Origin of the sequence: Novosphingobium olei (genome assembly GCF_012927405.1) — a bacterium.
Lineage (GTDB): Bacteria > Pseudomonadota > Alphaproteobacteria > Sphingomonadales > Sphingomonadaceae > Novosphingobium > Novosphingobium olei.
Genome location: NZ_JABBGM010000001.1, coordinates 636,065 through 690,647, shown reverse-complemented (window position 1 = coordinate 690,647; position 54,583 = coordinate 636,065). Strand labels below are relative to the sequence as shown.

The 54,583-nt window shown below is 67.1% G+C and carries 58 protein-coding genes (1 of these 58 only partly in view); 24 read left to right on the top strand and 34 right to left on the bottom strand.

The features are described 5' to 3' along the window. Positions 1-94 precede the first annotated feature (94 nt). Positions 95-622 (bottom strand): VOC family protein, encoded by a 528-nt coding sequence (locus HHL27_RS03335; RefSeq protein ID WP_169491921.1) that lies wholly within the window; start codon positions 620-622, stop codon positions 95-97. A 13-nt stretch (positions 623-635) separates the two neighbouring features. Then, positions 636-1,397, bottom strand: coding sequence for an SDR family NAD(P)-dependent oxidoreductase (locus HHL27_RS03330; protein ID WP_169491920.1), 762 nt, complete (start codon positions 1,395-1,397; stop codon positions 636-638). A gap of 155 nt (positions 1,398-1,552) precedes the next feature. On the opposite strand from HHL27_RS03330, the gene HHL27_RS03325 reads away from it, so the two are divergent. After that, positions 1,553-2,449, top strand: a complete 897-nt coding sequence (locus HHL27_RS03325) for a homocysteine S-methyltransferase family protein (protein WP_169491919.1) — start codon at positions 1,553-1,555, stop codon at positions 2,447-2,449. Positions 2,450-2,453: 4 nt separating this feature from the next. On the opposite strand, the gene HHL27_RS03320 is transcribed toward HHL27_RS03325, so the two are convergent. After that, positions 2,454-4,082 carry an AMP-binding protein gene (locus HHL27_RS03320; RefSeq protein WP_169491918.1) on the bottom strand — a complete coding sequence of 543 codons (1,629 nt, stop codon included), beginning with the start codon at positions 4,080-4,082 and terminating at the stop codon, positions 2,454-2,456. A 154-nt stretch (positions 4,083-4,236) separates the two neighbouring features. On the opposite strand from HHL27_RS03320, the gene HHL27_RS03315 reads away from it, so the two are divergent. The 3 genes from HHL27_RS03315 to HHL27_RS03305 all read left to right on the top strand — a co-directional run bounded on the left by HHL27_RS03315 (position 4,237) and on the right by HHL27_RS03305 (position 6,634). Then, positions 4,237-5,415, top strand: coding sequence for an aromatic ring-hydroxylating oxygenase subunit alpha (locus tag HHL27_RS03315; RefSeq protein WP_169491917.1), 1,179 nt, complete (start codon positions 4,237-4,239; stop codon positions 5,413-5,415). Between the two features lie 83 nt (positions 5,416-5,498). Next, positions 5,499-6,290 (top strand): sugar phosphate isomerase/epimerase family protein, encoded by a 792-nt coding sequence (locus HHL27_RS03310; RefSeq protein WP_169491916.1) that lies wholly within the window; start codon positions 5,499-5,501, stop codon positions 6,288-6,290. Continuing rightward, complete coding sequence (locus HHL27_RS03305) at positions 6,287-6,634, top strand: EthD domain-containing protein (RefSeq protein WP_169491915.1); 348 nt, start codon at positions 6,287-6,289, stop codon at positions 6,632-6,634. The genes HHL27_RS03310 and HHL27_RS03305 overlap by 4 nt, the downstream gene beginning before the upstream one ends. Positions 6,635-6,638: 4 nt before the next feature. Here HHL27_RS03305 and HHL27_RS03300 read toward each other — a convergent pair whose 3' ends face one another. Beyond that, positions 6,639-7,421: a tyrosine-protein phosphatase gene (locus tag HHL27_RS03300; RefSeq protein ID WP_169491914.1), complete on the bottom strand. Its 783-nt coding sequence runs from the start codon at positions 7,419-7,421 to the stop codon at positions 6,639-6,641. A 121-nt stretch (positions 7,422-7,542) separates the two neighbouring features. On the opposite strand from HHL27_RS03300, the gene HHL27_RS03295 reads away from it, so the two are divergent. Beyond that, on the top strand, positions 7,543-8,514 hold the full coding sequence (locus HHL27_RS03295) for an alpha/beta hydrolase (protein WP_169491913.1): 972 nt from the start codon (positions 7,543-7,545) through the stop codon (positions 8,512-8,514). Here HHL27_RS03295 and HHL27_RS03290 read toward each other — a convergent pair. The 4 genes from HHL27_RS03290 to HHL27_RS03275 form a co-directional block, all read right to left on the bottom strand. Beyond that, positions 8,511-8,891 carry a response regulator gene (locus tag HHL27_RS03290; RefSeq protein ID WP_169491912.1) on the bottom strand — a complete coding sequence of 127 codons (381 nt, stop codon included), beginning with the start codon at positions 8,889-8,891 and terminating at the stop codon, positions 8,511-8,513. The genes HHL27_RS03295 and HHL27_RS03290 overlap by 4 nt on opposite strands. Then, on the bottom strand, positions 8,888-9,967 hold the full coding sequence (locus HHL27_RS03285) for a PAS domain-containing protein (RefSeq protein WP_169491911.1): 1,080 nt from the start codon (positions 9,965-9,967) through the stop codon (positions 8,888-8,890). Before HHL27_RS03285 ends, HHL27_RS03290 begins: the two co-directional genes overlap by 4 nt. A 138-nt stretch (positions 9,968-10,105) precedes the next feature. Further along, a complete protein-coding gene (locus HHL27_RS03280; protein ID WP_169491910.1) occupies positions 10,106-10,540 on the bottom strand; it encodes a hotdog fold thioesterase in 435 nt (144 codons plus the stop codon). Then, on the bottom strand, positions 10,537-11,736 hold the full coding sequence (locus HHL27_RS03275) for a M20 metallopeptidase family protein (RefSeq protein ID WP_169491909.1): 1,200 nt from the start codon (positions 11,734-11,736) through the stop codon (positions 10,537-10,539). Before HHL27_RS03275 ends, HHL27_RS03280 begins: the two co-directional genes overlap by 4 nt. Positions 11,737-11,920: 184 nt before the next feature. Here HHL27_RS03275 and HHL27_RS03270 point away from each other — a divergent pair, with 184 nt between their 5' ends. Next, positions 11,921-13,171 (top strand): acetyl-CoA C-acetyltransferase, encoded by a 1,251-nt coding sequence (locus HHL27_RS03270; RefSeq protein WP_169491908.1) that lies wholly within the window; start codon positions 11,921-11,923, stop codon positions 13,169-13,171. Between the two features lie 123 nt (positions 13,172-13,294). After that, positions 13,295-14,299, top strand: coding sequence for a sensor histidine kinase (locus HHL27_RS03265; protein ID WP_169491907.1), 1,005 nt, complete (start codon positions 13,295-13,297; stop codon positions 14,297-14,299). 35 nt (positions 14,300-14,334) lie between these two features. Here the strand turns inward: HHL27_RS03265 and HHL27_RS03260 are convergent, their stop codons facing one another. Continuing rightward, positions 14,335-15,711, bottom strand: a complete 1,377-nt coding sequence (locus HHL27_RS03260) for a M28 family peptidase (RefSeq protein WP_420874025.1) — start codon at positions 15,709-15,711, stop codon at positions 14,335-14,337. 115 nt (positions 15,712-15,826) lie between these two features. Between HHL27_RS03260 and HHL27_RS03255 the strand changes: the two genes are divergently transcribed. Next, a complete protein-coding gene (locus tag HHL27_RS03255; protein WP_169491906.1) occupies positions 15,827-16,618 on the top strand; it encodes a dienelactone hydrolase family protein in 792 nt (263 codons plus the stop codon). Between the two features lie 45 nt (positions 16,619-16,663). Here the strand turns inward: HHL27_RS03255 and HHL27_RS03250 are convergent, their stop codons facing one another. Together HHL27_RS03250 and HHL27_RS03245 are read right to left on the bottom strand one after the other, a co-directional pair. Next, positions 16,664-16,849, bottom strand: a complete 186-nt coding sequence (locus HHL27_RS03250; RefSeq protein WP_169491905.1) for a hypothetical protein — start codon at positions 16,847-16,849, stop codon at positions 16,664-16,666. Between the two features lie 103 nt (positions 16,850-16,952). Beyond that, a complete protein-coding gene (locus HHL27_RS03245; RefSeq protein WP_169491904.1) occupies positions 16,953-17,609 on the bottom strand; it encodes a TetR family transcriptional regulator in 657 nt (218 codons plus the stop codon). 94 nt (positions 17,610-17,703) lie between these two features. Between HHL27_RS03245 and HHL27_RS03240 the strand changes: the two genes are divergently transcribed. The 7 genes from HHL27_RS03240 to HHL27_RS03210 are packed head-to-tail and all read left to right on the top strand — an operon-like array spanning position 17,704 to position 25,842. Then, complete coding sequence (locus HHL27_RS03240) at positions 17,704-19,722, top strand: oxidoreductase (RefSeq protein WP_169491903.1); 2,019 nt, start codon at positions 17,704-17,706, stop codon at positions 19,720-19,722. After that, positions 19,719-20,588, top strand: coding sequence for an SDR family NAD(P)-dependent oxidoreductase (locus HHL27_RS03235; RefSeq protein ID WP_169491902.1), 870 nt, complete (start codon positions 19,719-19,721; stop codon positions 20,586-20,588). The genes HHL27_RS03240 and HHL27_RS03235 overlap by 4 nt, the downstream gene beginning before the upstream one ends. Next, the gene (locus HHL27_RS03230) at positions 20,585-21,004 is read left to right on the top strand and encodes a Zn-ribbon domain-containing OB-fold protein (protein WP_169491901.1); all 420 of its coding nucleotides are present in this window, start codon (positions 20,585-20,587) and stop codon (positions 21,002-21,004) included. Before HHL27_RS03235 ends, HHL27_RS03230 begins: the two co-directional genes overlap by 4 nt. Beyond that, entirely contained in the window at positions 21,001-22,149 is a 1,149-nt protein-coding gene (locus HHL27_RS03225) for a thiolase family protein (protein ID WP_169491900.1), read from the top strand. Before HHL27_RS03230 ends, HHL27_RS03225 begins: the two co-directional genes overlap by 4 nt. Then, positions 22,146-23,039, top strand: coding sequence for an SDR family NAD(P)-dependent oxidoreductase (locus HHL27_RS03220; RefSeq protein WP_206069330.1), 894 nt, complete (start codon positions 22,146-22,148; stop codon positions 23,037-23,039). The genes HHL27_RS03225 and HHL27_RS03220 overlap by 4 nt, the downstream gene beginning before the upstream one ends. Further along, on the top strand, positions 23,036-24,598 hold the full coding sequence (locus HHL27_RS03215; RefSeq protein WP_169491898.1) for an AMP-binding protein: 1,563 nt from the start codon (positions 23,036-23,038) through the stop codon (positions 24,596-24,598). The genes HHL27_RS03220 and HHL27_RS03215 overlap by 4 nt, the downstream gene beginning before the upstream one ends. Continuing rightward, positions 24,595-25,842 carry an FAD-dependent oxidoreductase gene (locus HHL27_RS03210; RefSeq protein WP_169491897.1) on the top strand — a complete coding sequence of 416 codons (1,248 nt, stop codon included), beginning with the start codon at positions 24,595-24,597 and terminating at the stop codon, positions 25,840-25,842. The genes HHL27_RS03215 and HHL27_RS03210 overlap by 4 nt, the downstream gene beginning before the upstream one ends. Before the next feature lie 155 nt (positions 25,843-25,997). On the opposite strand, the gene HHL27_RS03205 is transcribed toward HHL27_RS03210, so the two are convergent. The 6 genes from HHL27_RS03205 to HHL27_RS03180 form a co-directional block, all read right to left on the bottom strand. Next, the gene (locus HHL27_RS03205) at positions 25,998-27,074 is read right to left on the bottom strand and encodes a zinc-binding dehydrogenase (RefSeq protein ID WP_169491896.1); all 1,077 of its coding nucleotides are present in this window, start codon (positions 27,072-27,074) and stop codon (positions 25,998-26,000) included. Between the two features lie 14 nt (positions 27,075-27,088). Next, positions 27,089-27,643, bottom strand: a complete 555-nt coding sequence (locus tag HHL27_RS03200) for a cupin domain-containing protein (protein ID WP_240959277.1) — start codon at positions 27,641-27,643, stop codon at positions 27,089-27,091. A 17-nt stretch (positions 27,644-27,660) separates the two neighbouring features. Next, complete coding sequence (gene budC / locus HHL27_RS03195; protein ID WP_169491895.1) at positions 27,661-28,440, bottom strand: meso-2,3-butanediol dehydrogenase; 780 nt, start codon at positions 28,438-28,440, stop codon at positions 27,661-27,663. Between the two features lie 83 nt (positions 28,441-28,523). Continuing rightward, positions 28,524-29,186, bottom strand: a complete 663-nt coding sequence (locus tag HHL27_RS03190) for a TetR/AcrR family transcriptional regulator (RefSeq protein ID WP_169491894.1) — start codon at positions 29,184-29,186, stop codon at positions 28,524-28,526. 58 nt (positions 29,187-29,244) lie between these two features. Continuing rightward, positions 29,245-30,030 carry an SDR family NAD(P)-dependent oxidoreductase gene (locus HHL27_RS03185; protein WP_169491893.1) on the bottom strand — a complete coding sequence of 262 codons (786 nt, stop codon included), beginning with the start codon at positions 30,028-30,030 and terminating at the stop codon, positions 29,245-29,247. A gap of 53 nt (positions 30,031-30,083) precedes the next feature. Continuing rightward, positions 30,084-32,162 carry an alpha/beta hydrolase family protein gene (locus HHL27_RS03180; RefSeq protein WP_169491892.1) on the bottom strand — a complete coding sequence of 693 codons (2,079 nt, stop codon included), beginning with the start codon at positions 32,160-32,162 and terminating at the stop codon, positions 30,084-30,086. Positions 32,163-32,362: 200 nt separating this feature from the next. Here HHL27_RS03180 and HHL27_RS03175 point away from each other — a divergent pair, with 200 nt between their 5' ends. Continuing rightward, positions 32,363-33,535, top strand: coding sequence for an aminotransferase class I/II-fold pyridoxal phosphate-dependent enzyme (locus HHL27_RS03175; protein WP_169491891.1), 1,173 nt, complete (start codon positions 32,363-32,365; stop codon positions 33,533-33,535). A gap of 341 nt (positions 33,536-33,876) precedes the next feature. On the opposite strand, the gene HHL27_RS03170 is transcribed toward HHL27_RS03175, so the two are convergent. The 3 genes from HHL27_RS03170 to HHL27_RS03160 all read right to left on the bottom strand — a co-directional run bounded on the left by HHL27_RS03170 (position 33,877) and on the right by HHL27_RS03160 (position 35,869). Then, positions 33,877-34,350, bottom strand: a complete 474-nt coding sequence (locus HHL27_RS03170) for a hypothetical protein (protein ID WP_169491890.1) — start codon at positions 34,348-34,350, stop codon at positions 33,877-33,879. A 168-nt stretch (positions 34,351-34,518) separates the two neighbouring features. Further along, positions 34,519-34,809: a GIY-YIG nuclease family protein gene (locus tag HHL27_RS03165; protein WP_169491889.1), complete on the bottom strand. Its 291-nt coding sequence runs from the start codon at positions 34,807-34,809 to the stop codon at positions 34,519-34,521. A 100-nt stretch (positions 34,810-34,909) separates the two neighbouring features. Continuing rightward, complete coding sequence (locus HHL27_RS03160) at positions 34,910-35,869, bottom strand: LytTR family DNA-binding domain-containing protein (RefSeq protein ID WP_169491888.1); 960 nt, start codon at positions 35,867-35,869, stop codon at positions 34,910-34,912. Positions 35,870-35,930: 61 nt separating this feature from the next. Between HHL27_RS03160 and HHL27_RS03155 the strand changes: the two genes are divergently transcribed. Next, complete coding sequence (locus HHL27_RS03155) at positions 35,931-36,470, top strand: DUF2306 domain-containing protein (RefSeq protein WP_169491887.1); 540 nt, start codon at positions 35,931-35,933, stop codon at positions 36,468-36,470. Between the two features lie 197 nt (positions 36,471-36,667). Here HHL27_RS03155 and HHL27_RS03150 read toward each other — a convergent pair whose 3' ends face one another. The 3 genes from HHL27_RS03150 to HHL27_RS03140 all read right to left on the bottom strand — a co-directional run bounded on the left by HHL27_RS03150 (position 36,668) and on the right by HHL27_RS03140 (position 39,726). After that, positions 36,668-37,363: a glutamine amidotransferase gene (locus HHL27_RS03150; protein WP_169491886.1), complete on the bottom strand. Its 696-nt coding sequence runs from the start codon at positions 37,361-37,363 to the stop codon at positions 36,668-36,670. A 528-nt stretch (positions 37,364-37,891) separates the two neighbouring features. Beyond that, positions 37,892-38,050 carry a hypothetical protein gene (locus HHL27_RS03145; protein WP_169491885.1) on the bottom strand — a complete coding sequence of 53 codons (159 nt, stop codon included), beginning with the start codon at positions 38,048-38,050 and terminating at the stop codon, positions 37,892-37,894. Positions 38,051-38,130: 80 nt separating this feature from the next. After that, positions 38,131-39,726, bottom strand: coding sequence for an isocitrate lyase (locus HHL27_RS03140; RefSeq protein WP_169491884.1), 1,596 nt, complete (start codon positions 39,724-39,726; stop codon positions 38,131-38,133). Between the two features lie 162 nt (positions 39,727-39,888). Here HHL27_RS03140 and HHL27_RS03135 point away from each other — a divergent pair, with 162 nt between their 5' ends. Beyond that, a complete protein-coding gene (locus HHL27_RS03135) occupies positions 39,889-41,304 on the top strand; it encodes a helix-turn-helix domain-containing protein (RefSeq protein ID WP_240959276.1) in 1,416 nt (471 codons plus the stop codon). 180 nt (positions 41,305-41,484) lie between these two features. Continuing rightward, a complete protein-coding gene (locus HHL27_RS03130) occupies positions 41,485-41,772 on the top strand; it encodes a hypothetical protein (protein ID WP_169491883.1) in 288 nt (95 codons plus the stop codon). 46 nt (positions 41,773-41,818) lie between these two features. On the opposite strand, the gene HHL27_RS03125 is transcribed toward HHL27_RS03130, so the two are convergent. From HHL27_RS03125 to HHL27_RS03115, 3 genes are read right to left on the bottom strand one after another with little or no spacing between them, the layout of a single operon-like run. Continuing rightward, positions 41,819-41,968 (bottom strand): DUF2474 domain-containing protein, encoded by a 150-nt coding sequence (locus HHL27_RS03125; RefSeq protein ID WP_169491882.1) that lies wholly within the window; start codon positions 41,966-41,968, stop codon positions 41,819-41,821. Then, positions 41,955-42,962, bottom strand: coding sequence for a cytochrome d ubiquinol oxidase subunit II (gene cydB / locus HHL27_RS03120; protein WP_169491881.1), 1,008 nt, complete (start codon positions 42,960-42,962; stop codon positions 41,955-41,957). The genes HHL27_RS03125 and cydB overlap by 14 nt, the downstream gene beginning before the upstream one ends. Then, positions 42,959-44,371, bottom strand: a complete 1,413-nt coding sequence (locus HHL27_RS03115; RefSeq protein WP_169492106.1) for a cytochrome ubiquinol oxidase subunit I — start codon at positions 44,369-44,371, stop codon at positions 42,959-42,961. The genes cydB and HHL27_RS03115 overlap by 4 nt, the downstream gene beginning before the upstream one ends. 213 nt (positions 44,372-44,584) lie before the next feature. On the opposite strand from HHL27_RS03115, the gene HHL27_RS03110 reads away from it, so the two are divergent. The 4 genes from HHL27_RS03110 to HHL27_RS03095 are packed head-to-tail and all read left to right on the top strand — an operon-like array spanning position 44,585 to position 47,463. Then, positions 44,585-45,094 carry a GNAT family N-acetyltransferase gene (locus HHL27_RS03110; RefSeq protein ID WP_169491880.1) on the top strand — a complete coding sequence of 170 codons (510 nt, stop codon included), beginning with the start codon at positions 44,585-44,587 and terminating at the stop codon, positions 45,092-45,094. Positions 45,095-45,120: 26 nt separating this feature from the next. Beyond that, a complete protein-coding gene (locus tag HHL27_RS03105) occupies positions 45,121-45,693 on the top strand; it encodes a DUF1285 domain-containing protein (RefSeq protein WP_169491879.1) in 573 nt (190 codons plus the stop codon). After that, on the top strand, positions 45,690-46,295 hold the full coding sequence (locus HHL27_RS03100) for an NUDIX domain-containing protein (RefSeq protein ID WP_169491878.1): 606 nt from the start codon (positions 45,690-45,692) through the stop codon (positions 46,293-46,295). The genes HHL27_RS03105 and HHL27_RS03100 overlap by 4 nt, the downstream gene beginning before the upstream one ends. Further along, positions 46,288-47,463 carry a CCA tRNA nucleotidyltransferase gene (locus tag HHL27_RS03095; protein WP_169491877.1) on the top strand — a complete coding sequence of 392 codons (1,176 nt, stop codon included), beginning with the start codon at positions 46,288-46,290 and terminating at the stop codon, positions 47,461-47,463. Before HHL27_RS03100 ends, HHL27_RS03095 begins: the two co-directional genes overlap by 8 nt. Here HHL27_RS03095 and HHL27_RS03090 read toward each other — a convergent pair. Continuing rightward, positions 47,453-48,895 (bottom strand): S41 family peptidase, encoded by a 1,443-nt coding sequence (locus tag HHL27_RS03090; protein ID WP_169491876.1) that lies wholly within the window; start codon positions 48,893-48,895, stop codon positions 47,453-47,455. The genes HHL27_RS03095 and HHL27_RS03090 overlap by 11 nt on opposite strands. Before the next feature lie 10 nt (positions 48,896-48,905). After that, positions 48,906-49,475 carry a pseudouridine synthase gene (locus HHL27_RS03085; protein ID WP_169491875.1) on the bottom strand — a complete coding sequence of 190 codons (570 nt, stop codon included), beginning with the start codon at positions 49,473-49,475 and terminating at the stop codon, positions 48,906-48,908. Between the two features lie 11 nt (positions 49,476-49,486). Between HHL27_RS03085 and HHL27_RS03080 the strand changes: the two genes are divergently transcribed. Further along, on the top strand, positions 49,487-49,870 hold the full coding sequence (locus tag HHL27_RS03080) for a reverse transcriptase-like protein (protein WP_169491874.1): 384 nt from the start codon (positions 49,487-49,489) through the stop codon (positions 49,868-49,870). A gap of 193 nt (positions 49,871-50,063) precedes the next feature. Here HHL27_RS03080 and HHL27_RS03075 read toward each other — a convergent pair whose 3' ends face one another. From HHL27_RS03075 to tolQ, 6 genes are all read right to left on the bottom strand, one after another. Beyond that, the gene (locus HHL27_RS03075) at positions 50,064-50,597 is read right to left on the bottom strand and encodes a J domain-containing protein (RefSeq protein ID WP_169491873.1); all 534 of its coding nucleotides are present in this window, start codon (positions 50,595-50,597) and stop codon (positions 50,064-50,066) included. A 125-nt stretch (positions 50,598-50,722) separates the two neighbouring features. Next, the gene (gene pal, locus HHL27_RS03070) at positions 50,723-51,241 is read right to left on the bottom strand and encodes a peptidoglycan-associated lipoprotein Pal (RefSeq protein ID WP_169491872.1); all 519 of its coding nucleotides are present in this window, start codon (positions 51,239-51,241) and stop codon (positions 50,723-50,725) included. Between the two features lie 90 nt (positions 51,242-51,331). Then, a complete protein-coding gene (gene tolB / locus HHL27_RS03065) occupies positions 51,332-52,741 on the bottom strand; it encodes a Tol-Pal system beta propeller repeat protein TolB (RefSeq protein ID WP_169491871.1) in 1,410 nt (469 codons plus the stop codon). After that, on the bottom strand, positions 52,738-53,715 hold the full coding sequence (locus HHL27_RS03060; RefSeq protein WP_240959275.1) for a hypothetical protein: 978 nt from the start codon (positions 53,713-53,715) through the stop codon (positions 52,738-52,740). The genes tolB and HHL27_RS03060 overlap by 4 nt, the downstream gene beginning before the upstream one ends. Before the next feature lie 34 nt (positions 53,716-53,749). Continuing rightward, complete coding sequence (tolR, locus tag HHL27_RS03055) at positions 53,750-54,208, bottom strand: protein TolR (RefSeq protein ID WP_169491869.1); 459 nt, start codon at positions 54,206-54,208, stop codon at positions 53,750-53,752. 4 nt (positions 54,209-54,212) lie between these two features. Beyond that, positions 54,213-54,583: the 3' portion of a protein TolQ gene (gene tolQ, locus HHL27_RS03050; protein WP_169491868.1), read on the bottom strand. Its footprint extends 331 nt past the window's final position; only the last 371 of its 702 coding nucleotides appear in the window; its start codon lies off the right edge, out of view — the gene reads right to left on this strand; the stop codon is at positions 54,213-54,215.

Sequence of the window (54,583 nt, the reverse complement as noted above, 5' to 3'; positions counted from 1 at the left end):
CTAGGAAGCACCGTCTGCAGGTAGCAGAATCGGCGAAAGCCGCAGCGTCGAAGCAAGATAACAGGCCGACTGGCCGGTTATGCGAATCGCGCGTTCAGCTGGCCGCGATAACGCCCTCGCCCGCGCGCCAGACCGGGCGGATCTGTTCGTCGGAATAGATTTCCATGATCTCGAACACATTGCCGAAGAAGTCCCGGCAATAGGTCGCCGCATATCCCTGCTTGCGGCCCTGCGCATCGACCGTGATCCCATCCATCGACGGCGGCGTGTGGACGCGGATCCCGGCGTCCAGCAGGCGCTGGTAACAGCTCTGGATATCCTCCACCTGCACCGCGAAATGGGTGTAGCCGTAGCGGTTGACGCCCTGGTCCGGGTCTTGCGGAGCCGAACGCGGGGCAAGGTATTCGAACACCTCGATATAGGCATTGCCCAGGCGACACATGAACTGCCGCGCGGCGCTGTCCTTCAAGCCGACAACCGCATCGATGAACGGATTGGCGCTCCATTCCAGCGGCGGGCCGACCTCCTCGGCGCCAAGGAGGTCGAGATAGAATTCCCGCGCCTTGTCGAGATCGGGCACGGACACCCCGATGTGCTGGATGCCGCGTGCCCCGATGCTCATGGCGCCGCGCTCCTCAGAACTGGACGCGCTTGGTGAAGCCACCGTCGATCACCACGTTGGTGCCGGTGGTGTAGGACGAGGCCGGGCTGGCCAGGAACACGACCGTCTTGGCCACTTCCTCGGGCCCACCCCAGCGACCGAGCGCGAACTGCGCCTGCGTCGCGTTGTGCAGATCGGGCACGGCGGTTTCGATCACTTCCCAGTTGCCGCCCTTGAACTTGATCGGGCCGGGCGAGACAGTGTTGACGCGGATGCCCTTGGGGCCGAGCGCCTGGCTCAGCTGGCCGGCGAACACGATCAGCGCGCCCTTCAGCGCGTTGTAGCCCTGCGGCACGATGAAGGTTTCGAGGCCCGCAGTCGATGCCGTGATGACGATCGAGCCTTCACCGCTCTTGCTCAGCGCTTCGTCGAGCACTTCGGCGCCGATCACCGCGCCCATGATGTCGAAATCGAGCGTCTTGTGCCAATCGCCCGTGGCGCCAGCGCCCGAGGTGGAGATCATCGGCACGAAGATGTCGCAGCCGCCGATCGCAGCCTCGGCCTGCTTGAGCCATTCGCGATAGGCGTCGTGCCCGGCTTCCATGTCGAAGGCCGAACCGTGGACCTTCACGCCGAACTTTTCGAGCGCGGCCACGGTTTCGGCGACCTGCTCGGGATTGCGCGAGCAGAACGCAACGTCCGCGCCTTCGGCCGCGAACAGTTCGACGGTGGCGCGACCGATGCCGCGGCTGCCGCCGGTGAGAATGACTTTCTTGCCCTTGAGGCCCAGATCCATGAAGTGCTCCCTCGATCCCGTAAGGTTCGTGTTGATAGGCTTGGCCGGACGATGCCCCGCGCAAGCGCAAGGGGGCACTACCCTTTTTGTCAGGACGCGCCTTCTTTCGGAGCGCATGTTGCGGAGCATGCGCGGCCTGCGCATAACGCGTGGGCATGACCGGATTGCTCATTCTCGACGGCGGCACGGGCCGCGAACTCGCCCGCAGCGGCGCCCCCTTCCGCCAGCCCGAATGGTCGGCGCTCGCCGTGATCGAGGCGCCCGGATACGTGACCAGAGTGCACGAGGCCTACATTGCCGCGGGCGCCAACGTGATCACCACCAATTCATACGCCGTCGTTCCCTTCCACATCTCGGAAGAACGCTTCGCCAGCGACGGCGCGCGCCTGGCAGCGCTTTCGGGCAAGCTCGCGCGCGATGCGGCAGACGCTGCCGGCCGCCCGGTCCGCGTGGCGGGATCGCTGCCCCCGGTCTGCGGCTCGTACCGCCCGGACCTCGTCGATCTCGATCGCGCGCGCCCGGTGCTGAAAGTCCTGGTCGGCGCGCTCGCCCCTTATGTCGATCATTGGCAGGCAGAAACGCTTTCGGCGCTGGCCGAGGCCGAGCTGGTGGCCGATCTGGCTGCGGAAACCGGCAAGCCGCTTTGGCTGAGCTTCACGCTGCAGGATGAAGATCCGGCAGCGCCGCCGGCGTTGCGCTCTGGCGAAAGCGTGGCCGAGGCGGCCCTGCTTGCCAGCCGCGTGGGTGCACACGCGTTGCTGTTCAATTGTTCGCAGCCCGAGGTGATGCAGGCGGCGGTGGAGCAGGCGCGGTCGGTCGTGGGCGATGCCGCATCACCGCTGATCGGCGTCTACGCCAACGCCTTTCCGCCCATGAACGCGGACTCCGAGGCCAATTCCGGGCTCGATCCGATCCGCGCCGACCTGACGCCCGAAGGCTACGCTGCCTTCGCGATCGCCTGGGCGCAGGCAGGCGCGCGCATCATCGGCGGCTGTTGCGGCATCGGGCCCGAACACATCGCCGAACTGGCCCGCCTGCGCGCCACCAGCTGACCGGTCAGGCTGGTGTCGAAAGCTTGGCCTTGATCTGGGCGCGGAGCATGTCCTTGCGCACTTTCCCGCTGGCCGTGCGGGGGAAGTCTTCGACAAATTCGAAGCGTTCGGGGATCTTCTGCTTGGCAAGGCCGCTGGACCCGACGTGCGCAGCCAGAGCGGCTGCATCGGCATCGCCAGACAGGATGACATAGGCGCACACGCCCTCGCCCAGCCGTGCGTGCGGCATGGCGACGACGCTTGCCTCCTTCACCGCCGGGTGGGTGTGGAGCACGTCCTCGATCTCCTTGGCGGAAATGTTCTCGCCCCCGCGGATGATCAGGTCCTTCTTGCGCCCGGTGATCGTGATCGCGCCGTCGGCCGACAGCACGCCGAGATCGCCGGTGCGGAAATAGCCATCGCTGGTGATCGCCTCGGCCGTCTGCTGCGCATCGGCATAGCCGAGCATCATCGCCGGTCCGCGCGCCAGGATCTCACCCTCATGCCCTGCCGGAACATCGCGGTCTTCGCCATCGACGATGCGGACGACGTAGTCGACCACTTCGCCATCGGTCGTGGCGGCGCGGTGCTGGTCATGCGGCCAGCCAAAGCTCACCAGCGGCACTTCTGAAGCGCCGAACACGCGGAAGGCGTGCGCGTTGTCGAACGCGGCGTCGGCAGCCGGGATCAGGTCGTTGGGCACCGCCGCGCCGCCGCAGGCGAAGAAGCGGAAGCTTGGCAAGCCAATGCCGGCAGCGCGTGCTGCGGCGGCCAGCTCGACCAGGAAGGGCGTTGCCGCGACCGTGCCGACAAGATCGTGCTGCGCGATCAGCGCCAGTGCCTCGGCTGCGTCCCACGCCTCCATCAGCACCGAGCGGATGCCGCAGACGAGCGGCGCTTCGAGCCCGTTGGCATAGCCCGAAACGTGGGTGACGGGGGATGGCATCAGCGTCGCCTCTCCCGCCTGCAAGCCCCAGTGCTCGCCGCTCCTGGCGACGATGCGCTGCAATGTCACGTGGCTGTGCAACACGCCCTTCGGACGTCCGGTCGTGCCGGAGGTGTAGAGCACCATCTTGACGCCGAAGGGATCGACGGCTGGCGTCTCGAACGAAAGGGTGCGACCTTGCGCAACCAGAGTGGCGAAATCGTCCGCTCCTTGCCCGCGCACCGTGAACACATGCGCCAGATCGGGAAGTGACTCCTGGCAGCGCTTGGCCATTGCGGCGTAATCGACCTTACGGAAGACCTCGGGCACGAAGATCGCGCGGGCCCGGCAATCGGCCAGCATCATCGTCACTTCGGCATCGCGATAGATCGGCACGATCGGGTTGATGACCCAGCCCCCCAGCGCGGCGGCCAGGTTGATCGCCGCCGCCTCGCGCCAGTTGGGCACCTGGAAGGCGATGACTTCGCCCGGCCGCAGCCCGCGCGCCTGCAGCGCGGCGGCCAGCGCCTTCGCGTCGGCCAGCAGCGTCGCATAAGTATAGGCGCCCTGCCCGTCGATCACGCAGACGAAATCCGGATCGCGCGCCGCCCGTGCCGTCGCAAGATCGGCGATCGTCCTCGGTTCATAGGCTCCGGCGGCGACGAACGCCGCGTGATGGGCCGGAGGAATTGCAAGCCACTCCCAGGGCGGCGTCGTTGTCTCGCGCATGGGCATGCCATCGCGTGCACGACAGATGCACTCAATTGATCAAAGGGACAGGCCCCACCTGCCAAGTGTCACAGCTTGGCCGCTCTTTGCGGAATGGGCAGAGTCATGTTTGCGAGGCCGATCGACATGGGCCTCCCCGGGAGAAAGAACAGCCATGGACCGCATCGAACGCATTGGCGAAGTGGCCGCCATCATGCGCGACTACGTCGAGAACAAGCAGACCTTCCTGACCGAGAAGACGATGCGCGTTCCGACCGAGAGCTACACCGATCCCGACCAGTGGAAGGCGGAGATGGAGCTCGTGTTCAAGCGCGTCCCGCTGATGCTCGCCTTCACCGCCGAAATGCCGAACCCCGGCGATTACAAGGCGATGGAAGCCGTCGGTCTGCCGGTGCTGATCAATCGCGACAAGCAGGGCCAGGTTCGCGCGTTCCTCAACGTCTGCTCGCATCGCGGCGCGCCGGTGGCCAGCGAAGGCCACGGCAACTGCCCGCGCTTCACCTGCAAGTACCACGGCTGGACGTTCGGACAGGACGGCCGCCTGATCGGCGTTTCCGAAGCCAGCAAGTTCGGCGAAGTCGACAAGCCGGGCATGGGCCTGCGCGAACTGCCGTGCCAGGAAAAGGCGGGCATGATCTTCGTCGTGCTCACGCCCAATGCGCCGATCGACGTCGACAAGTTCTATCGCGGCTTCCTCGATGATTTCGAGGCGCTGGACTTCGGTTCGTGGACCTACATGGGCAGCCGCGTGATCGAGGGTGCCAACTGGAAGATCGCCTACGACGGCTATCTCGAAGGCTATCACTTCGCCTCGCTCCACCCCGAGACGATCTTCCCGCGCACGCCGTCGAACTGCATGCACTACGAAGGCTTCGGCCCGCACCAGCGCATCGGCTTCCCCCACCACAAGATCGCCGATGCGCTCAAGGACGTGCCGCGCGAAGAATGGGGGCACCAGGAAAACAACGGCTTCGACTTCGTGCGGATCATGTTCCCGAACGTGTCCGCCTTCATCGCGCCGGAAATCACGCAGGTCGCCCAGCTCTTCCCCGGACCGACGCCGGGCGAGAACCGCACCGTGCTCAACTACCTGCGCCGCGAGCCGCTCCGCGACGAGGAAGACCGCGCGAACGTCGAAGCCGCGATGAACTTCTTCCGCGACGTGACCTATACCGAGGACTACCTGATCGGGCTCGAGATCCAGAAGGGCCTGGAATCCGGCGCGCACGACGAGCTGACCTTCGGCCGCAACGAACGCGGCAACCAGTACTTCCACGAATGGCTGAACTGGTACCTTCAGGACGATCCCGACCTGCCCGAACCGGAAATGTAAGGCGCCGCGCGGGAGGATTGGCAAGGAGGTCGCTACCGACTTTGACAGTCCCCCGGCGCGCACCAACAAGGCAGGATCGCGTGATGAACCCGCTCAGCTTCGCCTCAGGCATCGTTCCCGAATTCGGGCCCGTCGACACGATCGAGGCCGCCGCCGCCGGTGGCTTCGACATGGTCGGCCTGTGGGTCGAACCGGCCGACTGGGCGGCGCAGACCACGCGCGAAGCGCGCGCAGCACTGGCAGCGAGCGGCCTTGCGCTGCTCGATGTCGAGGTGGTCTGGCTCAAGCCCGACAGCCTCGACGACGATCATCGCAAGGTCATCGACGTTGGCGCCGAACTCGGCGCGCGCAATGTCCTGTGCGTCTCGTCCGATCCTGACCACGGCCGCACCGCCGCGCGGCTTGCCATGCTGTGCGAGCACGCGGCGCCGGCCGGCATCCGCGTTGCGCTGGAGTTCGGCGTTTTCACGCAGGTGAAGTCGCTGGCGCGGGCGCTCTCGATCCTCGACGCCGTAGCTCACCCTGCCCGCGCCTTGTTGCTTGATCCGATTCACCTCGACCGCTCCGGCACCACGCTGGCGCAAGTCGCGGCGATCGATCCGGCGCTGTTGCCCTATGCGCAGTTCTGCGACGCTCCGGCCGAACGGCCCGACCCGGACGACTTTGCCGCCGTGATCGAAGACGCGATCGACTTGCGCGAACAATGCGGCGAAGGCGCCTTGCCGCTCGCTGCCTTGTATCATGCGCTGCCGCCCGGCATCCCGCTGTCGATCGAGCTGCGCAGCAAGGCCTTGCGCGAAGCTTTCCCTCATCCCGCGCTGCGCGCCGCGCAGGTCGCCGCCGCCACCCGCGCCTGGCTGGAGCAGCTTGCATGACCATCACCGTGCTCACCCTGCTCAAGCGCCGCGAAGGCATGAGCAAGGCCGACTTCATCGCCTACTACGAAACGAAGCACAGGCTGATCGGCGAAAAGGTTCTGGCCGGCTGGGCCAGCCGCTACGAGCGGCTCCACCTCCACCCGCTCGATGGCCAGACGCTCGACCACGATTTTGACGTCGTGCTCGAGATCGACTTTCCGGATCAGGCAACCTGCGATGCCTGCTTCGCCGCGATGGCCGATCCAGCAACGATGGACGAAATCGTCGAGGACGAACTGCAGCTGTTCGATCGCAGCCGGATGCGCACCTACGCGGTGGAGCGCCACCGCTCGGCGCTCTGACCGCTCAGGCGACCAGGTTCGCTTCCATCGCGCGTACCGCGTCCGGCCCCGCGCCGAGCAGCTGCTCGGCATAGGCTTCGACCGAACCGTACTGCTGGCGGATCGCGGCGAACGCCGTTTCGAGGAACTCGGGCCGCACGCCCATCAGCACGCGCACCGCGCCGTCTTCCATCCTTGCGCCGAAGCCCGACCGGACGGCCGTGGCACCCGCCGCGATCCGCGCCTCGGCATCGCCGGCCGTGTTGGTCAGGACATAGTCTGCGACGATGTCGTCGTGATGCACGCCCAGCAGCGTGTGCACGAGCGCCGCGGCCACCCCGGTGCGGTCCTTCCCGGCAAGGCAGTGCAACAGCGTGGGATGATCGTTCTCGGCCAGCGTGCGCAGATAGAGCCGATAGGTGCCGGCAAGCACAGGGCGAAACGGCAGGCGTTCGTAAAGCGCGGTCATCGCGTTGACCGCATCGCGTTCGCTGACCACTTCCCGCGCCATTTCCTCGTGCACCGCCGCGCCCTTCAGGCTGGCCGTCTCGCCCGGTTCGAACACCACGGCCGCGCCGAATTCGGGATGGCGCAGGCAGGGATAGGCCGCGCGTTCGCTGTCGCCGCGCAGATCGATCACCGTGCCGATACCAAGGCCCTGCACCGTCTCGAGATCGGCCTCGGTCGCTCCGACATGCTGGCCCGAACGCCACAGCACGCCCTTGCGCAGCGTGCCGCCGCGCGCCTGATAACCACCGTAATCGCGGAAGTTGTGGATTCCTTCGAGGGGAAGCACCCTATCCTGCATCGTCTCGAATCCCCGTGCCGGTTTCTGTTCGCAACTGATCGCATTGCCCTTGGCTCGACAAGCGACCCTCGTGCAAGCACAAAGCGACAGGACAAGAACAAGCCGAGGTTGGAGAGGAAATATGACAGAACAGCGCGATACCATCCATCTCGTCGATCCCGAGACGCTGCCGCTGCTCGAAGCGCTCGGCCGCGCCGTGCCGTTCACGCGTGAACTGCTGCCGGCCATGCGAGAGGCCGCAGCAGCGAGCTACGCCGCGCTCGGCACGCCGCAGGTCGAACCCGAGATCAAGCGCATTGCAGGTCCCGGTGGCGATCTGGACATCTACTGGTACGATCCCGATCCGGGCGCGCGCGATCGCCCTGCGCTGCTTCACATCCACGGCGGCGGAATGATCATGGGCTCTGCCAAGGCGATGATGGCTGGCCCGTCGGGCATGGCGAAGGCGCTTGGCATTCCGGTGGCCTCGGTCGAATACCGGCTGGCACCCGAAACGCCCTTTCCGGGGCCGCAGGAGGATTGCTTTGCCGCGCTCAAGTGGCTCGCGGCGGAAGCCGACGCGTTGGGTGTCGATGCCAGCCGTCTCGGCGTTGTCGGTGAAAGCGCCGGCGGCGGGCTCGCCGCGAGTGTCGCGCAGATGACGCGGGACCTCGGCGGGCCGGCGCTGGCCGCACAGATTCTTGTCTATCCGATGATCGACCACCGCACCGGCAGCGAGAATTGCCGCTGGAGCAACCGCACCACCGGCGAATTCATCTGGACCCGGCAGTCCAACCGCTTCGGGTGGGAAGCGCTGCGCGGCGACTACGCGGTCGATGACGATCGCAAAGGCTGGTTCTCGCCGAGCCTGGGCGAGGACCTGTCGAGCCTTGCGCCAACCTGGATCGGCACCGGCAGTCTCGACCTGTTCTTCGACGAAAACCTCGATTACGCGCGACGGCTCGTCGATGCGGGCGTGCCGGTCGAACTGCACAGCTACCCCGGCGCGATCCATGCCTTCAACGTCATCGCCGAAGCACGGATCGCCAAGGCCTTTTCGCGCGATATGCTGGGGGCAATCGCGGCGATGCTGAAGCTGCCTGCTCGTCCCTAACCGGCGCGGCGCTGTTGCGCGATCAGACCCTGCAGCGCGCGTGACACCACGACCGCTGCAGGCGTCGGCTTGGGCACGAGCACGCCGCCCAGTTCACGTACGGCCTCGTCCATCCGGTCGAGGTCGCCGGTGTGCAGGACATAGGGGATGCCCATCGCAGCCAGCGCCCGGGCAACAGGCTCGCAGGTGCGTCCCTGGCCAAGCGAGACGTCAAGGATAGCGGCCGAAATCTCCTCGGCCGCGACGATCTCCAGCGCCTCGTCCGCTTCGAGCGCTGTCAGCGGCACGCACCCTGCATCTTCAACCGCGAATTCGAGATCGAGAAGGATCAACGGCTCGTCGTCCAGCACCAGAACCTGACACGGCAAGTCGCTCATCCCACCTCCTCGCGCAGCGGCAATCGCAGCGTCGCGCGCAGCCCCTGCGGCCGCCACTCACGCTCGATGTTGCCGCGTGCCATGCCCAGCATGCGATCGACGATACTTCCGGCCTTCGGGCTCATCGTCACGCCCGCGATGTCCACGTTGGGCCCGCCTTCCTCGATCCAGTCAATCACGATCGTGGGGTGCTCCGCGCCGCCATTGCGAGTCCAGCGCACGGTAACGTTGCCGGCAGGAACACTCAGCGCGCCATGCTTCACCGCATTGGCGGCAAGCTCGTGAAGCGACAGCCCCAGCACCGAGACGGCAGAAAAATCGCTTCGCAGCCCGTTGCCTTCGAAGCGGATGCGCTGGCCTTCGGGATCATAGGGTCCCAGTACCGAACGGATCGCCTGGCCCACCTCGATCGACCCGGACGAAGCTTCGTCCAGCGTCGTCTCGTAGGCGCGGCCCAGCGCCTGGATGCGGTCGTTGATCTCGCGCGCTTCGGTCTCGATTCCGCGCGCGCGGCCAGTGAAATTGACGATGCCGCCGATGACCGCGAACATGTTCTTCATCCGGTGCGACAGTTCGCGCGCCAGTTCACGGGCATGGCGCTCGTCCGCACGGGCGGCGCGCACGTCCGATACGTCCCACTGGCTGCCGAAAAAGTAGAGCAGCCGCCCCTGGTGATCGTAGATCGGCCCAAGGTGCAGCGCGTTCCAGAACGCCTCGCCGTTCTTGCGGTAATTCAGGATCTCGACGACGACGACATCCTCCTGCGCCAGCGCGGCGCGGATGCGCGCTACGGCCGCGGGGTCGGTGCCGGGTCCTTGCAGGAAGCGGCAGTTACGCCCGACCGTTTCGCTTTCGTCGTAGCCAGTCAGATCGCGGAAGGCACGGTTGGCGAAAACGATCGGCTGATCCTCGGTGTAAGGATCGCAAAGGCAGATGGCCATGCGGGTTTGCGCCATGGCCTGTTCGAACAGCACACCAGACGCGCCGGAGAAAGAATCTCCGGGATGACTGGCGCGAAAGCGGTCGGGGCTGTCGTCATACGCCCGATGCGCCTGATCTTCCCGATGTGTTGGCAATGAAGGTTCCTGGTCTTTCGTCTAAGATGCACGCGGCAAGCCCCTTGCGCGTCAATGTCCATGGCGCGCGTCAGGTTCCCTCATCCTGATTAAAAACATCGAAATTCGCACCGGGTGCCCCGAAAGGCAGAGATTTCATCACTTTCGATCGATCGGGATCACCGCAACCGTCAACCGCGAGACGCAGACCAACCGCTCTGCTTCGTCGGTGATGCGGATGGACCAAACGTGCGTAGTTCGGCCGATCGCTTCCGCGCTGGCCCTTGCATAGACGAACCCGTCGCGCACCGGACGGATGTGGTTGGCGTTGATCTCCATGCCGACGCAGGCGAATTGCGACGGATCGACACAGAACGCCGCAGCAACCGAGCCGGCCGTCTCGGCCAGCACCACCGAAGCACCGCCATGCAGCCGTCCGAACGGCTGGTGGACCTTTTCGTTGACCGGCATGCGGATCGTCAGCGCGCCTTCGTCGACGGAGACGAACTCCACATCCAGAAAGCCGGGCATCCCCCGGCCGAAGCTGTCACGAAGAAACGCCTCATCGGGCAACTGCCCACCAAACCAGATCATGAAAACCCCTTTTCCAGAAAGCGGACCGCGCAACCTGCCAGCAGCGCGGTACCCAGCGGCATGACGCTCTCATCCACCATCATCCGGGTCGAATGAATGCCGCAGCATTGGCGCCAGTCGTCGCCTTCGTGGCTGACGCCCAGGAAGAACATCGCCCCCGGCGCCTTTTCCAGCACGTAGGAGAAGTCCTCGGCCCCCATGATCGGATGCGCGAGGCGGACGAACCGGCCCTCCCCGACAAGATCTTGCGTCACCGCTTCGCCCAGCGCCACCGCGCGCTCGTCGCAGACCGTCACGGGGAAGCCGCGTTCGATCCGCACGCTTGCCGTCATGTCGTGCGCCGCGGCGATGTGCGTGGCCAACCGCTCGAGTTCGGCTGGCAGGCGGTCGCGGTTGCCGGGTGACAGGGTGCGCATCGTGCCGGTCAGCACGGCGCGATTGGCGATGACGTTGTGCGCCGTGCCCGCCTCGATCTTGGCGACGGTCACTACCACCGGGTCGGAGACGGCGAACTTGCGCGTAACCATCGCCTGGATCGCGCCGACGATCTCGCAGGCGACCGGCACGGGATCGCGCGTCTGGTGCGGCATCGAGGCGTGGCCGCCGCGTCCTTCGACCGTGATGGCGAATTGATCGGCCGAGGCGAGCAGGGCTCCGGTCCGCCCGGCGACGAGCCCGTGCGGGCTGTCGGGCATGATGTGCAGGGCAAAGGCGGCATCTGGCAGCGGATCGATCAGCCCGTCGTCGAGCATGAAGCGCGCGCCATGATGGCCCTCCTCGCCCGGCTGGAACATGAACTGCACCCGCCCGGCGATCTTCTCGCGCATCGCGCAGAGCACCTCGGCGGCGCCCGCCAGCATGGCGGTGTGCGTGTCGTGCCCGCAGGCGTGCATCCGCCCGGCGATGGTGGATGCAAACGGCAGCCCCGTCTCCTCGGGCATCGGCAGCGCGTCCATGTCGCCGCGCAGCAACACCGTGCGGCCCGGCCCCGCCCCGCCTTCCAGCGTTGCCACAAGCCCGGTGGTGGAAGGCCCTTCCCGCCACGTCAGCGGCAGGTGCGCCAGCGCCGCCCGCACCTTGTCGCGCGTCAGCGGCGTGTGCAGCCCCAGTTCCGGCTCGGCATGGATCGCGCGGCGCAGCGCCACGATCTTGTCGGACAGGGCGTGGGCCTTATCGAGCAGGGCTGCATCGGACATCGCGCAATTCCTTCGTGTGGCGGCCGGTTTTCATAAGGGCAGCAAAGGCCTGCTGTCGAGTGCGCCGGGCGTGCAGCTTTACCCTTGCGTAAGGCGGGCCCACCCTTTAATCGCTCGTTTAAACAACCGGGACTCAGAGCCGGACCCCAGAGGGGGGTCTCGCCGGACTGTTGAGGAGAGAACCATGGCCGAAGCCTATATCATCGACGCCGTGCGCACCCCGCGCGGCATCGGCAAGCCCGGCAAGGGCGCGCTGTCGCACCTTCACCCGCAGCATCTCGCCGCGACCTGCCTCAAGGCGATCAAGGACCGCAACAACCTCGACACCTCGACCGTCGACGACATCATCTGGTCGACTTCGTCGCAGGTCGGCAAGCAGGGTGGCGACCTCGGCCGCATGTCCGCGCTGGCCGCCGGTTACGACATCACCGCCTCGGGCACCACGCTCGACCGCTTCTGCGGCGGCGGCATCACCTCGGTCAACCTGGCCGCGGCGGCCGTCATGTCGGGCATGGAAGACTGCGTCATCGCCGGCGGCACCGAAATGATGAGCTTCACTGCCGCCTACGGCGCGGAGCAGGCCAACGCCGGCATCCGTCCGCTCGGCATGGGCTCGGGCAACCCCGAGCTCGACGCGATCCACCCGCAGTCGCACCAGGGCGTCTGCGGCGACGCGATCGCCGCGCTCGAAGGCATCACCCGTGAAGAGCTCGACGCGCTCGCCCTCGTCAGCCAGGAACGCGCCGACCGCGCCATCCGCGAAGGCCGCTTCGACAAGTCGCTGGTCACCGTCTACAATCCCGACGGCACCGTGGCACTCGACAAGGAAGAGTTCCCCCGCCCCGAAACCACCGCCGAAGGCCTCGCCTCGCTCAAGGCCAGCTTCGACGGTATCGCCGATTTCGATCAGGGCAACGGCTTCACCTTCCGCAAGCAGATCCAGCGTCGCTATCCCGACCTCAACTGGAAGGGCGTGCACCACGCCGGCAACAGCTCGGGCGTCGTCGATGGCGCCGCCGCGCTGCTGATCACGTCGCCGGAATACGCCGAAAAGCACGGTCTCAAGGCGCGCGGCCGCATCGTTGCCTACGCCAACCAGGGCGATGATCCAACGCTGATGCTCAACGCGCCGGTCCCTGCTGCCAAGAAGGTGCTCGAAAAGGCCGGTCTCAAGGTCGAGGACATCGACCACTGGGAAATCAACGAGGCTTTCGCCGTCGTAGCCGAAAAGTTCATCCGCGACCTCAAGCTCGACCGCACCAAGGTCAACCCGAACGGCGGCGCAATGGCGCTCGGCCACCCGATCGGCGCGACCGGCTCGATGCTGATCGGCACGGCGCTCGACGAACTGGAGCGGACCGGCGGCCGTTACGGCCTGATCACGATGTGCGCGGCTGGCGGTATGGCCCCGGCGCTGATCATCGAACGGATCTGATCGTAGCGCACCACGCGATTGCGTAAAACGACAAGGCCCGGACGGCGGAAGCGCGCGCTACCGCCGGACCGGGCCTTGCCACAGTTGCAAAGGCAACAATTCACGGGCAGGTTGCCAAGCGACATGTCCATTCTGCCGCGCCAGTTGTTCCAGCCCATTCGCGGCACGGTTCCCCGATATGCTGCCGGGATCGCGCTTTTCATCGCCGGCTCTGCCGTGCGCTTTGCAGCCGACCATCTGCTTCCGCCGGGATTTCCGTTCCTGACGTTCTTCCCCGCGGTGATCCTTGCCACGTTCCTTGCCGGACGTGGTCCGGGCATCGTCTGCGGAGTGCTGAGCGGCCTCGCTGCTTGGTACTTCTTCGTCCCCCCGCTCTATAGCTTCGGGGTCAATTCGGGCGTGGCCACGGCCATGCTGTTCTACGCCTTTGTCGTTGCCGTCGACATCATGCTGATCGACGGCCTGGTCCACCGCCAGCGCCAGCTGGAAGACAACGAGATCCGCCTGACGCTGGCTGCCGAGCGCGAACGTCTGCTGTTCAAGGAACTGCAGCACCGCGTGGCCAACAACCTGGCCACCGTGGCGGCGATGCTGCGGCTGCAGCGTCGCCAGATCGCCGCCGATCCGCACACCGCGCTTGATGCGATCGACCGGGCCAATGCCCGGATCGAACTGATGGGCGAGATCCACCGCCAACTGTACGATCCGGTCTCGCTCAACCTGCCGCTGTCCCAACAGATCCGCCGCGCTGCCGAACATGCCCGCGTCGTCGGCTCGGCCGATCACGTACAGGTCGATATCGACGTTGCCGATGCCCGGCTGGAAGTGGGCCGGCTGATGACGCTGGTCCTGCTCATCACCGAACTGCTCGGGAACAGCTTCAAGCATGCGTTCGATGGCCATTCCGCCCCGGCAGTTCGCGTCACGATCGAGCGCGCTGGGGAGGGCCGCCTGCGCCTGATCGTTGCCGACAATGGCGTAGGCCTGCCCGAAGCGACGCAGCCGCCGCAGCCGCGCCGCGGGCTCGGCACCGCGATCATCCAGGGCTTCGTCACCCAGCTGGGCGGCAAGATGCAGGTGGAAAACCTCGGCGGGGTCACCACCGTGGTGGAATTCGCCGAGGCCTGATCGGTCCGTCCAGCCTGCCCTTGTAAAGGTCCCGGCTATTCGGGCGGGTTGACACTGGCGATCGCCGGCGCATTGGCCACGATCTCCAGCACCTGCGTCCATGCAGCGACGTTCTGCTCCAGCGCGGCAGGATCGATCTTGTCGAGCGTATCGTCGGGCGTGTGGTGCAGATCGAAGTAGTGGGTGCCATCCTGGCCCATGTCGACCACAGCCAGCTTCTGCGCCGCGATCACCGGTTCCACGTCGGTCCCTCCGCCCGCCGTGCCGCGCCCTGCGACGATCCCCATCGTGCCGAGCGCGGCGACTATGCTGTCGGCCAGCGGCTTGTCGGCCGGTGCGAAGCGCGTCTGCACGCGCCAGACCCGGTCGGCACCGAAGTCGCTCTCCATCGCCAGTGCGTGCGGCTCGGCATGCGCCTTGGCATAGGCTTCGCCGCCAAAGCCGCCCAGCTCCTCGCTGCCCGCCCACAGCACGCGGATCGTGCGCAAGGTCTGCCCCGCCGCTTGTGCGCGCAGGGCCGCGGCGGTGACGATGGCGCAGCCCGATGCATCGTCGATCGCTCCGGTGCCAAGATCCCAGCTGTCGAGATGGCAGCCCACCAGCACCGGCGGCAGCGAAGGATCGCGGCCCGGCAGGTCGCCCACCACATTGCCCGAAGGCAGCCCCTCGACCGTCTTGCCGGTCAGCGTCAACGCGATGGTCACCGGCTTGCCCAGCTTCGCCAGCCTGCCGATCAGGTCGGCATCGGGGTTGGACACCGCGCCCGCCGGGATCGGCTTCACGCCTGCGCCCCAGCTCGTCACGCCGGTATGGGGATTGCGATGGCTGTCGGTGCCGACCGAGCGGATGACCACTGCCAACGCTCCCTTCTGCGCAGCGACGGTCGGCCCTTCGCGACGAACCTGGCCGTAAGGCCCATAGCCCGATCCGTCCTGTGCCGCGCGCATGGCATGGTCGATGAACGCGATCTTGCCGGCGAGCGATCCCGCCGGAGCCGCCTTCAGCGCGGCAAGCGTCGGAAAATAGACCAGCTCGCCCTCGATCCCCTTGTCGGGTGTCGCGCCGCTGTACCCCAACGCCGTCACCGCCAGCATCTGCGGCACGGGGCTGGTGATCCGCGCCTTGTCCACCCCGCGCTGATAGCCGCGGATGGTGAACGGCTCGACCTTCACGTTGCGAAAGCCCAGTGCCTGCAGCTTCTGCGATCCCCACGCCCGTGCGCGGGCTTCGGCCTCGCTACCGGCCAGCCGCTGGCCGATCTCGGTGGTCAGCCCCGAAACGATGTCCCAGGCGACCGTATCGGCGGGTGCTGCGGGCGCCACGGGCATGGCCGGAGCGGCCATCGCGGAAGCGGACAGGACAGCGGGCGCTGCGGCGAAAACGGCGAGAGCCGGACGAACAATGTTACGCATGCGACCGGGTTTAGGCACAAGGTGCTGAATTGCAAACATCTTGTGTGGAGCAATCCCTCGATTGCCAGACAGGTGCGAACGCGTCACAGTCGCGGCCGGATGCGGGGGGAAGATCATGCAGAATCCCGAGGCTTTCGCAGGCTACGACGCCTTTGATTTCACCGATGGTCCATGGACCCGCCGCGTCTGGCGCAAGGGCACCGGCCCCGCCGTCATCGTCATGCACGAAATGCCCAACCTGCACCCGCAGGTGCTGCGTTTCGCCAATCGCGTGGCGGATCAGGGCATGACCGTCTATTGCCCAAGCCTGTTCGGCGAAGACGGTCGCACCCCCTCGCGACGCTACACGATGGGCCAGATGCTATGGTCGATTTGCGTGCGGCGCGAATTCAACGTCTGGGCCAACGGCAGGTCTAGCCCCATCGTTGACTGGCTGCGCGCGCTGGCCCGCAAGGCGCACGGCGAATGCGGCGGACGCGGCGTCGGCGCGGTCGGCATGTGCTTCACCGGGGGATTTGCACTTGTCATGATGACCGAGCCGTCGGTCGTCGCCCCCGTGCTGTCGCAGCCCTCGCTGCCGCTGGGCCGCAAGGGCGCCGCGCGGATCGACGCCAGCGCCGAAGAGATCGCCTGCGCCAAGCGGCGGCTCAAGGAAGAAGACCTCACCATGATGGCACTGCGCTTTCCGAGCGACGGCTATGTCCCCGATGCACGCTTTGCGATGCTCAAGGAAACCTTCGGCGATCGCTGCGTCACCGTTGAATTGCCCGACACCGACGCCAACCCGAATGCGCCCATTGCACCGCACTCGGTGCTGACCTGGCATCTGGTCGACGAACCGGGCAGCGCCACGCGCCAGGTGGAGCAGGACGTAATCGCCTTCTTCAAGCGACGCACCGCCGCCTGACACTTGGGCTGGCCTTTGGGTAACGGCGCACGCGCCCGCTGCCCGTCAGGTCGCGCTGTCGCTGCTCCTGCGCTGGACCTCGGCGCGCGCGCGCGCCCAGCGACGCTTGCGAATGCGCCGGACCGGAATTTCGCAATGACGGCAATGGCTGACGAAGTCCCGGCCGTCCCATTCGACGGCATTGCGCTGCGGCGCATGACGGTTGAGCAGGCATTGCAGCCTTGCAAACATGTTTCAGCCCCCCGAACCGGAGCCGATGGCTCCATAATCGGGCGGCTTACTCAACCAAAATGGAGAGAAATGGAACCGCCTTGTTGGCGCGAACACATTTCGGTCATCGAGCCTCAAGCAAGGCCGCAGCCGTCACGATCAGGTCGTCCAGCGCCTTGTCCGAACGCCAGCGCCGCCGTTCTGCGACGCCTTCGGCAAGAACCGCCTCGCGCTCTGCCAGCAGCGCAGAGATGTAGCTGCCGAAGAAGCCGAAGCGCCGGCTCTGCGTTTCGCGCGGCAGGTGCGCCAGCAGGCGACGCAAGTGCGTCAGGCAGCGCTGGTATCCGGCGTTGTACCGGCCCGCCAGCGTGCGGTCGATCAGCCCCGGATCGTAGAGCGCCAGCCGCATCAGGAAGCGGTTGAAGTACGATCCGTGCTCCTCGTCCTCGTCGGCGAAGGCTACCGATGGCACGATCACCGCCGCCACCGCCTCGCGCACCGTGCGCGGGCCACCGGCCGCTTCCAGCTCCGTCAGGAACGCATGGCGTCGCGCTTCGATTCGCTGCGCCCCGTCCACGAGGATACGTTCGACCAGCGCGTCCTTGGTGCCGAAGTGATAGGCGACCGCGCCCTGGTTGCGTTGCCCCGCCTCGCGCGCGATCTCGCGCACCGTCACCGCCCGGATTCCGCGCTCTGCGAACAACCTGCGCGCCGTCTTCAGCAGGACGCGCGAGGTCTCGCTCTCCCCTTCCTCGACCACCGGAACCGAATTGACTTGCACTGCGCCCGCCTGTAGTTAATCGTGCAATTAAGTCATATGACTTAGAGGATGGGGCGACCGCTAGACCAAAACGCGGCGCCGGGAAAGGATGACCATGAGCAAGCTGTTCGAACCCTTCGAGGCGAAGGGTCTGACGTTCAAGAACCGCCTGATCCACGTTCCGACCACGCTCAACATGTCCGACCCGCAAGGCTACGCCACGCGCCGTCTCGCCGCGGCCTATGGCTCGCTGGCCAAGGGCGGCTATGCAGCGACGCTCGTCGGAGCGACCTGCGTGCGACGCGATGGCCTCATCAACGAACGCATGCTCGGCCTCTATGACGAAGACTATGTCATCGAATTCCGCGACACGGTTTCCGAGATCAAGAACAACGGCTCGCTCGCCGGCATCCAGCTGTTCTACGGCGGCCTTATCCCCGGCCTTGGCACCACCGTGCCGCTCGAAGCGGGCAAGGGCTGGATCCCGGGCACCGTCGCCTGGGGCCCCAGCAACAAGTACGTGATCGGCAACCCCGAAAGCGGCGTCGTGCCGACCGAAGTCTATGACGATATCGTCGAAAGCTTCGCGCAGGCCGGCCGTCGCGCCAAGGAAGCCGGGTTCGACTTCCTGTCGTTCCACTTCTGCCACGGCTCGCTGCCGCACACCAACCTGTCGCTGCTCGCCAATCAGGGCCGCACCGACAAGTACGCCGACCGCTTCTACATGTGCGAGGCGATCATCGAGCGCACGCAGGAGCTGTGCGGCAAGGATTTCCCGCTGATCCCGCGCCTGTGCTGCGATGAAAACCTCGAAGGCGGGTACGACATCGAATACTTTGCCGAACACTATGCCCCGCGCCTCCACGCGCTCGGCATCTCGGTGCTCGACTGCACCTTCGGCTCGATGCTCGGCGCGCCCAGCCGCCGGGCCGACATCCATTCGACCGAGTTCATCGGCCCGTCGTTCTACACGCCCAAGGTCGTCAACAAGGACAACATCCAGAAGCTGCGCACCGAACTGCAAAAGCGCGGCATCGACATGCCGCTGATCGGCTCGGCCAACCTCATCACGCCGGATCACCTGCGCACGATGGTCGACGAGGCCGGGGCCGATTTCGCCGGCGTCTGCCGCCTCTCGCTCGACGATCCCGATTTCCCCAACAAGATGATGCAGGGCCGTGAGGACGAGATCCGGCTGTCCACCCACACCGGCGCGTCGCTGCTGCAGGGCAACATCTTCGGCAAGGGTTGGGCGGGTTCCGCGCAGAACCCCGTGTTCGGGCGCGAGGACGAATACCGCATCGTGCCCACCAACCGGCCGAAGAAGGTCGTGGTCGTCGGTGGCGGCTCGGGCGGCATGGAATATGCGCTCACCGCCGACGAGATCGGCCATGACGTCGTGCTGTTCGAAAAGGCAGCAACGCTCGGCGGCGCGATGGACTGGGCGGGCAACTACCCCGGTCTGCCCAACATGGAGATGCTGCGCTATCAGCCTTCCTACCACCGCAAGATGATCGCCAAGTCGAAGGTCGACGTGCGCTGCGGCGTCGATGCCGACGTCGCGATGATCCTTGCCGAAAACCCCGATGTGGTCGTGGTCGCCACGGGCGCCAGGCCGATCGCCATCGAAGTACCGGGCCTTGCCGAAGCGCGTTCCAGCGGCCTTGCCTTGCGCATCGACGAAGCCATGCGTCGCGACGATCCGCCCGCGATCGGCAAGCGCGTGGTCGTCGTCGGCGCGGCCGAAGGCGCCGAACTCGCCATCGATTACAAGCTGCGCGGCCACGATGTCCGCCTGGTCGAGGCCGGCCCCGCCTACGCGCCCGCCAACTACATCGGCTCGCGCGTCTGGGCGATCATGGGCATGATGGCCTATGCCGGGCTCGCCGCCGAACCGGGCCTTGCGCTCAAGGCGATCGAGGGCAACGAAGCCGTCTTCGCAGGCGCCGATGGCGAGGTCCGGATCGAAGCCGACACCATCGTGATCTGTTCGGGCCGCGAAGCCGACAACAGCCTGGAGCGCGCGTTCATGGGCAAGCCGGTCGCGGTCCATGTCGTGGGCGATGCCCGCACGCCGCGCTCGTATGCCAACGCGATCCACGAAGCCGCCTACCTTTCGAGGACCGTCGCATGACGGCCGCAGGTACCGGTCGCCTTTCCGGCAAGGTCGCGCTTGTCACCGGCGGCTGCTCGGGCATTGGCCTGGGCATCGTCGAACGCTTCGTGGCAGAGGGCGCGCAGGTGCTCGCCGCCGATCTGCAGGACGAAAAAGGCGCCAATCTTCAGGCCCGCTTCCCTGGCAAGGTCGCCTATCGCCACTGCGATGTCACGAATGAGGCGGATATCGCCGCCGCCTGCGCCGCCGCCGCGTCGGAATTCGGCGGACTCGATATTCTCGTCAATAACGCTGGCGCGGGTGGAACCCCGGCGGGCTCGATCGACATGACCATCGAAGGCTGGGACCAGACCCACTCCCTGCTGCTGCGCGCGCCCATGCTCGGCACCAAGCACGCTGCGCCGCTGATGATCGCGCGCGGTGGCGGCGCGGTGGTCAACATCGCTTCGATCGCCGGGCTCGAAGCCGGCTGGGGCCTCGCCTACGGCGTCGCCAAGGCCGGCGTCATTCACCTCTCCAAGCTCTCGGCGGCAGACCTTGCCGTGCACAACATCCGCGTCAACGCGATCTGCCCGGGCGTGATCGTGACGCCGATCTTCGGCATGACCTTGGGGCTCGACCGGGCTGCGGCGGATCAGATGACCGCTGCGCTGGTCGAAGGCGCGACGCAGATGCAGCCCCTGCGTCGCGCCGGTTCCCCCACCGACATCGCCGGCGCCGCGCTTTACCTCGCCAGCGATGATGCAGCCTTCGTCACCGGCACGCACCTCGTCGTCGATGGCGGCATCACCGTGGGCCAGCGCATCTCGTGGAACCCGGAAGCCGTCTTGCCGATCCACCTCGCCATGGCGGCGCACGCGCCCACGCCGGAGGATGCGGCATGACCACGACCGAAGCTGTCCGCCCCCTGCTGCCGGTGATCGAGCCGAACGACGGGCACCCTTATGTCGCCGGCAGCCGCTGCAAGGCTTGCGGCCACACCTACGTCGGCACCCGCGACGTCTGCGCCAAGTGCACCGCGCGCGATGCCATGGAGCACGTCCAACTCGCGGAAACGGGTAAGGTCTGGGCCTGGACCGTGGTCCATCGCAGCTTCCCCGGCGTCGCCACCCCGTTCGTCGACGTGATCGTCGATCTCGACGATGGCGCGCACATCAAGGGCACGCTGGTCGATGTCGAACCGGACGCGGTCACGCCCGACATGCCGGTGCGCATGGTCTTCCGCGAGGTGATCCCGGCGGGCGCGGACAAGCCCTACCTCACCTATCTGTTCGTCCCCGCGCAAGGAGCAGCGGCATGAGCGACGTCTACGTTGTCGGCATCGACATGATCCGGTTCGGCCGCTTCCCCGATCGCACGGTCCCCGGCCTTGCCGCCGAAGCCGCGCTGATGGCGCTGGATGACGCGGGTCTTTCTATCCGCGATATGCAAGCGCTCTATTGCGGCAACCTCGGTCAGGCCAACGGCATGGTCGGCCAGCGCATGCTGGCCGAGATCGGCCAGACCGGCATTCCCGTGGTCAACGTCGCGAACGCCTGCGCCACCGGCGCCACGGCGTTCCGCGATGCCTGGATCGCGATCAAGGCCGGGCTATACGACACCGTCCTTGCCGTCGGCGTCGAACAGATGGGCAAGGGCCTGCTTGGGGGCACCGGCGGCGGGCCTTCGCCCGAAGGCCTCGTCGGCTCCTATACCATGCCCGCGATGTTCGCGCAGATCGGCATCGAGCACGCCCGCAAGTACGGCACGACGTTCGAGCAATTCGCCAAGGTGTCGGTCAAGAACCACCACCACTCCACGCTCAACCCGAAGTCGATGTACCGCAAGGAAACGCCGCTCGAGGAAGTGATGGGCGCGGAGATGATCGCGTACCCCAACACCAAGCTGATGTGCTCGGTGAACGTCGATGGCTCGGCCGCGGCGGTGCTGATGGCCGAAGACAAGGTGCGCCGGCTCGGCCTGATGGACCGCGCCGTGCGGATCCGCGCTTCGGAAATGAGCTCGAACCCCTTTGCCGAACGGCAGATGGCCATGCCCGACTTCAGTGCTGCCACCCGCGCTGCCGCCAAGTCGGCCTACGAACGCGCCGGGATCGGCCCGGACGAGGTCAACCTCGTCGAACTGCACGATTGCTTCGCCACGGCCGAACTCGTCCACTACGAGAACCTCGGCCTCTGCGCCGATGGCGAAGCGGGCCGGCTGATCGACGAAGGCGTCACCGCGCTTGGCGGCAAGGTGCCGGTCAATGTCTCCGGCGGCCTGCTGTCCAAGGGCCACCCGCTCGGCGCCACCGGCATCGCCAACATCTACGAAGTCGCCACCCACCTGCGCGGCAAGGCCGGTGCACGGCAGGTCGAAGGGGCTCGGATCGGCCTCACCCACGTCGTCGGCGGAGGACCCGGCATGGGCACCGCCTGCGCCATCCACGTGCTGGAGAAGGCATGATGAAGGACTTTTCGGGCAAGGTCGTCGTCGTCACCGGCGGCGCATCGGGCATCGGCTATGCGCTGGCCGAAGGCGCGCTCGACCGCGGCGCGAAAGTGGTGATCTCGGACATCCGCGAAGACACTCTCGCCGAAGCCGTCGCGACGCTCTCTGCCAAAGGCGAAGTGCTCGGCGTGAAGGGCGACGTTGCGAAGTACGAAGACGTCGAAGCGCTGGCGCAAGCCGCCGTCGACCGCTTCGGCAAGGTCAACGTGCTGTTCAACAACGCCGGCGTGTTTGCGGCGGGCGTCACCTGGGAAGTCAGCCTCGAACAGTACGACTGGGTGATCGGCGTCAACCAGCGTTCGGTGATCCACGGCATCAAGGCCTTCGTGCCACGCATGATCGCGCAAGGCGATGAATGCCACGTCGTTACCGTCTCGTCGGGCGCGGGCATCACGGTCAATCCGGGCTTCTGCTCCTATTCGATGACCAAGCACGCCGTCCTCGCGCTCAACGAAGCGCTTTGGCTCGACCTGCAGACGCAAGGCGTGCCCAACGTCGGCGTCACCGTGGTGATGCCCGGCGTGGTGCAGTCGAAGATCATGTTCCCCGAAAAGACCTCGGGCGCGCTCGAAGGCGAAGTCGCCCAGCGCCTGTCGAACCCGGTTCTGGCGGCCGTCGAAGCATCGATGCGCGACGCCGTCGACAACGGCCTGCCCCGCGCCGAGCTGGTGCGCATGGTCTATGACGCGATCGGGAACGGCGATCTCTACGTCCTGCCCAACTTCACCGACGAAGGCTCTCAGGCCATCGCGCAGGGCATCGCATTGGGCCGCGCCACCGCGCAGAACTGGTACCCCAACCTCATCGCCCCGCTGCTCGAAAGCATGAAGGAGGCCGCACAGTGACCGAATTTCTCCACCCTTCGCTCTACCCGGTCAACGCCGTCCTCAATGCGCTGGAACGCGATCGCAACAAGCCGATCGTCGAACTGGCGGGCGAGCCGGCCTGGACCGGTGGCCAGATCCTCGACACCACGAGCCAGCTGACCCAGGCGCTGATCGCGGCCGGCATCGGCAACGGCACGCGCATCGCGCTGCTGGCCGGCAATTCGATCGAGGTGCTGCTGCTGCACAATGCCATCGGCTATGCCGGCGGCTGCCTCGTCGCGATGCACCCGATGGGCTCGGCCGACGACCACCTCTTCGCCATCGAGGACGCGAACGTCGAAGTCCTGCTCTATGATCCCCGGAAGTTCGAACGCCGCGCCGCAGAACTCGCCGCGCGGACCGACCGGCTCAAGGTCGTGCTCAGCCTCGGCCATGGCGAAAGCGGCCAGGATCTGCTCGCGCTCGCCCGCCAGTATACGCCGGGCCCGCTCGTGCCCCCCGTCATGGACCCGGGCACGATCACCCGCCTGTCCTATTCGGGCGGCACCACCGGCAAGCCCAAGGCGATCCCCGGCAACCCGCGCACTGGCGGCACTGCGCTGTCGATCATGATGAGCGAGTGGGAATGGCCCATCGAACCGCGCGTCCTCGCCGTCGTGCCGCTGAGTCACGCCGGCGGCTCGCTGTTCGGCCCCACGCTGCTCAAGCACGGCACGATGGTCGTGCTCCCCGCGTTCGAGCCGGGCGCGGTCCTCGCCGCCATCGAGAAGTACAAGATCACCTGCACCATGCTGGTGCCGACGATGATCTACGCGCTGCTCGATCATCCCGATTTCGACAAGTACGATCTCTCCAGCCTCGAGACGATCTTCTACGGCGCCTCGCTGATGAGCCCGGCGCGCCTCAAGGAAGGCATCGAGCGACTGGGCAAGGTGTTCTTCCAGTTCTACGGCCAGGCCGAAGCGCCGATGACTGTCTCGGTCCTGCGCCGCAGCGAACACGATCCCGACAACCCGCTGCGCCTCGCCTCGTGCGGCCGCCCCGTGCCATATGTCGACGTCGCGCTGCTGGGGGACGACAACCAGCCGGTGCCCGATGGCGAACCGGGCGAGATCTGCGTGCGCGGCCCGCTGGTCATGGACGGCTACCTCGATCGCGAGGAGCAGAACCGCGAAACGCTTGCGGGCGGCTGGCTCCACACCGGCGATGTTGCCGTGAAGGACCCCGACGGCTTCCTGCGCATCGTCGATCGCAAGAAGGACATGATCGTCACCGGCGGCTTCAACGTCTTCCCCAGCGAAGTCGAAAACGTGATCGCCCAGCACCCCGCTGTGGCGCAGGTCTCGGTCTTCGGCATTGCGGACGAAAAGTGGGGCGAAGCGGTCTGGGCCGCCTGCGTGCTGCGCCCGGGCCAAACGGTCGAGGACGGCGAGCTGATCGCGCTGGTGCGCGAACACAAGGGCCCGGTCCAGGCACCCAAGCGCGTCGTCTTCGTCGATTCCATCCCCCAGACCGCGGTGGGCAAGCCCGACAAGAAGGCCCTGCGCGCCACTTATGCCGCGGCGGTGGCGGCATGAGCCGGCACGACCTTATCATCGTCGGCGGCGGCCTTGCCGGCTCCGCCCTCGCCTCGGTCATGGCCCGCGCCGGCAAGGAAGTGTTGCTGCTCGAAAAGTCGACGGTCTACGAAGACCGCGTGCGCGGTGAATGGATCGCGCCCTGGGGCGTCACCGAAGTCCGGCGCGTCGGACTTTACGACACGCTGATGGCGGCAGGCGGCCACCACCTGACCAGCCACGTCACCTACGATGAAACCGTCGCACCGGGCGAAGCCGAAGCCAAGGCCATCGACCTTGGCATCTTCGCGCCCGATGTGGCCGGCCCCTTGTGCCTGCGCCACCCGGTCCACTGCCAGACCCTGTTCGACAAGGCTGGCAACGATGGCGCAACCACGCTGCGCGGGGTCGAGGTCAGGCAAATGCAGCTCGGCGCCGATCCGTCCGTCACCTACGTCCACGAAGGCGTCGAGCATGTCGCCCATGCCCCGCTCGTCGTCGGCGCCGAAGGTCGCCAGTCGATGGTGCGCAAGGCCTGCGGCCGCGCGCTGGTGCAGGACAAGCCGCACCACTGGTTCGCCGGGCTCCTCGTCGACGGCGTGCAGGGCTGGAACGATACCCGCCAGGCGATCGGCACAGAGGACGACTTTGCCTTCCTCGCCTTCCCCCAGGGCGGCACCCGCATGCGCGTGTACGGCGGCTGGGCGCTCGATCAGGCCAAGCGCTTTGCCGGGGCAGACGGCGCGGACAAGTTCCTCGCCGCGTTCCGCATGAAGAGCGCGCCGCACAACGACGCCATCGCCGACGGCACCCCGGCCGGCCCGCTCTATGCCTATTACAACAACAGCTCGGTCGTCGATGCGCCGCATGCGCAGGGCGGCGTGCTGGTAGGCGACGCGGCCGGCTGGAACGACCCGATCCTCGGCCTCGGCCAGTCGATCACCTATCGCGACGTGCGCATGGTGAGCGACATCCTCAAGGACACGGCATCCGGCGCCGCGCCCGATTTCCGCCCCTACGAGGAAGAGCGCCGCGAACGCATGCGCCGCCTGCGCTTCACCGCCTACATCCAGGCGACGCTCGACATGGAGTTCGACGAAAAGGCCCGCGCGCGCCGCCACCGCTACCACGAAATGGGCGCGGTCGATCCCACCATCGGCATGCACGCCGCCGCGGTCCTCGCCGGCCCCGAAGCTTTGCCGCCCGAAGCCTTTACGCCGGAACACGCCGCCCGCGTCCTGGGAGAGGAGCCTGCCTTCGCCTGACGGGCAGTCATTGCATAACGGAGGGCCGGCCGCGCGGGTTGAGGGACGCGCGTGCGCCTGGCTATCCGGCCCGTCGCTTGGGAGACGGGTACGGGGCGCCTGCTGGAGAGAGAGCAGGCGCCCCGTTTAACCTCAGCCCCGCCGGTACCGGTGATCTACCGCCAGGGCTGAACCATGATCTTCACGTCCGCGCCCGGTGCACCGAGCCGCTCGAACGCGCCCGGCGTATCGTCCAGCGAAACTTCGCCGGTCAGGAACGGCGCGCCGTCGATCGCGCCTTCGCCCAGGGCGTGAAGCACTTCGGCGAATTCATCGGGGGTGTAGGCGAACACGAAGCTGAAGCGCAGCTGCTTGTTGATCGCGATCACCGGCAGGATGCGGTCGTCTTCCTGGCACGCGCCCACCACCACGACATGCGCCGTCGGCGGGGCCTGCTCGATCAGCGATTGCAGCATACCGGGCACGCCCACGCATTCGAAGATCACCGCATCGCGGATCGCGCGGCCCGAAAGCGCCGCCTGCCCCATCGAGGCGAGCGTCTGCGGCACGTCGAACGCTTCCCATTGCTCGTGCGGAGAAGCCGCGCCCGGATCGAGCACCACGTCCGCGCCCAGCTTTTCGGCCAGCGCGCGCCGCGCCGGGCTGAAGTCTGCCGCGATCACCGGCCCCACGCCGCGCCGCTTCAAGGCGACGATCACGGCCAAGCCGATGGGGCCGCAGCCCACCACCAGCGCCACCGATCTGTCGGTAAGGTGCGCGGCATTCACCGCGTGCAGCCCCACCGCCAGCGGTTCGGTCAGCGCGGCGGTTTCGCTGGCGATGCCGTTGGGCACTTCAAGGCACAGCGCTTCGGTCAGCACCATCCGCTCGGCATAGGCACCGCGGAACCGCGTAGAAAAGCCGATCAGCTCTCCGCCCTGCGGCCCGAACGCGAACGGCGTCGAAACCACGCGCGTCCCGGCCTTGAACCTGCCTTCAGTGCCCGGGCCGCTTTCCAGCACCTCGGCACAGAATTCGTGGCCCATGACCAGATCCTGCGCCGGATCGATCGTGTCCGAAGCGCCCGAGCGGCGCCCCATCTCGACCGTGTGCTCCAGGCTGTGCACGGCGTGCAGGTCCGACCCGCAGATGCCGCAGCACAGCACCTTGGTCAGGATCTGGCCCTCACCGGCCACCGCTTCGGGAATGTCGTCGACTAGAAGACGCGGGCCGCGGCGAACCACGGCCCGCATGGAACCCGTCGCCCTCATTCGGCGGGAACCATCTGTCCTGCGACTTCGCTGGGCTTGCGTTCGCCCACCCATGCGTCCTGCTTGTCCGCCAGCGCCTGCGCGGTCTTGTTCCAGTAGCTTTCGGTCTTGCCCATGAAGCGGATGTCGAACTTGTTCGCGGTGCGGAATTCCAGCACTTCCACCCCGTTCGGGCCCGGCTTGTAGGTATAGGGCACGTTGCTGCCCACGAAGAAGCCATCGCCCGCCCCCAGCTCCTCGGTGCCGAGCTTCAGCGAACCCGCCACGATGTAGTACAGGCAATCGGCATTGTGTGTGTGCAGCGGCAGCGGGAAGCCGCTCTTGAACCAGGCATAGGTCAGGCTCATTCCCGGCATCGAGAACAGTTCCTTGACCACGTTGCCGGCATCCTTGTTGGTCACCTCGCCCGCCTTGGCCAGACCCGCCTCGATGATCGGGGTGAGCCCTGCGTATTCCATGTGGTCAAGCTCATTGAAATCCGCCGCCTGCGCCGCGCGATAGATCTTGAACGGCGCGACGTCGGCCATCGCCTTTTCGGTTTCGTCGGTCATGGCACTCTCCTTGGCAATCACGCGCCCATCAGCGGGCGAAGGTCGGGTTGTCCGGTGTGGGCGGTGAGGCCGCCGTCGACCGGGATCGAAGCACCGGTCAGGTAACTGGCATCGTCGCTGGCCAGGAACGCGGCGACGGCGGCGATCTCGGCCGGATCGGCAAAGCGGTTCATCGGCACGCGGCGTTCCCAGTCGGCACGCAAGCCCTGGATCGCATCGACGCCGGTCACCAGCAGCGGCGTGTCGACCGGCCCCGGGCAGATCGCATTGGCGCGGATGCCGTCCCTGGCGTGGTCGATGGCGAGGCAGCGGGTATAGTTGATCACGCCGGCCTTGGCCGCGTTGTAGGCGGTGAAGGCATAGTCCGCCGCCATGCCCGATGCGCTGGCGGTGTTGACGATCGCCCCGCCGCCACGCTGGCGCATGAACGGGATCACCGCCTTCGATCCATAGAACACGGCGTCGAGGTTGATCGCGATCACCCGCTTCCACTGCTCGATGTCGAGATCCGGCGTTTCGCCGAAGCAGCCGATGCCGGCGTTGTTGAACAGCACGTCGATCCCGCCGAACGTGTCTGCCGTCGCCTGCGCCAGTGCGGCCATCGCGGCGGGGTCGGACACGTCGACCTGGCGGAAGGCGGCCCGCTCGCCCAGCTCGGCCGCCAATGCGCCGCCCTTCTCTGCATCGAGGTCGGCGATCATCACGCTGGCACCTTCGCCGTGCAGCCGGCGCACGAACGCCGCGCCGATGCCCGATGCACCGCCCGTCGCGATCGCAACCTTGTCCTTGAAACGCATTCCTTGCTCCCGGGGCACGCGCGATCCGCGTTGCCATTTGCACGGGCCAAGCTGGCACCGCGCGGGGAGCCGGTCAACCCAAACTAATCAAGCATGACCAGTTTGTCACGCTGCGCCTCGCAATAGCGGCGATGGCTCGCCTTCATTTCCTCGAGCGCGGCGTCGATCATCGGGCGCGGCTGCAGCAGGCGGTGTTCGATCACCAGGCCGCGCACGCTCGCCACCAGCCACCAGCCGCGCGCCACGAAGGCGTCGGGATCGGGCAGCCCCGCCTCGCGCGCCATCTCCACGAACTGGACGCGGATGTCCGCTTCCACTTCCTCGATGATCGGGCGGATGCCTTCGGCCAGCTCGCGGTCCCAGCCCGCAGCGGTGACGATCTCGTTGAGCGCGAGGCCTTCGGGACTCGAATGCGCCTGCCACATCACTTCGGCGTGGCTCGCCAGCCGTTCGAACGGATCGGGCTTGGCCGCGGCGGCATCGGCCGCCAGCGCGATCACCACCTGCAGCGTGCGCTCGGCCGTGGCGATGGCCAGCGCCAGGCGATTGGGGAACTGGTGCAGCACCGATCCCCGGCTGATCCCGCTTTCGGCCATGACGCGCTCGATGGTCATCGCGGCAAAACCCGATGAAACGATGACGCGGACCGTCGCCTCCAGGATCCGCGCACGCGTGTCGGCGCCGCGCTTGGTCAGCTTGCGCGGCCGGGTGGCGTTCGGTTCAGGGGCGGCAAGCTGGCTGGCCATGCCTTTCCTTGTCACCAAGCGCCCCACCCGGTCAACCGCGTGGCCTGCCGCGCGCGCCTCAATAGATCGTGTATCCCCCGTCGATCACGATGTCGTCGCCGGTGTGGAAGCGCGAGGCATCGCTGGCGAGGTAGACCGCGATGGCCGAGAAATCGTCGCCCTCGCCCCAGCGTCCGACCGGCGCGCGCATCACGACCTGGCGTTCGAACTTCTCGTTTTCCTGCAGGCCCCCGGTCAGGTCGGAGCGGATCCACCCCGGCAACAGCGTGTTGACGCGGATGCCCTTGCGGCCAAGCTCCACCGCCATCGCCCGCGTCATCGTCAGCACCGCGCCCTTGGTCGCGGCATAGTGTTCATTGCGCGCCGCGCCGTGGATCGCGCTGGTCGAGGAGATCGAGATGATCGAGCCGCCCCGGTCGTCTGGGTTGGCCTCACCGCGCGCCAGCATGTGCCTGGCCGCCTCGCGCATCGTCCAGAACGCGCCGTGGATGTTGATCCCCTCGATCCGCTGCCAGTCCTCGGCGCTGATATCGAACATGCTCGCCCGCCCGATCGAGATGCCGGCGTTGGCAACCGCGGTGTCGATCCGGCCGAACTCGTCGATGATCTTCTGCACGCCGGCGATCACCGCCGCCTCGTCGGCCACGTCGATCTGTTCGCACCGCACCTCGCCGCCGAACGCGCGCAGCGTTTCCACCGCGCGGGCGTTCTTGTCGGGCTTGTTGCCCCAGATCACGACCGTCGCCCCGTGCATAGCCAGGCCCTTGGCCATGCCAAGCCCGATGCCGCCGTTGCCGCCAGTGACGAGCGCCACCTTCCCGGTCAGGTCGAACAAGCCCTTCATCACGCGCAACTCCTCTCATGTAAGGGGCGCTGCGCGTTGTCTTTTGTTGCCCGTTACTGAGCGGCAGCGCCTCCTGCACCCTTGTCAGTACGATACTTGTCGAACCAGGCAAGTATTGCCGCAGCCTTCGCCGCCGATTGTGACGGACGCTCGGCAAGGCCATGGTGGCTCGCGCCGGGCACCTTGACCAGTGCGGTCGGCACGCCCCGGATCTGCAGCGCGGCGTAATACTGTTCGGATTCCGAAACCGGCGTGCGGTAATCCTCGCTGCCCACCACCACCAGCGTCGGCGTCTTGACGTTGCCGACAAGGCTCAGCGGCGAACGGTTCCAGTACGACATCGGGTCTTCCCACGGCCGCTTGTCGAACCAGTAGCGCGATGTGAACGTCGTGCCGTCCATGGTCAGCGCCTCGGACAGCCAGTTGATCACCGGCTTCTGGCTTGCCGCGGCCTTGAAGCGGTCGGTCTTGCCGACGATCCACGCGGTCAGCACGCCGCCGCCCGATCCGCCGGTCACGAACAGGTTGTTGGGGTCCGCCACGCCCGCCGCGATGGCCGCGTCCACCGCCGCCATCAGATCGTCATAGTCCTTCCCCGGATAGGCCCGGTCGATCAGGTTGGCGAACTCCGCCCCATACGACGTGCTGCCGCGCGGATTGGTGTAGAGCACCGCGTAGCCGTGCGCGGCGTAAAGCTGCACGTCGGTCGAAAACGCCGGGCCATAGGCGGCGTTCGGCCCGCCGTGGATCTCCAGGATCAGCGGCACGCGCTGCCCCGGCTGCAGCCCCGGTGGCACCGCCAGCCACGCATCGATCGCGCGGCCATCGGGCGCGGTCACCGGCAGCTTGCGCACCGGCGCCATCGCCTTGTCGGCCAGCCACGTGGCGTTGAGGCTGGTCAGCTTGCGCGGGGTGCCCCCGCTCGTCACCCACAGGTCCGCCGGGCGGTCGGTGCCGCTCGCGGTATAGGCAATCGTCCCGCCCTTCGAGACGGAGAAATCGCCGCCGGTATAGGGCCGGTCATAGCCCGCACCCGCCGAAAGTCCGCTCGCCAGCACCTTGATCGATCCGTCGAGGCCGACGCGGGCAACCTTCTTCTCGCCCTTGTCGTCATAGGACACGACGATCGAATTGCCGCTCCAGGCAAGGCCATCGATGCTGCGGTCGAGCCTGCCCGTCAGCGAGCGCGCGCCGCTGCCGTCGCGGTTCATCACATAGAGCTGCGCGTTCTCGTAGGACCGGTACTTGTCGTCAAACCCGACGTAGGCGATCATCCGCCCGTCGGGCGAAACCTGCGGGGCGGCATCGGGGCCATAGCGCTTGGTCAGCTGGGTCAGCGCGCCGGAGCCGACATCCAGCGACCAGATGTCGCTGTCGTTGCCCTCGCGCTCCCAGTCGGCGCGGCGGTTGGCCGAAAACACGATGCTGCGCCCGTCCGGCGCCCACGACAGCGGCGCGCCGTCGTCGAACTTGCCGAACGTCAGCTGGCGCGGCGCGCCGCCCTCGGCCGAGATCAGGAAGAGGTGGTCGAAGCCCGGCTTGATGTAGCCCGCATCGTCGAAGCGATAGGTCACGCGGTCGATGATCTCCAGACCGTCGGCCCACTTCGCGCCCTCGGGCTTGGCGGGCGCCTGGCCCAGCTTCAGACCGTCGTCGGGCACGCGCATGGTAAAGGCGATCGACTTGCCGTCGGGCGCCCACGAAATCCCCCCCGGCGCTTCGACCAGCGTGGTCAGCTTGCTGTCGGCCCCGGTGTCGAGCCAGCGCACGTGCAGTTCCGGCCCCGCGCCTTCCCCGCTGCCCCGCCCGACATAGGCGATGCGCTTGCCATCGGGCGACCAGCGCGGCGATCCACCGGCCACCAGCGGCGTGTGCCGCCCGCTGGCAAGGTCGACCAGCCAGATGGTGCGCGCATCGCGGTCCGCCATCACGTCGGCCGAACTGCGCACATAGGCAACCTTGGTCCCGTCCGGGCTCACCTGCGGATCGTTCGCGCCTTCCAGCTTGAACAGGTCCTCGCCGGTAAAGCTGCGCTGCGGCGCTTCGCTGGCGGCCAGCGCAGGCGTCGGCACGGCGGCAAGCGGCGCTGCCGACAACAACAAAAGCGCGAAGATACGGGACTTTGCGGCCATGATCAGGTTTCTCTCGCAACGGGTTGGTCGCGCAGCGGTATGCGGCGCACTCGCCCGCCGCGCAAGAGCCCGTCCCACAACGGCAACGTCACCGCCACACCGCCCGCCCTGAGCCTGTCGAAGGGCTGCCCTTTCTTCCACCCCGCTCCCACCAAAAGGCTTGGCGCGCGGCACCCCCATCGCCTAACCCTCGCCCCACGATGACTTCTCCTGCCGACCGTCTCTCGCCCGTCTACACCGGCCTGCCGCTGACCGTGTTCGAACACATGTCGGGCCTTGCCCGCCAGCTGGGCGCGATCAACCTGGGCCAGGGCTTCCCCGACGACCCGCCGCCGCAGGCCCTTTCCGACGCCGCGATCCGCGCCTTTTCCACCCGCTCGCAGCAGTACCCGCCGATGGCCGGCCTGCCCGAACTGCGCGATGGCGTCGCTGCCTTCTACCAGCGCGAACAGGGCCTCGCCCTAACCCGCGACAACGTCATCATCACCTCGGGCGCGACCGAGGCCGTCGCCTGCGCCATCCTCGCCGTGGTCAGCCCGGGCGACGAAGTGCTGCTCTTCGCCCCGGCCTACGATGCCTATGCCCCGATGGTCCGCCGCGCGGGCGGCACGCCGGTGTTCGTGCCGCTGCAACCGCCGCTGTGGCAGTACGACGAAGCGCGCATCCGCGCCGCCATCACCCCCCGCACCCGCGCCATGATCGTCAACGATCCGCTCAACCCGGCGGGCACCGTCGCCAGCGCCGATGACCTCGCCATGCTGGCAAGGCTCGCCTGCGAACACGATCTGGTCGCGATCTGCGACGAGGTGTGGGAGATGGTCCGCTTTGACGAACAGGGCCACCGCTCGCTGCTCGCCGAACCCGGCATGGAAGCGCGCACGATCAAGATCGGCTCGGCCGGCAAGATCTTCGGCGCCACCGGGTGGAAGGTCGGCTGGCTGATCGGCGCGCCCGAAATGGCCGCCGTGCTTGCCAAGGCGCACCAGTTCCTCACCTTCACCACCCCGCCGATGCTGCAATGGGCCGTGGCCGAGGGCCTTGCCGATCCCGCCATCCCGCGCGCCCTGATCGAGCGCTGGAGCGCCTCGCGCCTCGCGCTGCTCAACGGCCTGTTCGAAGCCGATTTCGCCGTCACCGCCAGCGCCGCCACGTGGTTCGCCTGCATCGACCTTGCCGCCACCGGCATCGCCATGGACGACGCAACCTTCGCCGATCGCCTCGTCCGCGAAGCCGGCGTCGCCACGATCCCCGTATCGGCGCTGTGGGAAGGAGCCGACACCCCCACCCACGTCGTCCGCTTGTGCCACTGCAAACCGATCGCGACGATCGAGGACGCCCTCGCCCGACTAACCCGCTGGCGCCGCACGCTCTAAGGCAGCGCAGAACTCGCCGCACCAGCAAATCCTCGCGCCAGGCACGGGGCGACGGCGGATAATGGGCGGGCAGCGGGTCAAATATATAGAGAACCCTTTTCCGTCGCCCCGTGCTTGACACGGGGCTTGGCTTTCCTTGCGGCCTTGCGTTTGCCAAGCAGCCCCGACCGGCTCGACCTTTTCGTTTAGCTGTGCCCTGCAGAGGCCGCGCACGCTCCGAACAGGAAACAGCGAAGCCCCGTGTCAAGACGGGGCGACGGCTGATGTTGGGCGCTGAGCTTCCTTTAAATCGGTTCGCGCCACCGCTCGGGGTCGCGTGGAGTGTCGACGGACTGCTCGCTCTACCGTCCATCAGCACGGTAACCGAACACGTTTTGCGGCCCATAGATAAACCACTGCTCTTCGGTCAGATCATCACCCGTAGGCCATGTGTCCAGCTCTCCGCCGAGATCAAACGTGAATCGAGATTTGCCCGCGTTCGGATCGAGTCCAATGTCAGTCAGCTTCTGACCGTCGAGCATTCCCATGGCGCGGGCGATGTCATCTCGGCTGTCCTCGCTCCACGCGATCTGCTTCCCATGCGCGGTAAACCGCCATTGGCAGCAATATATCCAGACATGCCATCTACCCTGAACGTATGCCTGCCGCCGCAACCCTCGGTCGTTTGAGTGCCACTCTTTGACAACGAGTTCGGGTGCGCAAAATTCGAAACTGAGGAAGCTGCCATAACCCTGTCTGGCACCCCACACTGGCTTGCCGAGAAATGGAGCTGAAAAGTCATGTAAAGCGACTTGCGGGCTTTTTGGCGTATCCATTCCGCCACTATCCCCGCCGCAGCTGGTGACCGCAACTGGGATGAGCCGCCAAATCTCGCAGTCTTCCGGCCTGCTGCCCCGGAACGTCTGGGAGTGGGTGGGAAGCGGACGCTTTCCTATTTTCGTCATGCCAGCGAAGGCTGGCATCGCTTTCGGCCAAGCGCTCGATCAGATCAGATATTCCAAAAGATCGTCCCAGCCCGGATTGGCTTGTTCGGTCAGCCGGATTTTCCATTCGCGCTTCCACGCTTTCAGCGCCTTCTCGCGCGTGATGGCTTCCTCGATTGAAGCATGACGTTCGGCCAGCACCAGCCGGCTGATCCAGTACTTGCGGCAGAAAACCGATCCCGCGCCTTGCCGGTGCTGCGCCATGCGCGCAGCCAGACTACTGGTCACTCCAATGTAAAGCACGCCGCCCGGCTTGTTGGTCAGAATGTAGGTCCAGCCGCCGTGCTCCACGAACTTACAATCGCACCACGACGAGAGCGATGCCAGCCTTCGCTGGCATGACGTTGGGATTAGATCACGTACCCAACGGGCGTAACCCGACCTCCCGCCGTTACAACCACCCCCGCGCACGTAACTCCGCAACGCTCGAGCGCGACACGGGCACCTCGCGACCGTCGACCAGCCGCAGCGATACGCGGCGTTCGCTGCGCACCACCTCGCTGACGGCGGAGCGGGCCACCCACCAGCTGCGGTGGACTTGCGCGCCATCGAGCGGGGCGAGCTGCGCCACCGCATCGCGCAGCCGCATCAGGATCAGCGCGTTGCCCGCGCTGGTGTGGACGCGGATGTAGTGGTCCTCGTTCTCGATGCAGAGCAGGTCCTGCCCCAGGTGTGCGGGCAGCTGATCGAACAGCGCGATCCGCCCCGGCTGCGGCACAGGTGCCTGCTCCTGCGCCAAGGCGGGCGGTTCCTCTACGGCCAACTCTTCAACGCTCGGCTGTTCGACGGGCAACTCGGGGCGCACCTCGGCGACAGGCTCCGCCGCCTCCACCGGCACCTCCCTTTGTCGCTTCGCCAGCAGCTGCACCACGGTGACCATGCCGCCCACGATCAGCACCTGCGGATAGAGCGCGATCAGGTCGCGCGCGGTGATCCCCTGCCAGTCCAGCCCCGACAGCGTCCCCGCCACGATCAGCGTCGTCGGCATCGCCGCCAGCGCGCAGGCGAGCGTGATGGCGATCCAGCGCGTCAGGCCCGTCTGCTCGGCCAGCGCGTCGCCGGCCAGCAGCACCGGACGGAAGCAGGCATAGCCACCAATGGCGAAGATCGCCCAGGCCAGCAGCCGCGCCGGCAGGCTCATCGCGAACATGCCGAACGGGCCCAGCAAGGCCAGCACCAGCGCGGCCGCCATCATGATCGCCATTTCGCCAGCAAGCCTGGAGGCGAGCCCGGGAGCCAGCTTCGTGGCCGGTTTGCGAGAGTCCTTGGCGGGATACGTACCGTTCATGCTTCGCGAACGGTACAGCAGGGCAAGGCGCGGTGCATCCGCGAAATTGCCCGTGCCAGTCATGCAGGCTCGCTTGTCCGCAAACGGGCGAGCGGCACCTTGGGCGCAACCCGAGGAGATCCCCATGCCAGACACGCTGACCGCCACGCTCACCCAGACCCGCCCCGCCGACCGCACCAGCCCGTTCGCCCCTGCCCGCCGCGAGCGCGCCGCGCTGGTCGCCGGGGCCGCTGTCGGCGCCGCCGTGCTGCTCGCCGCCGCCCGTGCCACGCAGGCGGGTTTCCTGCTTCCGGCCATGTCGCGCGATGCCTGGCTGGCGGTGCACCTGTGCTCGGTCATTCCCGCGCTGCCGCTCGGCGCCGTGGTGCTGCTGGGGCGCAAGGGCGATGCCCGCCACCGCCTGCTCGGCCGGATCTGGGCCGTGCTGATGCTCGTTGCCGCGCTGTCGAGCTTCGGGCTCAAGGGGCTGACCGGCAGCTTCAGCCCGATCCACCTGCTCTCGATCCTCGTGCTCGTCTCGGTGCCGCGCGGCGTGGTCCAGGCGGTGCGCGGCAACATCGCCGCCCACCGCCGCACGATGACGTTTGTCTACTTCGGCCTGGTCGGTGCCGGAGCCTTCACCATGCTGCCCGGCCGCCTGCTCGGCCTTGCCCTGTTCCATTGACGGCGGCGCGCTGTCCTACAGCCCGCCACAACCGTAGAAAATGCGCCATGACCGGCGTCCAACCCACAGATTTCCAGAACTTTTGCCGCGCACGTCGCGCGTCAGAAAGCCGCGTCACGGGGTTTCGGAAAAAGGCCCATGTAGTCTGTCAACTTCGTCAACTTGGCGCCATCAGGCACCCCGTCAGCCCAACCGGATCAGGCGGCGAGGCCCTCGAGCCATTCGCCGATCATCGCCCGTCCCGCCGCCACCGCGCGGGGCCCGTGGGCATCGTGCGCGGCGCGCAGGCGGTCGGGGCACAGGCCGGCCGCCGCGACATCGTCGGGGCCCTGCTCGATCCAGGCGTCGAAGCGCGGGTCCTCGCCCATCTCGGCATGGAACTGCAGCGCCAGCAGGTTGCGCCCACGGGCAAAGGCCTGGTGCGGATAGAGCGCGCTCGATGCCAGCAGGTCGACGTTTTCGGGCAGCGTGAAGGTATCGCCGTGCCAGTGCAGCACCGGCACATCCTCGACATGGCGCAGCGGCCCGGTCTTGTCGTGCACCGTCACCGGCGCGAAGCCGACTTCCTTGGCCGGACCCGGATAGACTTTCGCCCCCAGCGCCGCCGCCACCATCTGCGCGCCGAAGCACACGCCCAGCGTCGGCCGGTCGGCCTCCAGCCGGAGCGCCAGCCGGCGCAGCTGGCAGCGGATCCACGGGTGCGCGTCGGTTTCGTACACCCCCATCGGCCCGCCCATCATGATCAGCAGGTCCGGTTCGCGCAGGTCGAGCGTAGAGAACGCCGGATCGCTCACGTCGATGCGATCGACATGGTATCCGGCATCCTCGATCGGCTGGCGATAGCCGGCGACACCTTCGTGCGGCACGTGGCGGATGATCAGCGCGGTCTTCATGGGATCGGACGGGGGCTCGAAAAATGGCGAATCGGTATGGGGCTCACAAGGTCAGGCGTCGACGATGTTCCAGAACTCCGCGGCAGACAACGGCCGCTTCGGCACGGTACCAACTGCCTGCCACCGCCACGAAGGATGGGGCCCCCTCGCAAGTGTACGCCTCTGCTGGAGATGCCCGGCGTGTCCCGGTTGGGTGGTGGCTGCGGTGCGGGCAAGGCTGTTGGACATCGCGTATCTCCTGTCTCGGGAACACGAACCAGGCACAGGGCCCCGCATCCGTGCGCTTTAGCCGTTGGTCACGCGGAGCAAGCTGACACCCATCAAAAGCCGCGGCCGGGCGGAACCTTGGGAGAGTGCAATCCCGCCCGGCGAATCAATCTCTACCTTTTGAGTTGAATTTTGTCTCTTCAGAATTTCTGAAGCGGGAAAAAGCTTTGCTTTGATTCACCAGGCACGAAAAGGCCCGCCGCACCGGTGGTGCGACGGGCCCGCTTTCCTCCCCAGGAAAGTTTCGTGAAACCCGAAGGTTCAGCGCCCCAGGGCGCTGCCCAGACGGTGGTAGAGGTTCGAGAACTTCACCGATTCCGGCTGGTCCTCGATCGCCTTCAGGTAATGCAGTACGGCCTCGCGGATCAGCTTGAAGTCCTCGGTCGAGAGGACCGCGCGGGCGCGTTGCGGTTCAGACATTGTCGTCCTCCTTGGATCTTCGTGGCGTGATTGCCGCGAATTGTGCTGCGTCAGGCAGCGAACTGGTTCCCCCGCTGCCGTCAGGCAGCAAACTGATTCATCGTGTTGTGGGCGCCACCGGCCTTGAGCGCGGCTTCACCGGCGAAGTATTCCTTGTGATCGTCGCCGATGTCCGAACCGGCCATGTTCTGGTGCTTCACGCAAGCGATGCCCTGGCGGATTTCCTCGCGCTGGACCTGCTTGACGTAGCCCAGCATGCCCTCTTCGCCGAAGTAACGCTTGGCGAGGTTGTCGGTGCTGAGCGCCGCGGTGTGATAGGTCGGCAGCGTGATCAGGTGGTGGAAGATGCCGGCCTGCGCCGCCGCATCGCGCTGGAAGGTGCGGATGCGTTCGTCCGCCTCGATACCCAGCTCGGTGCCGTCATAGTCCACGCTCATCAGCTTGGCGCGATCGTAGGCGGAGACATCCTTGCCCGCTTCGACCATCGCGTCATAGACCTGCTGGCGGAAGTTCAGCGTCCAGTTGAACGACGGGCTGTTGTTGTAGACCAGCTTGGCGTTCGGGATCACTTCGCGGATGCGGTCGACCATGCCGCCGATCTGGCCGATATGCGGCTTTTCGGTTTCGATCCACAGCAGGTCCGCCCCGTTCTGCAGCGAGGTGATGCAGTCGAGCACGCAACGATCCTCGCCCGTTCCGGCGCGGAACTGGTACAGGTTCGAAGGCAGGCGCTTCGGCCGCATCAGCTTGCCGTCGCGGCTGATCAGCACGTCGCCGTGGCCGAGGTTGCCGGCATCGACTTCCTCGCAATCGAGGAAGCTGTTGTACTGGTCGCCGATGTCGCCCGGCTCCTTCACAAAGGCGATCTGCTTGGTGAGGCCAGCGCCGAGGCTGTCGGTGCGGGCAACGATCACGCCGTCATCGACGCCCAGTTCCATGAAGGCGTAACGGACCGCGCGGATCTTCGCGAGGAAGTCCTCGTGCGGCACGGTAACCTTGCCGTCCTGGTGGCCGCACTGCTTTTCGTCCGAGACCTGGTTTTCGATCTGGATGCAGCAGGCGCCCGCTTCGATGAACTTCTTGGCAAGCAGGTAGGTAGCCTCGGCATTGCCGAACCCTGCGTCGATGTCGGCGATGATCGGAACCACATGGGTTTCGAATTCGTCGATCTTGTGCAGCAGGCGGTGGGTGTTGACCGCATCGCCCGCCTTCTTGGCGGCGTCGAGATCGCGGAACAGCATGCCCAGTTCACGGGTATCGGCCTGCTTGAGGAACGTGTAGAGTTCCTCGATCAGCGCGGGAACGCTGGTCTTTTCGTGCATCGACTGATCGGGCAGCGGGCCGAATTCGCTGCGCAGCGCGGCGACCATCCAGCCCGACAGGTAGAGGTAGCGGCCTTTGGTGGTGCCGAAGTGCTTCTTGATCGAGATCATCTTCTGCTGGCCGATGAAGCCGTGCCAGCAGCCGAGCGACTGCGTGTAGTTCGCCGGGTCCGCGTCATAGGCGGCCATGTCGCGGCGCATGATCTTCGCGGTGTAGCGCGCGATGTCGAGCCCGGTGTGGAAGCGGTTCTGCAGGCGCATGCGTGCAACGCTTTCCGGCTCGATCCCGTCCCAGGTGGTCTGGAAGGGCGCGATGGCCTTGGCGGCCTCGTTGATCTGGCTGTGATAGGTCATGGCAGCAATTCCTTGGAGCGCAGGAGTTCGTTTGCGTGGCACCCGGATAACGGCGGCGAAGGGGATTCGGACAGCCCCTGCGAAGTCCTGTTGTCAAACTTTACAGGAAATGCTTGTACAGCTGTACAGCCCTTACAGACGGGCCTTGCAGGAGTTTGCGTCATGGCCATGGGCCCCGCTGCCAGCCGCCCGCTCTACCTCGGCCCGCGCATCAAGCGGCTGCGGCGCGAACTGGGGCTGACCCAGGCCGCGATGGCCGACGAACTGGGCATTTCTGCGAGCTATATCGCACTGCTGGAACGCAACCAGCGCCCGCTCACCGCCGACCTGCTGCTGCGCCTCGCCCGCGCCTACAAGCTCGACATGGCAGACCTTGCCGCGGACGAGCGCGACGATTACGCGCGCCGCCTGGCCGATGTGCTGCGCGATCCGATCTTTGCCGAAATCGACCTGCCCGCGCTGGAAGTAGCCGACGTTGCCACCAGCTTTCCCGGCGTGACCGAGGCGATGCTGCGGCTCCACGGCGCCTATGTGCGCGAACAGCAGGCGCTTGCAGGATTGCGGGCCGATGGCGGGGCCACGCGCGGCCTCGATCCGGTGGCCGAAGCGCGGCGCTTCGTGGCTGATCGGCGCAACTACTTCCCGACGCTCGATTCGCGCGCCGAGCAGCTGGCGGGCGAGATCGACAAGGCCGGATCGATCCGCGAAGCCTTGCGCCAGCAGGGCCTGCGCGTGCGCCTGCTGCCCTCGGACGTGATGATGGGCTCGATCCGGCGCTACGACCGGCACAACGAACAGCTGCTGCTCGACGATACGCTCACCCCCACCCAGCGCACCTGGCAGATGGCGATGCACATGGCCTACACCGCGCTGCGGCCGGAGATTTCGGCCCTGCTGCGCGGCGAAAGCTTTGCCAGCCCGACAGCGGCGACGCTCGTCCGCCGCGCGCTCGCCGCCTATGGCGCGGCGGCGCTGGTCATGCCCTACGACAAGTTCGCCCGCGCGGTCGATGCACGCGCCTATGATATCGAGGCGCTCGCCGGGCAGTTCGGCACCAGCTTCGAACAGGTCGCCCACCGGCTGACCACGCTCGGCCGGCCGGGGCAGGAACGCGTGCCGTTCTTCTTCATCCGCGTGGACGAAGCGGGCAACGTGTCGAAGCGCCTCGACGGCGCGGGCTTCCCCTTTGCCGCACACGGCGGCGGCTGCCCCTTGTGGAACCTCCATTCGGCCTTCCGCCGCCCCGACGAAGTGCTGACGCAGTGGCTCGAACTGCCCGACGGACAGCGCTTCTTCTCGATCGCGCGCACGGTGTCCTCGGGCGGCGGCGCGCACGGCCGCCCCCGCACGCTGCGCGCGATCGCGCTCGCCTGCGCCGCCGAACACGCCGGCAAGCTGGTCTATGCGGCGGGACAGAATGCTGGGGGCCAGGAAGCCAGGCCCACGCCCATCGGCGTCACCTGCCGCCTGTGCAACCGCGCCGACTGCGCCGCCCGCGCCGAACCGCCACTGGGCCGCGAAATCCTGCCCGACGATTACCGGCGCGGTGCCGAACCATTCGCCTTCGCAGAGAGCTGAGCTGGCTCCGAACCGGACATCCGCCTCGCGTCGTCATCCCGGGCTTGCCCCGGGATCCCGCTGTTCTTCGTGACGTCGTGCCTGAAGAAGCGGGCCCCCGGGTCAAGCCCGGGGTGACGGCGGATGATGGGTGGAAAGCGGACGTTGCGATTCACTCGGGTGAAGCGCTAGACCATGAGGATGACGACGGACTACCTCATAGATGGGATGCTATCTGGAACCGGTCTTCGAGACACAAAGAATGGCGGATATGTCGAACCGCTCGCGGTTGGTCTGTCAGCATCATTGACTGACGATCTGATAGCTTGGCAGAAGAGTTATGAAGACGCCCATTTTTCTAACTTCCCCATAACCATAGTCAATGATTTGGACAGAGAAGGTATTGCTCTTTCCGCACGCGCACAGGTCGAGTTGCCCGGGAAGAAGATAGGTTACTTCTCTAATGGCCTAATGAAGCGGATGGCCTGAACGTCTGCAACTGGGCGAAACCCGCCGCCCGCTTCTTTCCCGCGATCTAACCCTTCAACCACATCCGCAACACTGCGGCCACCACGCCCAGCGCCAGAACGCTGCCCAGCCAGATCGCCACCATCCAGCCCAGCCGCTTCCACAGCGGCACGCTGTCCGCGCCGTGCGGGTCCAGTTGCGGGTCAATGATAGCCATGTTCGCCGACCTTGCCGCGAAACACCCAGTAGGCCCAGCCGGTGTAGGCGAGGATCAGCGGCATTACGAGGCCCACGCCGATGAGCATAAACACCTGTGATCGCTCGGGCGCGGCGGCCTGCCAGATCGTGACCGACTGCGGCACGACATAGGGCCACATCGATACGCCGAGGCCAATGGCGCCAAGGCCGAACAGCGCCAGCGCATAGAGGAACGGCGGCCATTCCTCGCGCCGGCCCAGCGCGCGCCACAGCAGCACGGCGACGCTGACGGTCGCGACCGGCACAGGGGCCAGCGCGATCAGCAGCGGCATGTGGAACCAGCGCGCGAAGTATTGCTGGCCGAGGAACGGCGTGGCGAGGCTCACCGCCGCCATGGCGAGCAGCGTCGCCAGCGCGGCGGCGCGGGCATGGCGGAAGGCGCGGGTTTGCGCATCGCCTTCGACCTTGATCGCCAGCCAGCACGCGCCGAGCAGCGCGTAGCCGACGACGACGCCCGCGCCGGTCAGCAGCGAATACGGCGAAAGCCAGTCGAGCCAGCCACCGGCATAGGCGCGCCCTTCCACATGCACGCCCTGCAGCAGCGCGCCCAGCGTCATCCCCTGCGCCATTGCGGCGACGAGCGAACCGGCGAAGAACGCCCTGTCCCAGAACCGCTGGTGCCGCGGATCGCGCCAGCGGAATTCGAAGGCGACACCCCGGAACACGAGGCCCAGCAGCATCGCGATCATCAGCGGATAGGTCGCCGGCAGCACGATCGCGTAGGCCAGCGGAAAGGCCGCGAACAGTCCGCCGCCGCCCAGCACCAGCCAGGTCTCGTTGCCGTCCCACACCGGGGCAATGGCGTTCATCGCCTGATCGCGTTCGGTGCCGGGCCGGTAGAACGGGAAGAGGATGCCGATGCCAAGGTCGAAGCCGTCCATCACCACGTACATCAGCACGGCGAAGGCAATGATGAACGCCCAGACGGTGGCGAGATCGAAGTTGACCATCATGTCACCGCTCCTGCGCCGGAATCTTCGCCCATGTCTTCGATCGCGGCGTGCTGGTGCGGCCCCGGCGTGATCCCGGCGCTGCGGATCGGCGCGCGCTCGTCCTGCTCAGGCCCGGTTTCGTGCGGATGCGCGCCCTGGTTCATCAGCTTGAGGATGTACCACACGCCGATGCCGAACACCGCGCAGTAGACGAGGATGAACGCGAGCAGCGATGCCGCGACGGCGGGCGCCGCGATCGGGCTGCGGCTTTGCGCCGTCGTGAGCAGGCCATAGACGGTATAGGGCTGGCGGCCAACTTCGGTGGTGACCCACCCCGCGATCACCGCGACGAAGCCCGATGGCCCCATCACCAGCGCCGCGCGATGCAGCCAGGGCCAGTCGTAGAGCTTCTTGCGCGCGCGGGCCAAAAGGCTCCACAGCCCCAGCCCGAGCATGGCAAAGCCCAGCCCCACCATCACCCGGAACGACCAGAACACGATCCACACCGGCGGCCGCTTGTCGGGCGCGATGGTGTCCAGCCCGGCGAGCGGGGCGTCGGGATCGTGCTTGAGGATCAGGCTCGACGCCTTGGGAATGGCGATGGCGTAGCGCAGGGTCTGTGTCCTGTCGTCGGGAATGCCGAACAGATAGAGCGGCGCGCCGTGCGGGTGGCTCTGGTAGTGGCCTTCCATCGCCATCACCTTGGCCGGCTGATGCTCCAGCGTGTTGAGCCCGTGTGCGTCGCCCGCGAAGATCTGCACCGGCGCGACGAGTGCCGCCATCCACATCGCCATCGAGAACATTTTCCGCGCATGCGCATTCTGGCGGTCGCGCAGCAGGTGCCATGCGCCCACCGCGCCGACAGCCAGCGCGGTGGTCAGGTACGCCGCGATCACCGTGTGGACCAGGCGGTAGGGAAAGCTCGGGTTGAAGATGATCGCCGCCCAGCTCGGGCCGGGCAGGAACTGGCCGCCGGGTCCGATCTCGTAACCGGTCGGCGTCTGCATCCACGAATTGACCGACAGGATCCAGAATGCCGAAATGAAGGTGCCCAGCGCCACCATCAGCGTGGCGGCAAAGTGCAGCCCCTTGCCCACCCGGCCCATGCCGAACAGCATAACTCCCAGGAACCCGGCTTCGAGGAAGAAGGCAGTCAGCACTTCATAGGCCATCAGCGGCCCGATCACCCCGCCCGCCTTGTCGGAGAACACCGACCAGTTGGTCCCGAACTGGTAGGACATGACCAGCCCCGAAACGACGCCCATGGCAAAAGCCACGGCGAAGATCTTCAGCCAGTAACGGAACAGGTCGAGATAAAGCTCGCGCCCCGTCTTCAGCCACAGCCCCTCGAGCACGGCGAGGTAGCTGGCAAGGCCGATCGAGAACGCCGGAAATATGAAATGGAAGCTCACCGTGAAGGCGAACTGCATGCGTGCCAGTACAGTCGCGTCAAAGCCCGAAAACACGGCGCTTCTCCCCTAATGACTGTCCGCTCTGTCGGCGGGCAAGGCGCGGGCTAGGCCTCTGTTCCCCCGCCGTAAAGTGCAATGATTGCGCGGCGATTGCGCAAACCTCAACGCGCGAGAGGCCGATACGGCCCTACCAGCCTTGCGCCCCCCTGCCCCCGCCGCTATCCGCGCCACGTGTCCACGATCATCCCCCTTGCCGATGTCGACCCCGCGCTGGTCGAGGAGCTGCTCGATTCCGCGTTCGAGCCAGAGCGCCACACCCGCACGGCGTACAAGGTGCGCGAAGGGATGGAGTGGCTGCCGGGCCTGTCATTCGCCGCGCTCGATGAAGACGAGATGCTTGCCGGCACGATCCAGTGCTGGCCGGTGGCGCTGACCGATGCAGCTGGACGTGCGCATCCCATGATCATGGTCGGCCCGGTCGCCGTGCTGCCGGGACTTCAGGGCAAGGGCTATGGCAAGGCGCTGATGACCGCCGCGCTCACCGCGATCGATCCGCGCGCGCCGCTGCCGCAGGTGCTGATCGGCGATCCCGAATACTACGAACGCTTCTTCGGCTTCTCCAACGCGCACACCGGCAGTTGGGCGCTGCCCGGGCCGTTCGAACAGCACCGCCTGCTGTGCCGCACCGCCAACCCGGCCGTCCTGCCGCAAGAAGGCACCTTGGGGCCTTGGCGGCGCTGATCGCTTCTGGCATCGGCTGAGGCACCATGCCGTACACGCCACCGCCAGAACTCGCCTCGCTCTCCCTCGCCCAGCTCGCGGCCGAGGTAGAGGCACGGCGCATTCCGCCGGTCGACCAGTGGACCCCGGCCGAAACCGGCGACAGCGAGATGCGCATCGCCGCCGATGGCCGCTGGTTCCATCAGGGGGGCGAGATCAAGCGCCCGGCGATGGTCCGCGCGTTCTCCTCGCTGCTGGTGCGCGATGCGGATGGGCAGCACTGGCTCAAGACCCCGTTCCAGCGCCTGTCGATCGAAGTCGAGGACGCCGCCTTCCTCGCCACCGACATGGAAGTGCGCCACGATGGCGATGGCCGTCCCGTGCTCGCCTTCCGGCTCAACAGCGACGATCTGGTGATCTGCGGCCCGGCCAACCCGTTGCGCGTGGCGGGCAGTGCCGAGATCCCCGCGTTCTACATCGCCGTGCGCCACGGCACCGAGGCGCGGCTCAATCGCAGCACGTATGCCCAGCTGATCGATTACGCGCTGACCGTATCGGACGCGGACGCGCTCGCGGTGACGAGCATGGGCGCGCACTTCCCGCTGGTGCCGCACGCGTGAGTGCGCTGCTCGAACGACTGAAGCGCCTGTTCGACGAAGGCCACGCCCGGCCGTTCGAGCCCGCCTACGAAGACTTCCGCCCGATCCCCGAGAGCGGCCTGCGCCCCGCCGCCGTGCTGATCGCGGTGACCGATCGCGGCGATCATCCCGATGGCCCCGGCGTGCTGCTGATCCATCGCCCGTCGCACATGCGCGCCCATCCCGGACAGGCTGCATTCCCCGGCGGCAAGATCGATCCCGGCGAAACCCCGATCGAGGCCGCGCTGCGCGAAGCGAACGAGGAACTGGGCATCGATCCTGCCGACGTGACCGTGGTCGGCGCGTCGGACCAGTACCGCACCGGCACCGGGTACGACATCACCCCCGTCCTCGCCATGATCCCGCCAGACCTGCCGCTGCGTCCAAACCCCGCCGAGGTTGCGAGCTGGTTCGAGCCGCCGCTGGGCTTCGTGCTCGATCCCGCCAACCAGCAGCGCCATTCGGTCGACTGGCAGGGGCGCAACGTCTCCTACGTCGAGATCCTGTGGCGCGAACACCGCATCTGGGGCGTGACCGGCGGGATCATCGCCAACCTGACGCAGCGGTTGATGTGGCATGGCTGATCCGACCTTCCTTCCCCCGGCCGACTGGCTCGGCCGAAGCGACCTTGCCGCGCTCGTTGCCGCGCTCGGCCCCGGCAACGTGCGCTATGTCGGCGGCGTGGTGCGCGATACGCTGCTGGGCATCGCGCCCAAGGACGTCGACATGGCGACCGTGCTGCTGCCGCAGGCGACGCTGGAGCGCCTCGCCGCCGCCGGCATCCGCGCAGTGCCGACAGGCCTTGCCCACGGCACCGTCACCGCCGTGCTGGAGGGCGGGCCGGTCGAGATCACCACGCTGCGCCGCGATGTCGAAACCGATGGCCGCCATGCCACCGTGGCCTTCAGCACGGAGTGGCGCGAGGATGCCGCCCGGCGCGATTTCACCATTAACGCGCTCTATGCCGATCCGGTGACGGGCGAAGTGTTCGACTGGTTCGGCGGGCTCGACGACCTGAACGCCCGCCGCGTGCGCTTCATCGGCGATGCCGAAACGCGCATCCGCGAGGATTACCTGCGCATCCTGCGCTACTTCCGTTTCCAGGCCCGGTTCGGTTCGATCCCCGCCGACGCGCAGGCCGAAGCGGCGGTGCAGGCGCTGAGCGCCGGTTTGAAGGGCCTCAGCCGCGAACGCATCGCGGGTGAACTGCTTAACCTGCTCGGGCTTCCCGCGCCATCCGCCACGCTGGCGCGGATGGCCGAACTGGGCGTGCTGGCGCAAGTCCTGCCCGAAGCCGACCCGGCCCCGCTTGGCTCGCTTGAGGCGGCGGAGCGACGAGAGGGCGTCCCGCCCGATCCGCTGCGGCGGCTCGCTGCGATCCTGCCCGCCGATCCGGCGGCGGTCGACCAGATCGGCGCCCGCCTGCGACTCAGCAGCGCGCAACGGAAGCGTCTGGCCGCCGCTGCGCGGCGCAGCGGTGCCGAAACCGAAGCCGATGCCCGTGCGCTCGCCTATCGTCTGGGGCTGGACGAAGCGCGGGACCGCTTGCTGCTGGCGGGGCGGACGCTCGCTCCGGTCACCGACTGGGACGTGCCGCGCTTTCCGCTGAAGGGCGGCGATGTCGTGGCGCGCGGCGTGGGCGCGGGGCCCCAAGTCGCCGCCACGTTGCGCAAGGTGGAGGATGGCTGGGTCGCCGCTGGCTTCGACGACGCGGCGATCCCCGCGCTGCTCGACGCCGCGCTCAGCGCCTGAGGATCGTCGCGACGGCGCGGTCCAGCACGGGATCGCGCGCCGCGGCAATGTCGGCGGCAGTGGCCATGACCGCGATATCGGGGTCGAGCCCGGCATCGGGTTCCGCCGTCGTCGGAAAGTAGCCGACCAGCGGCAGGTCGAATTCGATCCCGCTCGCCGGAAGCCGCACGAAGAAGAAGCATCCGCCGTTGATCCCGCGCCGGTTTCCGCCGGTGGTGCGGCCGACCAGCCGCCCTGCCCCGGTGGTGCGAACCGCGCTCGCAAATTGGAACGTGGCCGAGCTGTTGACCGGCGAGGTCAGCACCACCAGCGGGATCGCCAGGCGCTTGCCGGCAGGCGCGACGGTAAGGTTGTCCGCGCTGCCGGGCCGCAGGAAGAACCCGCCCGGCAGGGGCGTGGCGCCCTGCCCCAGCGTGCGGAAACTGTCGTCCCAGGTGTCGAGATAGGGATCGAGATCGGCCGGCGTCGTGCGGAAGCGCAGGCGCTGTTCCTGCTGCGGCGGATTGTAGGGCCGATCGATGAAGCGAGAGAGCACCGCATTGCCCGGCTCCTCCAGACCGCCCTCGTTGTCGCGGATGTCGACGATCAGGCCGCGCGCTCCGGTCAGGCTGTCGAGCCGCTCGTCGAGCCAGGCCTGCCAGTTCCACTTGCTGTCATAGAGCGCCCAGCCGGGCATGGTCAGCAGCGCGACGCCGTCCGGTCGCATGTCCCAGCGCCAGACCACGGCATCGGGACCGGAGTCGGTCAAGATCATCGCCTTGCGCCGCTCGGCAAGGTCGATGGCGGGAAGCTCGATCCGCCGCGCGGGGCCACCGGGCGCGCGGACCACCAGCCGGTGCACGCCAGCGGTCGGCGGCGCGAGCAGGCCCTGGAACACGTCGAACGTCTCGATGCTGTCGTCACCGCGCACTTCCAGCAGCGAGACGCGCTTGCCGTCGTTGTGCCCGTCGGCGCGGACATAGGGCAACAGCCGGTTGCGCAAGGCTGTGGCGCTCTCGCCGTTGATCGCCTCGATCCGGGTGCCCGGCGCCAGCTGGCCCGAAGCATCGGCGGTGACGACCATGGCATCGCCCAGCCAGACGAAGTGGAACGGCAGCCGGGTGCGCCGGTCGAACAGCGCGGCGGCCAGCGCTTTCTTCTGGTTGTAGAAATTGGCGTAGCTGTGGCCGCAGCGGATCGTCGCAAGAAACCGCGAAAGCGCGAGGTAGCGCTGGTCCGGAGTTGCGGCGCCGACGAAGGCGCCCTGCAGCGCATCGAGCCGCGCCGCGACCTGTGCGGGCGTGGCATAGCGGTAGAGGCCGGGATGCAGGTTGAGCGCGCGGCGCAGGATCGTCATGTCGCCGGCAAGGTCGGCCGCGCTGGCCCGGCCCACGGGAACCGCGCCGGCCAGAAGCGTGGCGAGACCGGTCTTCACGAAGCTGCGCCGCTGCATCGAAGTCTCCTCAGTGTGTGGGTACGGCAACCTCTCGCCAATCGCCGGGGGCGAGGCCATCGAGCGTCCAGTCCCCAATCCGCCAGCGCACCAGCCGCAGCGTGGGCAGGCCGACGGCGGCGGTCATGCGGCGGACCTGGCGATTGCGGCCTTCGCGCAGGGTGAGCGCAATCCACGCATCGGGCACGGTCTTGCGGAAGCGGACCGGCGGATCGCGCGGCCAGAGCTGCGGGGGATCAATCGCCTTCGCCTCGGCCGGCAGGGTCATGCCGTCCTTCAGCCGCAGGCCCCGGCGAAGCTGGTCGAGCGCCGCGTCGGTCACCGTGCCTTCGACCTGGACGAGGTAGGTCTTGGGCGCCTTGAACCGCGGGTCGGCGATGCGGGCCTGAAGGCGGCCGTCGTCGGTGAGGAGCAGCAGGCCTTCGCTGTCGCGATCGAGCCGCCCGGCCGGATAGACCCCCGGCACCGCGATGTGGTCCGACAGGGTTGCCCGAGGCCCATCGCCCGCGCCCTGGCCCGCCGCATCGGTGAACTGGCTGAGCACGCCGTAGGGCTTGTTGAACAGGATCAGCCGGGCCATGGGCTTCGGGTATGGCAAAAGCGGCGCGGGTGAAAGTGTTCTTCGACGGCGGCTGCCGCCCAAATCCCGGCACAATGGAGTGCGCGGTCGTGATCGGCGGCGAGGCGTTCGTGCGCGACGACCTTGGCCACGGCGGGAGCCACGAGGCGGAATGGCGCGCGGCAATCGAGGCGCTGCGGCTGGCGCGCGAGCGGGACTTGAGCGACTTCGTGCTGCTGGGCGATGCGCTGGCGGTGATCGCGGTGATCGAGGGGCGGACCCGCGCGAGGCCCGAGGCCGCCCCGTTGCTCGCCGCATTCCAGGCGCTGGCAGGCGGCGAAAAGGTACGCGTCCGCTACGTGCCGAGGGGGCAGAATCTGGCCGGGGTCGCACTGGCGAAAAGGCATCCGCGCTAGGCCCCAAGTTGACAAAGTTGACAGACTACAAAGGCGAAAGTCGCGCGTTGGTCCTGTTTGCCATGTTGGAGCGCCAGCGCATTGATCTGCAAGGGTTTCAAAGAGCGAGGGGCGCTCTTCTAGGCAAGGGCCGAAATGTAGGAAACCCTTGCATATGCAAGGAGTGTGTCAACTTGGCCCTGAAGCTGCCTGTTCAGCCCTTCCAGGTGCGGCGATCCTCGGCGGCGCGGAGCACTTCGTAGGAGACCTGCAGCCGCTGGAATTCCTTGGCCGCGGCTTCGTCACCCGGTCGCACGTCGGGGTGGACCAGCTTGGCCTTGGCGCGCCATGCCTTCTTCACCGCATCGAAATCGGCATCGGGATCGAGGTCTAGCACTTCCAGGGCGCGCAGTTCGTCGCGGCTGCGGGTGCCATCGCCAGATCCGCCCCATTCGGCCCAGGCCGCCTGCTTGAAGCCTGAGGCTTCGCCGCGCTCGGCCCTTTCGCGCTGTTCGGCCTCTTCCTTGTCCAGCCCTTCGAAGTAGTTCCAGCCGGCGTTGTATTCGGCGGCGTGGGCGGTGCAGAAATACCAGCGATCAGGGTTGTTGGGCGATTTGGGCGCGGGACAGTTGCCCGGCTGATCGCAGCCGGCCCGATCGCACAGGCGCACGTTGGTGGCTTCGCGGCTGCTGCCGTATCCACGCCAGCGGGGAAAGCCCCAGTCGCTTGAACGCCCTTGCCGCGCCATGCCTTGTACCCTGTCGATCCTTTTTGAAAAACGCGGAAAGGACGCCCTGCCGCGAGACTCACACGAGCGAGCCTTGCGCCATGACGCCCTGCCGATAAAGCCCCTTTAGGGCTATGGAGTTCCGCTTACTGGACGGTGACCGTCACCGCGCGGCGGTTCTTGGCCCAGCTCGCCTCGTCCGAACCGAGCGCGATCGGGCGTTCCTTGCCATAGCTGACGACGGTGATGCGCGAAGCATCGACGCCGAGGCTGACGAGGTAGTTCTTGGCGGCGTTGGCGCGGCGTTCGCCCAGCGCGATGTTGTAATCGCGCGTGCCGCGTTCGTCCGCATGGCCTTCGAGCGTGACCATCTTGCCCGGATAGCGTGACAGCCACTGCGCCTGGCTCTGCAGGATGCCCTGGCTTTCGGTATCGACGTTGTAGCGGTCGGTATCGAAGTGGATCGTGTCCGCCAGCACCGAGGCGAGGAAATCGGCCTGGCTGCCCGGCGTGGGGCCAACAGGCTGGCCCGACGGTTCCGTCGTGGTCGACGTGGCGGTGGGCTGGGGCGGCAATTCCTTGGGCGGCTTCTTGGCGCAGGCGGCGAGCGAGAGGCTGGTGCCGACGAGCAGCAGAATGGGAAGTTTCGAGGTCAGCTTAGGCATGAGGGGGCTCCTGAAGCGAGACGGGGGAGGAGTGTGCATGGCACACGGTGGAAGGGCAACGCAAAAACGCGGGGAAGTCCGCGCCCTTTATCAGGGCAGGACCGGGCCCCAGGCCGGGTCCGAAGCATCGACCGGCGTGTTGAGCTTGCGTTCGTTGCGCCCGGTCAGATCGACCTGCCAGATGCCGGTCTTGCCGCTGTTCCGTTCGGTGCGAAAGAACTGGATGATGCGGCCATTGGGCGACCAGGTGGGCGCTTCATCCTGCCAGCTGTCGGTCAGATCGCGCACATTCTGCCCGTTGGGGTCCATCACCGCGATGCGGAAGTTGCCCGCGATGTGGGTGAAGGCGATCTGATCGCCACGCGGGCTCCATTCGGGCGTGGCCGCACGGCCGCCGAAGAAGCTGATGCGGCGCTGGTTCGAGCCATCGGCGTTCATCACGTAGACCTGCTGGCTGCCCGAACGATCGCTTTCAAACACGATCCTGCTGCCATCGGGCGAGTAGGAACCGCCGACGTTGATGCCCGGCGTGTTGGTCAGCCGGGTGGACGGGCCGCCCTGCGCCGAAACGCGGTAGATGTCCGTGTTGCCGCCGATGGCCATCGAATAGAGGATGAACTTGCCATCGGGCGACCAGCGCGGGGCGAACGTCGGCCCCTTCCCTTCGGTGACGAGGCGCTGCTGCCCGCTGCCGATGTCGTAGACGTAGATCCGCGGGTAGCCGTTGAGGTAGCTGAGGTAGACGATCTTCGAATAGTCGGGCGAATAGCGCGGGGTGAGCGCGGTGGCCTGGCCATTGGTGATGAAGCGGTGGTTGGCGCCATCGCTATCCATGATCGCCAGCTGCTTGCGCCGGTGATCCTTCGGCCCGGTTTCGGCGATGTAGGCGATCTTGCTGTCGAAGAACGGATTTTCGCCGGACAGGCGCGAATAGACCATGTCGGCGCACTTGTGCGCGGCGCGGCGCCATTCGTTCGGCTGGACGACATAGCCCTGGCGGATCAGTTCGCTGCCCAGCGCCACGTCGTAGAGATAGCAGCCGACCGTCAGCTTGCCGTCGGGCGCGGCCTTGACGAAGCCCTGCACCAGCATTTCGGCCGAGCGGCCGCGCCAGAAATCGAACGAGGGCGCGGTCACCTGGAAGAAGCCGATGCCGGGCAGCGCATCGGGCCCGACCGGCTTGAACAGGCCGTTGTTCTTGAGATCGTTGTAGACCACGCGGGCGAGATTGCGCCCGAGCGCTTCGGTATTGCCGCCTTCGGCCGCGGTGGCGACCGAGGTGTCGGTCGGGAAAGCGGGGATGGCGATGCCCAGATCCTGCCATTCGCTTTCGTCGGTGACCGAACCGGTAAGGCCGCCCGCATCGGCAGGCGCGGGTTGCGCCGCCGGCGAGGCCGAGGAGGCCGGCAGCTGCTGGACCTGCGCGAAGGCAAGGCCCGGGAGGGCGAGGCTCGGCAGGGAAGCGAGGCCGATCAGCAGGGCGAACTTGGCGGTCTTCATTGCGACAACTTCCTGTCAAAGCGGAACTGCGCGATGCGCTTCCAGCTGGTGTAGTATTCCTTTGGCAGCTGGAACGGCGCGGCGAGCTGAACGGCACGGATGGCCTGTTCGGCATGGCGCGCGGCCTGCGGCCGGTTGGCGTCGGTCAGCCCGGTCTGCGAAACGACCACCGGCTTTCCGGCAAGGCTGCCATCGGGATTGAGTTCCCAGGCGAGCACGGTGACCAGCTTTTCGACATCGACGCCCTGCGGGGCGGCCCAGTGCGGCTTGATCTGGCGCGAGATCGCACCGACCAGCGCCGACTTGACCTCTGGCCCCACGGCCTGTGCAGGCGGGGTCTTCGCCGTGCCGGGCGCGGTCGAGCCGGGAATGCCCTGCAGGAAATCGCTGCCGATGCGGCTGCCGCCGGTGGGCGCGTCGGGCCGGCGGCGCGGCGCTTCGTTGCCTGCGGCGGAGGGCTTGGCCGGGGTTGGCCTGGCCTGCGTAGGCTTGGCCACAGTGGGCTTGGGCTGTGCGGGCCTTGCTGGCTGGGGCTGGGGTTGGGGCTGGGGCCTGGCCGGGGCGGGCTTTGGCTGCGCCGGAGCGGGCCGGGGCGGCGCCGGTTGCGGGCGTGGTGCGGGCGCGGGCCTTGCCGGTGCGGGCTGCGGCTTTGGCAGTGGCTTTGGCTGGGGCTGCAGCCTGGGCGGCTGGGGCAGCGGGGCGGGCTGCGGCGGCGCCGGCTGCGCTTCTTGCGGTTGCGGCTCGGGCTGTGCGAGCGGGGCAGGCTCGCCCAGCTGCGGCGCGACGTCGGGCGCGGCCTGCGCGTTCGGATCGGGCGAGGTCGACTTGTCGGCGATCTCGTCCGAAAAGGTGATCGTCATCCGTTCGGGCGGCGGGGCGATGTCCTTTCCCGGAGGCGAGAGCGTGAGCGCCGCGATCAGCGCGACATGCGCGACGAGCGCGAGGCCGAGCGCCAGCCGCTCCTCGCGAGTCATGCCCGATGTGCTTTCGCCACGCATCGCCATGGCGCTATGGGGCCGTCACTGAACCGTTGGTGACCAGCGAGATCGACTTGAAGCCGGCGGCGTTCAGTTCGCCCATCACGGCGATCACCCGGTCGTATTTCAGGTTGCGATCGGCGCGCAGAGTGACGAGCGGGGCGCGTGTGCCCTTGTCGATTCCGGCGAGGCGATCGGCGAGTTCGCCGGGCGCGAGTTCCTGATCATCGAGGAACACGCGCCCTTCCCCGTCCATGCTGACGGTGATCTCGTTCTTTTCTTCCTTCAGCGCCTCGGCCTTGCTGTCGGGAAGGTCGATCGGCACGCCCGCCGTCAGCATCGGCGCAGTGACCATGAAGATGATCAGCAGCACCAGCATGACGTCGACCAGCGGCGTCACGTTGATCTCGCTCATCGCAGCGCCGCCGCCGCGCCCGCGGCGCCGCCGGCGCGAGCCGCCGCCGCCGCCCTGCTGGAGGTTCATCGCCATCGGCTTACTGCTCCAGCTCGCGGCTCAAGGTCGCGTGGAAACGGTCGGCGAAGCGGAACAGGCGGCCTTCGAAGCGGTTCACGCGGTGCGAGAAGCGGTTGTAGGCGATGACCGAGGGGATCGCCGCGAACAGGCCGATGGCGGTAGCGAACAGCGCTTCCGAAATGCCGGGCGCCACCACGGCGAGCGAGGAATTCTGCTGCGCGCCGATGTTGAAGAAGCTGTCCATGATGCCCCACACGGTGCCGAACAGCCCGACGAAGGGCGCGACCGAGCCGACCGTGGCGAGGAAGTTCAACCGGTTCGACAGCTTTTCGCTTTCCACCACCACGGCATCTTCCATCGCGATGGTGAGCCGCTGGCGCGTGCCTTCGC

Coding starts and splice junctions, on each gene's coding strand:
- HHL27_RS03335 (WP_169491921.1), bottom strand. CDS start 622: ATGAGCATCGGGGCACGCGGCATCCAGCACATCGGGGTGTCCGTGCCC.
- HHL27_RS03330 (WP_169491920.1), bottom strand. CDS start 1,397: ATGGATCTGGGCCTCAAGGGCAAGAAAGTCATTCTCACCGGCGGCAGC.
- HHL27_RS03325 (WP_169491919.1), top strand. CDS start 1,553: ATGACCGGATTGCTCATTCTCGACGGCGGCACGGGCCGCGAACTCGCC.
- HHL27_RS03320 (WP_169491918.1), bottom strand. CDS start 4,082: ATGCGCGAGACAACGACGCCGCCCTGGGAGTGGCTTGCAATTCCTCCG.
- HHL27_RS03315 (WP_169491917.1), top strand. CDS start 4,237: ATGGACCGCATCGAACGCATTGGCGAAGTGGCCGCCATCATGCGCGAC.
- HHL27_RS03310 (WP_169491916.1), top strand. CDS start 5,499: ATGAACCCGCTCAGCTTCGCCTCAGGCATCGTTCCCGAATTCGGGCCC.
- HHL27_RS03305 (WP_169491915.1), top strand. CDS start 6,287: ATGACCATCACCGTGCTCACCCTGCTCAAGCGCCGCGAAGGCATGAGC.
- HHL27_RS03300 (WP_169491914.1), bottom strand. CDS start 7,421: ATGCAGGATAGGGTGCTTCCCCTCGAAGGAATCCACAACTTCCGCGAT.
- HHL27_RS03295 (WP_169491913.1), top strand. CDS start 7,543: ATGACAGAACAGCGCGATACCATCCATCTCGTCGATCCCGAGACGCTG.
- HHL27_RS03290 (WP_169491912.1), bottom strand. CDS start 8,891: ATGAGCGACTTGCCGTGTCAGGTTCTGGTGCTGGACGACGAGCCGTTG.
- HHL27_RS03280 (WP_169491910.1), bottom strand. CDS start 10,540: ATGATCTGGTTTGGTGGGCAGTTGCCCGATGAGGCGTTTCTTCGTGAC.
- HHL27_RS03275 (WP_169491909.1), bottom strand. CDS start 11,736: ATGTCCGATGCAGCCCTGCTCGATAAGGCCCACGCCCTGTCCGACAAG.
- HHL27_RS03270 (WP_169491908.1), top strand. CDS start 11,921: ATGGCCGAAGCCTATATCATCGACGCCGTGCGCACCCCGCGCGGCATC.
- HHL27_RS03265 (WP_169491907.1), top strand. CDS start 13,295: ATGTCCATTCTGCCGCGCCAGTTGTTCCAGCCCATTCGCGGCACGGTT.
- HHL27_RS03260 (WP_420874025.1), bottom strand. CDS start 15,711: ATGCGTAACATTGTTCGTCCGGCTCTCGCCGTTTTCGCCGCAGCGCCC.
- HHL27_RS03255 (WP_169491906.1), top strand. CDS start 15,827: ATGCAGAATCCCGAGGCTTTCGCAGGCTACGACGCCTTTGATTTCACC.
- HHL27_RS03250 (WP_169491905.1), bottom strand. CDS start 16,849: ATGTTTGCAAGGCTGCAATGCCTGCTCAACCGTCATGCGCCGCAGCGC.
- HHL27_RS03240 (WP_169491903.1), top strand. CDS start 17,704: ATGAGCAAGCTGTTCGAACCCTTCGAGGCGAAGGGTCTGACGTTCAAG.
- HHL27_RS03235 (WP_169491902.1), top strand. CDS start 19,719: ATGACGGCCGCAGGTACCGGTCGCCTTTCCGGCAAGGTCGCGCTTGTC.
- HHL27_RS03230 (WP_169491901.1), top strand. CDS start 20,585: ATGACCACGACCGAAGCTGTCCGCCCCCTGCTGCCGGTGATCGAGCCG.
- HHL27_RS03225 (WP_169491900.1), top strand. CDS start 21,001: ATGAGCGACGTCTACGTTGTCGGCATCGACATGATCCGGTTCGGCCGC.
- HHL27_RS03220 (WP_206069330.1), top strand. CDS start 22,146: ATGATGAAGGACTTTTCGGGCAAGGTCGTCGTCGTCACCGGCGGCGCA.
- HHL27_RS03210 (WP_169491897.1), top strand. CDS start 24,595: ATGAGCCGGCACGACCTTATCATCGTCGGCGGCGGCCTTGCCGGCTCC.
- HHL27_RS03205 (WP_169491896.1), bottom strand. CDS start 27,074: ATGCGGGCCGTGGTTCGCCGCGGCCCGCGTCTTCTAGTCGACGACATT.
- HHL27_RS03200 (WP_240959277.1), bottom strand. CDS start 27,643: ATGACCGACGAAACCGAAAAGGCGATGGCCGACGTCGCGCCGTTCAAG.
- budC (WP_169491895.1), bottom strand. CDS start 28,440: ATGCGTTTCAAGGACAAGGTTGCGATCGCGACGGGCGGTGCATCGGGC.
- HHL27_RS03190 (WP_169491894.1), bottom strand. CDS start 29,186: ATGGCCAGCCAGCTTGCCGCCCCTGAACCGAACGCCACCCGGCCGCGC.
- HHL27_RS03185 (WP_169491893.1), bottom strand. CDS start 30,030: ATGAAGGGCTTGTTCGACCTGACCGGGAAGGTGGCGCTCGTCACTGGC.
- HHL27_RS03180 (WP_169491892.1), bottom strand. CDS start 32,162: ATGGCCGCAAAGTCCCGTATCTTCGCGCTTTTGTTGTTGTCGGCAGCG.
- HHL27_RS03175 (WP_169491891.1), top strand. CDS start 32,363: ATGACTTCTCCTGCCGACCGTCTCTCGCCCGTCTACACCGGCCTGCCG.
- HHL27_RS03170 (WP_169491890.1), bottom strand. CDS start 34,350: ATGGATACGCCAAAAAGCCCGCAAGTCGCTTTACATGACTTTTCAGCT.
- HHL27_RS03160 (WP_169491888.1), bottom strand. CDS start 35,869: ATGACTGGCACGGGCAATTTCGCGGATGCACCGCGCCTTGCCCTGCTG.
- HHL27_RS03155 (WP_169491887.1), top strand. CDS start 35,931: ATGCCAGACACGCTGACCGCCACGCTCACCCAGACCCGCCCCGCCGAC.
- HHL27_RS03150 (WP_169491886.1), bottom strand. CDS start 37,363: ATGAAGACCGCGCTGATCATCCGCCACGTGCCGCACGAAGGTGTCGCC.
- HHL27_RS03145 (WP_169491885.1), bottom strand. CDS start 38,050: ATGTCTGAACCGCAACGCGCCCGCGCGGTCCTCTCGACCGAGGACTTC.
- HHL27_RS03140 (WP_169491884.1), bottom strand. CDS start 39,726: ATGACCTATCACAGCCAGATCAACGAGGCCGCCAAGGCCATCGCGCCC.
- HHL27_RS03135 (WP_240959276.1), top strand. CDS start 39,889: ATGGCCATGGGCCCCGCTGCCAGCCGCCCGCTCTACCTCGGCCCGCGC.
- HHL27_RS03130 (WP_169491883.1), top strand. CDS start 41,485: ATGACGACGGACTACCTCATAGATGGGATGCTATCTGGAACCGGTCTT.
- HHL27_RS03125 (WP_169491882.1), bottom strand. CDS start 41,968: ATGGCTATCATTGACCCGCAACTGGACCCGCACGGCGCGGACAGCGTG.
- cydB (WP_169491881.1), bottom strand. CDS start 42,962: ATGATGGTCAACTTCGATCTCGCCACCGTCTGGGCGTTCATCATTGCC.
- HHL27_RS03115 (WP_169492106.1), bottom strand. CDS start 44,371: ATGCAGTTCGCCTTCACGGTGAGCTTCCATTTCATATTTCCGGCGTTC.
- HHL27_RS03105 (WP_169491879.1), top strand. CDS start 45,121: ATGCCGTACACGCCACCGCCAGAACTCGCCTCGCTCTCCCTCGCCCAG.
- HHL27_RS03095 (WP_169491877.1), top strand. CDS start 46,288: ATGGCTGATCCGACCTTCCTTCCCCCGGCCGACTGGCTCGGCCGAAGC.
- HHL27_RS03090 (WP_169491876.1), bottom strand. CDS start 48,895: ATGCAGCGGCGCAGCTTCGTGAAGACCGGTCTCGCCACGCTTCTGGCC.
- HHL27_RS03085 (WP_169491875.1), bottom strand. CDS start 49,475: ATGGCCCGGCTGATCCTGTTCAACAAGCCCTACGGCGTGCTCAGCCAG.
- HHL27_RS03080 (WP_169491874.1), top strand. CDS start 49,487: ATGGCAAAAGCGGCGCGGGTGAAAGTGTTCTTCGACGGCGGCTGCCGC.
- HHL27_RS03075 (WP_169491873.1), bottom strand. CDS start 50,597: ATGGCGCGGCAAGGGCGTTCAAGCGACTGGGGCTTTCCCCGCTGGCGT.
- pal (WP_169491872.1), bottom strand. CDS start 51,241: ATGCCTAAGCTGACCTCGAAACTTCCCATTCTGCTGCTCGTCGGCACC.
- tolB (WP_169491871.1), bottom strand. CDS start 52,741: ATGAAGACCGCCAAGTTCGCCCTGCTGATCGGCCTCGCTTCCCTGCCG.
- HHL27_RS03060 (WP_240959275.1), bottom strand. CDS start 53,715: ATGACTCGCGAGGAGCGGCTGGCGCTCGGCCTCGCGCTCGTCGCGCAT.
- tolR (WP_169491869.1), bottom strand. CDS start 54,208: ATGGCGATGAACCTCCAGCAGGGCGGCGGCGGCGGCTCGCGCCGGCGG.